The 57,671-nt window shown below is 47.8% G+C and carries 25 protein-coding genes (1 of these 25 only partly in view); 22 read left to right on the top strand and 3 right to left on the bottom strand.

Annotated features, from left to right (window positions below; all coding sequences use genetic code 11):
• The 7 genes from I2494_RS08360 to I2494_RS08330 all read left to right on the top strand — a co-directional run.
• Window positions 1-1,646 carry the 3' portion of a Mu transposase C-terminal domain-containing protein gene (locus tag I2494_RS08360; protein WP_218468255.1) on the top strand. The gene continues 286 nt to the left of window position 1, outside the view, so the window shows 1,646 of its 1,932 coding nt (coding positions 287-1,932); its start codon lies beyond the left edge, outside the window; its stop codon occupies window positions 1,644-1,646.
• Entirely contained in the window at window positions 1,636-2,604 is a 969-nt protein-coding gene (locus I2494_RS08355; RefSeq protein WP_218468254.1) for a TniB family NTP-binding protein, read from the top strand. The genes I2494_RS08360 and I2494_RS08355 overlap by 11 nt, the downstream gene beginning before the upstream one ends.
• Window positions 2,588-4,450, top strand: a complete 1,863-nt coding sequence (locus tag I2494_RS08350; RefSeq protein WP_218468253.1) for a TniQ family protein — start codon at window positions 2,588-2,590, stop codon at window positions 4,448-4,450. The genes I2494_RS08355 and I2494_RS08350 overlap by 17 nt, the downstream gene beginning before the upstream one ends.
• Window positions 4,451-4,788: 338 nt before the next feature.
• Window positions 4,789-5,121, top strand: a complete 333-nt coding sequence (locus I2494_RS08345; RefSeq protein WP_140920579.1) for a hypothetical protein — start codon at window positions 4,789-4,791, stop codon at window positions 5,119-5,121.
• Entirely contained in the window at window positions 5,118-6,359 is a 1,242-nt protein-coding gene (locus I2494_RS08340) for a PfkB family carbohydrate kinase (protein ID WP_218468252.1), read from the top strand. Before I2494_RS08345 ends, I2494_RS08340 begins: the two co-directional genes overlap by 4 nt.
• Window positions 6,356-6,961 carry a 7-cyano-7-deazaguanine synthase gene (locus I2494_RS08335; RefSeq protein WP_218468251.1) on the top strand — a complete coding sequence of 202 codons (606 nt, stop codon included), beginning with the start codon at window positions 6,356-6,358 and terminating at the stop codon, window positions 6,959-6,961. Before I2494_RS08340 ends, I2494_RS08335 begins: the two co-directional genes overlap by 4 nt.
• The gene (locus I2494_RS08330) at window positions 6,939-7,613 is read left to right on the top strand and encodes a nitroreductase family protein (protein ID WP_228350895.1); all 675 of its coding nucleotides are present in this window, start codon (window positions 6,939-6,941) and stop codon (window positions 7,611-7,613) included. Before I2494_RS08335 ends, I2494_RS08330 begins: the two co-directional genes overlap by 23 nt.
• Here the strand turns inward: I2494_RS08330 and I2494_RS08325 are convergent.
• Complete coding sequence (locus I2494_RS08325; RefSeq protein ID WP_218468250.1) at window positions 7,557-8,402, bottom strand: 8-oxoguanine DNA glycosylase; 846 nt, start codon at window positions 8,400-8,402, stop codon at window positions 7,557-7,559. The two genes, I2494_RS08330 and I2494_RS08325, sit on opposite strands and share 57 nt — an antisense overlap.
• Complete coding sequence (locus I2494_RS08320) at window positions 8,399-9,115, bottom strand: DNA adenine methylase (protein ID WP_228350894.1); 717 nt, start codon at window positions 9,113-9,115, stop codon at window positions 8,399-8,401. The genes I2494_RS08325 and I2494_RS08320 overlap by 4 nt, the downstream gene beginning before the upstream one ends.
• A 433-nt stretch (window positions 9,116-9,548) precedes the next feature.
• Here I2494_RS08320 and I2494_RS08315 point away from each other — a divergent pair, with 433 nt between their 5' ends.
• Window positions 9,549-10,916, top strand: coding sequence for an anti-phage deoxyguanosine triphosphatase (locus I2494_RS08315; RefSeq protein WP_140920574.1), 1,368 nt, complete (start codon window positions 9,549-9,551; stop codon window positions 10,914-10,916).
• 144 nt (window positions 10,917-11,060) lie between these two features.
• Here the strand turns inward: I2494_RS08315 and I2494_RS08310 are convergent, their stop codons facing one another.
• Complete coding sequence (locus I2494_RS08310) at window positions 11,061-12,053, bottom strand: hypothetical protein (RefSeq protein ID WP_228350893.1); 993 nt, start codon at window positions 12,051-12,053, stop codon at window positions 11,061-11,063.
• Window positions 12,054-12,290: 237 nt separating this feature from the next.
• On the opposite strand from I2494_RS08310, the gene I2494_RS08305 reads away from it, so the two are divergent.
• The 14 genes from I2494_RS08305 to I2494_RS08240 all read left to right on the top strand — a co-directional run.
• Complete coding sequence (locus tag I2494_RS08305) at window positions 12,291-13,181, top strand: FitA-like ribbon-helix-helix domain-containing protein (RefSeq protein WP_218468249.1); 891 nt, start codon at window positions 12,291-12,293, stop codon at window positions 13,179-13,181.
• Between the two features lie 1,433 nt (window positions 13,182-14,614).
• Window positions 14,615-26,437, top strand: coding sequence for an Ig-like domain-containing protein (locus I2494_RS08300; RefSeq protein WP_218468248.1), 11,823 nt, complete (start codon window positions 14,615-14,617; stop codon window positions 26,435-26,437).
• A gap of 103 nt (window positions 26,438-26,540) precedes the next feature.
• Window positions 26,541-27,524: an OmpA family protein gene (locus I2494_RS08295; protein ID WP_218468247.1), complete on the top strand. Its 984-nt coding sequence runs from the start codon at window positions 26,541-26,543 to the stop codon at window positions 27,522-27,524.
• A 164-nt stretch (window positions 27,525-27,688) separates the two neighbouring features.
• Window positions 27,689-29,854, top strand: a complete 2,166-nt coding sequence (locus I2494_RS08290) for a type I secretion system permease/ATPase (protein WP_218468246.1) — start codon at window positions 27,689-27,691, stop codon at window positions 29,852-29,854.
• A gap of 64 nt (window positions 29,855-29,918) precedes the next feature.
• On the top strand, window positions 29,919-31,175 hold the full coding sequence (locus tag I2494_RS08285; protein WP_218468245.1) for an HlyD family type I secretion periplasmic adaptor subunit: 1,257 nt from the start codon (window positions 29,919-29,921) through the stop codon (window positions 31,173-31,175).
• A gap of 8 nt (window positions 31,176-31,183) precedes the next feature.
• On the top strand, window positions 31,184-33,358 hold the full coding sequence (locus I2494_RS08280) for a TolC family protein (RefSeq protein WP_218468244.1): 2,175 nt from the start codon (window positions 31,184-31,186) through the stop codon (window positions 33,356-33,358).
• Between the two features lie 71 nt (window positions 33,359-33,429).
• Window positions 33,430-33,705, top strand: a complete 276-nt coding sequence (locus I2494_RS08275; RefSeq protein ID WP_218468243.1) for a transposase-like zinc-binding domain-containing protein — start codon at window positions 33,430-33,432, stop codon at window positions 33,703-33,705.
• A gap of 1,189 nt (window positions 33,706-34,894) precedes the next feature.
• Window positions 34,895-45,748, top strand: coding sequence for an Ig-like domain-containing protein (locus I2494_RS08270; protein ID WP_228350892.1), 10,854 nt, complete (start codon window positions 34,895-34,897; stop codon window positions 45,746-45,748).
• A gap of 110 nt (window positions 45,749-45,858) precedes the next feature.
• Window positions 45,859-46,806: an OmpA family protein gene (locus tag I2494_RS08265; protein ID WP_228350891.1), complete on the top strand. Its 948-nt coding sequence runs from the start codon at window positions 45,859-45,861 to the stop codon at window positions 46,804-46,806.
• A 647-nt stretch (window positions 46,807-47,453) separates the two neighbouring features.
• A complete protein-coding gene (locus I2494_RS08260) occupies window positions 47,454-49,712 on the top strand; it encodes a type I secretion system permease/ATPase (protein WP_228350890.1) in 2,259 nt (752 codons plus the stop codon).
• Between the two features lie 207 nt (window positions 49,713-49,919).
• Window positions 49,920-51,098, top strand: coding sequence for an HlyD family type I secretion periplasmic adaptor subunit (locus tag I2494_RS08255; protein WP_228350904.1), 1,179 nt, complete (start codon window positions 49,920-49,922; stop codon window positions 51,096-51,098).
• 7 nt (window positions 51,099-51,105) lie between these two features.
• Window positions 51,106-53,484 (top strand): TolC family protein, encoded by a 2,379-nt coding sequence (locus I2494_RS08250; RefSeq protein WP_228350889.1) that lies wholly within the window; start codon window positions 51,106-51,108, stop codon window positions 53,482-53,484.
• Between the two features lie 110 nt (window positions 53,485-53,594).
• Window positions 53,595-53,879 carry a hypothetical protein gene (locus I2494_RS08245; RefSeq protein ID WP_218468238.1) on the top strand — a complete coding sequence of 95 codons (285 nt, stop codon included), beginning with the start codon at window positions 53,595-53,597 and terminating at the stop codon, window positions 53,877-53,879.
• Between the two features lie 1,376 nt (window positions 53,880-55,255).
• On the top strand, window positions 55,256-57,671 hold a 2,416-nt coding region (locus I2494_RS08240; RefSeq protein WP_228350888.1), incomplete at its 3' end, for an Ig-like domain-containing protein.

Genomic DNA, 57,671 nt, shown 5'->3' with positions numbered 1-57,671 from the left:
TCCAGCATGTGATCAGCCAACTTGGAGATAAACCAACCAGAAAAAACCTGAAAGAAACTATTAGTCAATTACCGGAAGCTGTTCACCAGGGTAAGCCGCCTTCTGATATGACGCTCTACCGATGGTGGAAAAGATGGGTTGATTCAGGAAATGATATAAATTCACTGGCACTACGCAATCATTCTCCCGACAGGATAAAAATATCAAAATTTGGTCCATCATTTGAAAAATTATATCTTCAAGTTATTGATAATATTTATCTCACTCGTGAAGGTAACAGCATTCAAAATACCTATGATGAGCTATGTAGCCAAATAACACACTTCAATCAAATTAACCTTGAACAGATAAACATTCCTTGTCGGGCAACGTTTTATGCAATGTTACGTCAGTTTGATCAATATGAAGTTATGTCAGCCAGAGAAGGAAAGAGAGCGGCAGAAAATCACTTTCGAGCGGTTGGTAACGGTGTTATCACAAAATTCATATTAGAAAGAGCTGAAATAGACCATACAATCCTAGACATTATGGTCATTAATGAAAAGACCGGACTTGCTGAAGGGCGCCCTACACTAACATTTATACTGGATGTTCAGTCTCGAATGCCATTAGGTGCTTATATCGGTTTTGAGCCTCCGTCAGAACTCTCTGTTATGAGAGCCCTCCGTAATGCGATATTGCCAAAAGACTTTATCAAACAGGATTATCCAGCCATCGAAAATGACTGGCTGGTTTATGGGATACCGTCAACATTGGTTTGTGATAACGGTCTTGAATTTCACTCCAAGCAGCTACGTCGTATGTGTGCTGAATTAAATATTGAACTGATATTCTGCCCCAAACAACAACCCCACTATAAAGGACATGTTGAGCGCTTTTTTGGTACTTTAAACAGGCAAGTCTGCCATCGACTCTCAGGAACGACCTTCTCTAATATACGTGCCAGAGGCGATTATGAATCAGAAAAATTAGCCAGCATTACGCTGACTGAATTACAAGGAATTATCTATCACTGGCTTATTGATATTTACTGTCAGTCACCGCACAAAGGGCTAGACAGTACTCCAGCCATAGAATGGCAAAAAGGTTTAAAGCTAATCGAACCATTACTTCCTGAGAGTAAGGAGAATCTGGATATCATTCTGACACGGAAATACGAGCGTACATTAAGCCACGAAGGTATTCAGTTCAAAAATCTCTTCTATAACTCCCCAGAGGTTCGGTTATTAAGAATACGGCAAGGTCATCGGACAAAGGCAAATATTAGAATAGATTTGGAAGATTTAGGTCATATCTGGCTCTACAATCAGCATAGTTATGCTTACGTTAAAATCCCCTGCGTACAGTCTGAATATGCCGCTAATCTATCATTACGCCAACATGAGAAAATTATAGCCTTGCTTAAGGAAAAGAAGAAATTCTTAACAAATACGCATTCCCTTCTCGAAGCAAAAAGTAAATTGCAGGTATTAATATCGAAAGCTAACCATGATAAATCACTGCGTAAAAGGACTAAAGCCGCCAGGATTGGCAATATCAAAAACACTCCCAAAGGACCACTATTATCGCCAATACAGGCTGATATATCCTTTGATGAGTTAGATGAAATTCCTGTTTTTAAAGTGAGCAACAAAGATGAGAAATAGAAACCTAATCTTTGCCACTACAGCTCGCCTGAAAGACTTAATTATTCATCATCCTCAGTTTGATATAGCCTATCAACGCATTATTGATGCCTATGAAATGAAGAGGCTGGCTGATGTTGCACAAAACCTGATTTGTGTCAGTGAGTCAGGAACGGGTAAATCAACCCTTAATGCTGCGTTAGCGCGTAATTTTCCGGCTTATGATGCCGATGAGAGGAGGATTATTCCTGTTCTTGTCGTCAGTACACCGCCCTTTCCGACGATAAAAAATATGGCCGAAGAAGTATTGGTCAAATTAGGTGACCCTTTGTTCTACAAGGGGTCTGCCGTTGAGAAAACCAATCGAATACTCACCTATCTCATAAAGTGTGATGTTAAATTGGTCATTTTTGATGAGCTTCAGCACTTTATCGACCAGGGAAAGCACTCTTCTCCTCTTCAGGTTTCAGACTGGTTAAAGACCATTATTGATAAAGCTAACATTGCTACTGTACTAATGGGGCTGGAACGAAGTGAACAAATTCTGCAAATTAATGAGCAACTACGCCGTCGTTTTAGTCACCGGATAGATTTAAAAGCCTTTTCCCTTGTGTCAAAAGAGGAATATAAAAGCTTCTTAAGCGTGTTGTGTACATTACAAGATGCCTTAAGGCTACCGGCTTTAATGAATTTAAAGAACGAAACGGTAATTCAACGGTTTCACTTCGCCACTAACGGCATTATCGACTACATGGTCAAATTGTTTATTGGTGCCTACGAAATAGCTATCAATAACCAGCTTAGCTCACTCAATATGGAATGCCTGGAAGAAGCATTTACTCAGTATATTTGGAACAATGCTATCGGTGACCTAAATCCATTCAATAATAAATTCAAATGGATGAGGTTAGACAAAGAAGGTATGCCATTTCATCGGTTCTATTTCGTCAGGAGCTCATTGAATGCACACTCAAGATAATGAAATAGCAAAGGGTCGAATGAAGCTCTGTAAGCCTTTGATATACCCTAAAGCCTATTCTGATGAATCACCGCTGGGTTATCTCAACAGATTAGCCTACCTCAACCATTATTTGTCAGTAAATTGGCTGATAAGAAACAATAAACAATCAATTTATCCTGGAAAAATAACCCATATGCTGGCTTACGATCTGGTTACTGAACAACCCTGGAGTAGCTTTTCATTGCTAGATAATTGGACTAAAACGATTAGCGCATTACCTCAACAATACTTGTTAGCGAAACACGCCCGAGTTTGCCCGCAATGCTTAGGCGAAAATAAGTATTATCGTAGGGAGTGGGGTTTAAAGATTACCGCGATTTGCTTAAAGCATAAGGTATGGCTGCAGGATATATGCCCTCATTGCAACACCCCACTTAATACATTATTCGCGTTATCTGGTACTTGTAATTGCGGGGCTGCGATTAAGTTTTTACCAGCAGAGCCAGTATCAAAATCTGCTTATAATGTTCAGCTATTTATACAAGGATTGTGGTCATCATGCATCGAGGAACAGTTAAATCCATTACCTATCGATAGTCTAAAAGAACGCCTTAGTGTCTTAAAATTTCTAGTCCAAAAACAACGCATCATTTTGAATAATAATAAAAAATCTGTACAGCTAATAGATATGGCTGATTTAAAACCATTTGTAGAATCAATAGGTAAAACATTTTTCTCTGGAAAAGAGGGGTTCATTCATTTTTTAGAACAGATACATAAACCTGATAACTCAACTGGGGATTTGATGTTGTTCTATCGTGAGTTCCATAGGTATATTAGAAGCCCCCTTTTTTCAGAATATCGTCGTCTTTTAGAAGATTACATTAAAGAAAACTGGAAGAGGCCAATAACTGGAAAAAATACGCTGTTCTCTCAAGCAGTCATACTTGAGCATCGTTGGATCCCTTTTACTCAAGCAAGTAAAGAATATGGCCTATCAGAATCAATACTAAGAAAGGCTGCTAGTCAGGGCCTGATTAAAGCAGAACGAAAATTTGTAGGGCTGCGAACATTCACGCTTTTGTACAGAACAGATATTGAAAATAACTCACTAATATTGAAGGATATTATAAGCTTTCTCGATGTAACCAAACTGCTTGGAGTAACAAAATCTCAACTTAAGCAACTCGTGGACGGACAACAATTTAACTATGTGATAAGCCCTGAGCAGGTATATCAAAATGGCTCTTATCATGCAGAACAGAAGTACGGCTGCTCGTGGCAGTTTTTACGCGCTGAAGTTAATAATTATCTATCCAATATTTTAAACAAACAGGCTAAAAGTAAGAATGAATGCATTCCTATTCCGAACCTTTTAAAAATGGTAGGTAATCGAATCGAAACGCCCCTTTTAGCCGTTATAAATGCCATTATTAACGATGAGCTTACTGTCGTTCTTCCAAATGGCAGTAAGCCTAAAATCCGCTCTTTAAGGATTCCTATCAGTGAATTTATGAGTTGGTTAAACAGAAAGATACCGGCAGTCAGCTACATGACAATACCGGAGGCAGCGAAGTACTTAAAAATCAATCAAGAGTTTGCCTACCAGTTGGTTAATTATGGTTTTCTATCTCACACTACTTTGGAAAGTTCAGCGACACGGTGGATAACCGCGGAGGATTTAGAGGCATTTAATGAAAGGTATCTGTTGCTTTCAAGGCTTTCAGAACGATTGGGGATTAACTCAAGGACATTGGCTCGACAGTTAGCGGAGAAAGGGCTTTTTTCTGTCGACTATCGAACAGAATTTAAATTACGTCAGAAGTTATATGAGATTTCTATACTGAACCTGAATATTGAATGATTACGTATTACCTTTGATTTTACTGTGTTTTTATTAATATACCTTTTTGATTAAGTACATAGAGAATTGAGGTTATTATCGAAGTAAAACAATATTATTTACCAACTATCCAGGCCATCGTCTAAGCCAGTAAGGTGTTCACACCAGTAGAAGGTTTCGACTGTTAATTTTACCAGCTTACATTGCAGGATTGCTAAGTTTAATATTGCTGTAGTAAAAAACTCAACTGTGATCAATGTCCTAAATTAGTTTTCCTTATTAAATGAATACTAATGAATATGATAACGTTTGAAAGCTAAACAATATATGTTAATAACTACATGTAATATGAGGTATCTATGTCAGGCTCTGGTGGGGGTAGTTATGGCGGCCAGTTCGGCCAAGCTGATTTTGAAGTTACCTGTGAAAAACTTACGATTGATACTCAATTGAGCTCACCGGACCCACAGGTCGTGACTCAGTTAACAGTCGGCGACATCCTGAATATTGCTCAAATCAATTCTCAGGGTTCTTTGCTTACAGTCGCGATATATAACGGTAAACAAGCCGGTGGTATTGCGTCACCCTATATTCAGCGCCTGCGTGACTGCATTATCCACGGGACAACCTACGTTGCTAGGGTGACAGCCATCAATGGTGGCCAGGTCAGGGTCAGCGTGTATGCGGTATGAGTAACAATCAAATGTTAACTGAAAATACCATTACGATTGCAGGGGGGACTTATCATGAGATCTGCCTCCATCCGGGAAATCACCAGGTTTATGGTTCTGCCGGAAGAGCTGCATCAGCATTAGCAACGCTTAGTGTAAGTGTCGATCTTCATACCTATGCTGATGATGTTGTCAGTTCAGTACTTCGGGATCGCGCTCATTTTGAAAACGTCACATTAAATACTCATCTGGTACAGGAATCAGTCATGTTTCACTACGAACATGGCCTGGTAGAACCTCGCATATTCAACTATCCAGATACACCTTACCCATCAATGACAGTAACAGCGCCCTTTGCTCTGCGTTATGGAATGCTTGAAGGCTCTGCTATCGTCGATGCTGATTATGCAGTATATGATCCCCAGAATGTGGTCAATCCAGAGCCATTCACAGCTAATGGATCCAAAGCGAAGCATCTAGCGCTGATACTGAATCGCTATGAAGCAAAAGCGCTTAGCGATCAGAACGAGTTATCCGACCAACAGCAGGCGGAATTTCTTTATAATAACGGTCATGCTGAAGTTATTATCATTAAACAGGGGCCAGCCGGAGCACTCATTTGCGATAACGGTAATATCTCATATGTTCCTGCATATGAGACAAGCTTTGTGCACAAGATTGGCTCAGGTGATGCGTTCGTTGCTTATTTTGCCTATGAATGGATGCTTAATAAAAAAACAGCTCATGACGCAGCAAACCAAGCCTCGCTTGCCACCGCTTGCTATTGCGAAAGTGGGCTTTTTCCATCATCCGAAGGGCTGGCAGCTTTCCATCCCAACCCCATAAGGCTCTCACAAAAATTCATCGATGGTGGCAATAGAAAGGTTTATCTGGCTGGCCCTTTTTTTACACTTGCACAGCTGTGGCTTGTTGAGCAGGTACAACGTAACTTGAGTGATCTGGGACTGGACGTTTTTTCTCCCTATCACAGGATTGGCCACGGAACCGCAGAAGAAGTGGTTAAAAAAGATCTTGACGCGATACGGCAGGCTGACATTGTTTTTGCGATAGGTGATGCACTGGATTCTGGCACAATCTATGAGGTCGGTTACGCTCGAGCAAGGGACATTCCAGTGGTATTTTATGCAGAGAACGAATCGGAAGAAGACCTAAAAATGATGGAGGGATCGGGATGTATTCTCTGTACTGATTACGTCACCGCAATCTATAAAACACTCTGGGTGGCAGCTCAAAAATGAAAACCGCACTTTTGCTTTCTGGTGGAATGGACTCTATTGCCATCGCATGGTGGAAACGTCCAGATATCGCTCTGACTCTCGACTATGGTCAGCATGCTGCTGAGGCTGAAATCAAAGCGGCTTCTGTCACCTGCCAGACACTCGGGATTGAGCATCACGTAATCCGTATTGATTGTCGTTCTCTGGGGTCAGGGGATATGGCTGGTACCGAAGCGGATCCGAATGCGCCATCCAGTGACTGGTGGCCGTACCGTAACCAGATGCTTATCTCACTGGCGGCCATGAAGGCTATCACTCTTGGCGTTACCCATCTGTGGATAGGCACAGTAAAATCGGATGAAACTCATCTTGATGGCACTTCGGGCTTTGTCAGCAGAATAAGTGATCTTATGGCGTTCCAGGAAAGCGGTATGGTTGTAGAAGCTCCGGCAATTGAGTTATCAACATCTGAGCTTATCAGGATTTCAGATATCACGCCGGGCGGGCTAGCTTGGGCACACAGTTGCCATAAGGCAAACATCCCGTGCGGCAGCTGTCGGGGATGCAATAAGTATTTTCAAGTTCTGGATGATATTGGATATGATCTGGACCGATCTCGGTAGTCCCGTGCCTCGGGAACAGTCGCTCAGTTATCAGCCCGTCAGTTGGCCTGTTGGAGAACCATTTTTTCTGACATCACCTCCTGAAATTGTAGCACTGCCCGTACTAAGTGATGTGATCGAAGGCCGCAGAACCCGGCGTAGTTTCGGCCATGTCAGTCTGGCCCAATTATCTCAATGGCTTTGGCTGACCGGCAGGGTCATGGCTGTAGGGCATTCAAATTACGGGTTTCCGCTTACACAACGCCCCGTGCCTTCTGCCGGAGCCATACATCCCATTCATATCGTTCTTTCCAGGTCTGATCAGGATGGCTGGCAACTTTACCTGCCTGATATGCACGCGTTGACGCCGCTGCTTATTCCGGAACAGACTCGGTCTGAAGTTCGTGACGAGTTATTACCGGTTATTGATATTCAGAATGGTATTGTTGTCAGGTTTATCGCCGAGCAGGGAAAAACGTCGGCGAAATATGTGAATGCTGATAGCCTAATCTGGCGGGATGTCGGTGCCCTAGTTGGTCAGATGGCGCTTGTTGCTGAAGCGCTAGCCTGTAATTTCTGCCCGATGGGCATTACTGGTCATGACTGGTGTGCCAGATTAAAACTGGAAGGTCGTCTGGTGGGTACCGGGCTGGCGGTCTTTGGCTCGCGATGAGCGGGGGCGTAGTTTAGCAAGAGGCTGATGGCGCAGGTTTTCGATCAGGCTGAATACGGTACTGGAAGAGGCCTGCATTTCGTACCAGATCAGTGCATCTAATTCTGACGCTTTAACGCCCATTGCTTCACTGAACTCAAGGAAGAGCTGCTCTAGCTTAAGGTAATCACGCTCAACCGTCAGATTACTTGGGAAAAATCCGGCTAGCAGTCCAGCCCGCAGAATATGGATATCCAGAATGGCTACATCATCGGCACTGAGCCAGTTACGTGCTACCCATGAAGCCGTTTTATGTCCGATGCCAGGTATTGAGATCAGCCAATCTCGAAGAACGCGCCCTGAATCCGTTGGAGGTACTTCCGCATTGAGTTTGTTCAGCGCTGCCGAGAGATAGCGGGATTTCTGTCTGGCAAAGCGGTAATGCACTGATTTACTGCCGGTTTTAATTGGTTGTGAAAGCCATTCATAAATAAGTTCTTCTGGTGGAGGCTCAGCGTTAAACACACCATAATCTTTTAGCTTATTGAATGCGGCAAGACCTACTGCAGCCGGAATGCCATGTCCACCCAGTAGACATGCACCCACTTCTTCTTTGAGCGTTCGTCCGAGCTTGTAATTTACAGCATTAACCTTCAGGCGGCGGGCCAGCACCTGATAGGCCCAGTAGGCCGGGGATGGGAATGCCTCAATTCTGCCCCACGAAACGCCCGGCAGAATATCCTGTTCTGGAGCTGGAAAGTCCAAATTGATAACTGTAGGTCCAATGAAGACCGCTCCCCGCTGTGTCATACTACCTCCAGGCCATATTTGGCATTCAGCCAGTGGATAAGTTCGTTACGCTCTGTAAGTTCCATTCGTTCGATGCGCTCATAAAGTCGGGTGCGGCGACGGATCAGCGTCTGTCTTTCCCGGTAGTTGCTACCCATGTAGCGGGCATCATGCAACCTATCAGGTACATCAAAATTCATCCAGACACATTCTTCGCGAACACCCGTATGTGTCTTGGCGTTGAACCGCTCACAACGCCAGCCGCTGAGCATTTCGTCATAAATTGAATTTTCATAACCGGATACCATTACCATGCAGGGCAGCGTGACAAGTAGTTGTAGCAACTGGCGATGGTTGTCATCTGTATATTCATGACGATAAATCTTGCTGCGTTTGCGTGTGCTCTGAACATAGGGCGGATCGGCATAAATCAGCTCATTGCCTTGGTAGGGGAATAAGCTGAGATAGGCCACGGCGTCATCCTGGATAAGTTCGCAGGAAACCTCATTGTTACCATGCCAGAGGTTAATAACCTGCTGATCAAGATCAATACCAATATTACGGTTTGCGGGCAGCTTGTTGCGCATCACTGCCCCCCCGCCAAGATGGGTTTCAATATATGTTTCGTGCACTGGCATCAGGTTGATGAGTCGCTGATAGCACTTGCCTTTACCACCGGGATATCTCATATACTCATCATCGTCATTTTTGACGATGATGTCAATTCCAATCAATACCGAATATGTCAGAACTTATTTCAAATCACATAAACAATCAGCGAGTAGTTTACGTTTAATCAACACAATTACAGCATTTCTGCTTTACTAACATGATAACAAGATGATTTTATATGATAAAAATGTTTGTCTTGTTATGGGAATAGATGAGATAGATAATGAATACGAACCTTCATGAAACATGTGAAAACACATAAAAGCATTGTGTAGATGTTTATCGAAGGGATACCAGGTGAGGTCATGTTGTTCAAGCATCCGTCCACAAAAGATATGAAACATCCGGGCTTTCCAGTAATCCGGAATATCTTTAACAAAGTTGACGTGAAAGCAGCATGTAACCATGCATCCATCGTTTACCGAACACCGGTGTCATTCTTACTTCACGTTTGTAATTAAACAGGCAGGCCATACTCTGCAAATAGGGGATGCTATGACACACTTCACCAAAAGGATCTGGTCTGAACGTCTGGGTAACAATAACAGGCGGCCTAATGAAATAAGATCTGAATATGATCGTGACCTTTCCCGGCTGATCCATTCCTCTGCCTTCAGGCGTTTGCAGTCAAAGACGCAGGTGCTGGGTCTGGGGGAGAGCGACTTCTATCGGACACGATTGACCCATTCGATGGAGGTCGCGCAGATTGGTGCAGGGATCTTGTCGCAGTTAAATAAACGCTATGAAAGCGGTAAAACGGTTGAGTCTGAATTTCTGCCCGAACAGAGCCTGATACAGGCTATCTGTCTTGCACACGATATCGGCCATCCACCCTTCGGACATGGTGGAGAGGTTGCGCTAAACTACTGTATGAGGGCACATGGTGGATTTGAAGGTAACGGGCAGACGTTGCGAATTCTTACCCGACTTGATAAATATACTGAGTCCAATGGACTGGATCCCACTCGACGACTTATCTTAGGCGTGCTGAAATACCCAGTGAGCTACTCTGAGGCTGTTAACGAAAATATTTACGGTCAGTCACAAGCAGACAGCCGTGAATGGCTGTTCAAGTCATCCCAATATAAGCCTCCCAAATGCTATTTCGATTCCGAAACGGACATTGTCGGTTTTGCTCTCAGCCCCTTTGATGGCAAAGACACGGCGCTATTGAAATCCTTTAGTGAAACCAAGGGGCCGGGCAAGCACAAAAAAACGGAATACAAGGCGTTGGATACAACGATCATGGATTTAGCAGATGAGGTTTCTTATTCACTCCATGACCTTGAAGATGCGATATCACTGAGAATGATCGACAGAAACATGTGGATGGAGCATTTTAGTGACAAGGCTCATCTATTTGAAGACTGCCATTGCAGTTCGTTTGATCTGACAGTTGATGTCGTGGCTGATAAACTGTTCGGCAAGAGCTACCTTCGCAAGGAGTGTATTGGAACACTAGTCCATCTGATGATCACTAGCGTCACGCTCCAGGTGCAGCATCAAAATTTTAAATGTGGGGTGCTTCGCTACAAAGTGGCTTTACCTAAAGAAGTGAATGCCCTACGCAAGGCAATCTTTAAACTGGTCGAAGATAAAGTTATCCGGCATGAAAACGTTCAGCTATTGGAGTTTAAAGGGCAGAAGCTGATTGTGGAACTGTTTAATGTGCTAGCAAATGATCCTGAGCGTTTTCTTCCGTCACAGACCCGCAGCACCTACATAAAAGAAGCTGAAAAAGGCGATGACCAAAAAATGAGGGTCATCAGCGATTATGTTTCAGGTATGACGGATGATTATGCTACTCGCCTGTATGAAAAGATCTTTGTTCCGCGCAAAGGCTCTATTTTTGACAGGCTCTGATTTTTATCTCAGAGTAGAAAAGGTATTTCGAATGAAAATCAAATTCTGGTACATCGTATAACCGTGAACCAGTTCAACTGACGGCGGATATTTACCAACGCTTCTATTAAGTCGCACTAAAGAGGTGTCGGCTTAATAGGGGTGTTAGTTTTCAAGCTGTGAGTCATCAATAGTAATATTGAAGTCCTTTCCAGAAATATTCAGGGTAACTTTATCTCCGTTAACTGATATAAAATCTGCATAGTTAGATAAAAGACACTCCTCGGAATCCCTTGCTCCCTTAATTGTTCCGTAGGCTGTATTGAAGGCAAATCCCTCCGCGATTGAGTATGAGTACCCATCATAGCCCTGTTCGTATAGCCCATCAGCCCCTTTTGGGTAGTTTAAATAAAGCTGTTTGTTGTACTTGGGTTTGAATGCATTAATAACAGCTTTCTCCGCGTCGGCTATTATCCTGTGATAATCAAAAGAGAAATTGAGATCTTCATCGTCTAGCTCACCTGTCCCGCTAAAAGATGCTAGGATGAGTGGCTCTACTTCAAATAGAAGCAGGTAAGTCTCATCGCTAACCCTAGCACCAGGTGAACGTTGATCCTCTGCGGCTAAAATATCCATGCGTGCTTTATGGCCTTTTTCTATTAACCTACTGTAGCTATCCTGATTTTTCTTAGCGATTCCAGCGTAAAGCAAGTCGAATGTCATCATTTCACGATAGTTATCAAATCCAGTGACTAGGCTCTGCTTCCTTCCGCGCCTCATTAGCAAGCCATCGGGCGTAGCCTTGAATACCTGATCTCTTTCAAGATATACATACAAGGAGTCTTTATTGGCTTGAACCTGAAGTTTGAACTCATCAGGTGCACGCTTAAAGAAGTCCATTCTTTCGATATGAAGGAAACCACTAGATGATGCGCCTGAGTCAAGTTTGATTTCAATCTCAAGTAACCCTTCCTTCGATTCTTCAATTTTGCTAAAGCTAGCTTTGGGTCTACCGCAAATCATATAGAAATGACTGCGTCGCAATCTATCAATGACATTTTGGTCGTCGTCAGTAATGCCTGCCGCTTGAGTATTTGAGATTGGCGGAGCTACGAGCACAAGATGTGCACTGCATGCTTTTCTATCGTGGGTTGCCATAGAATTTCCCTAAAGATAAGTAGCTAATAGCCAAAGTCTGAGAGTGCGGTTTATTTCCAGTCTTGAACACTATCTCAATGATCTATAGATATATTATAGCCTCTTAGTATTGTTAGTAAACTGGCGTAGACTGAATCCAGCACTCACACAAGTCACATAACATTTACTTCATGATACAAAAAGTGCAATAATTAAAAAAATGAATCAAATTGAAATCAAATAGAGGTCAAATTAAAGGTGGCAAAAATTCAGGTTAGAAATTTTCCAGACGAGATCTATTCTCGTATCGAAGCAGCTGCTGGCCGTGCTGAACGGTCAATTGAATCAGAGTGTCGGTTGGCTTTGCTAGAACGTTACCGCCCGGAGCTTGAGAAAGTACTATCACAGCGTGAAACCTGGCAGAAAGAATCCGGCCAACGGCTGCAATGGCTTTTCAATCGCTTAGAGAGTGATCGTTTCTTTAGAGATGGGTATAAGCCTGAAACATTTAGTATGACTCGTTTGGCTCGTATGCTGGGTGAAATATCTCCCAGTAGGCTTATGGAATGCATTGAGGGGCAGCAGGAAATAACATTTGATTTAGCTGACCGCATTGCAGGGAAATTTGACGCTAGCGCAGACTGGTTGCTGTCCGGCGAAGGTTCTCCATTTCCTGTTATACGGATAGGTAATAAGGGCTATAAAGACTTTTTCTTACCGACAGATGGTCAAACTGGTTATACATTTGAGTTAATTAGGATCAGCCATGGGCGCCATGAAGGAACCTTGATTTGTTTACGCTATCACCTTGACACACACCGCTATGTATTAGGCGTTGTAACAGAAGCATTCAACCTCGCGAATGGGATGGGAGGTGGTGGTCATTCGGAACTGAAAAAATTTCTGATTTTTCTCAAAACTGAAGGTGCCTCTTTACCTCTTAACACTTATGAATGGGAGCCACAAAAGGAAGAGGATAATTTCTGGGAAATCTTTGGGCAGCATCACCCTGTGTATTTTCAAGACCCTAATTGCCGCACCACAGCTCGTTGGCTTCAACAACTGTTTCAGGGAGAAGACCCCGAAGACTGGTTTAATGGCTGGTCATCAACCCTGCAAGAAATAAAAGATACACCGTTTGGTGGTTGATATCATTTCTAACTAGATTTCTTACGTTTGATATCATCAATCATTGGATTTTCGCTACATCCTAAAATGCAACCGTCAATAGAACCTATTGATATTATTAGAAACCTGATTTCACGGATGACTAGAACCGACACAAATAAAGCAGTTATATTAAGCTGCCCGGAAGATGACAGGTATATGCTGACTTCTTCTGGGCAGCTTTTTTGTTGCCTGCTTATCTCATCACCGGGATAGCCCCTGGCTCGATCGTTTACTCTTAATATGAATAAGATAATCACGTTTTATCCATTTAAATGGCCCTAAACACTCATATAAAAAGTTTATCTACATTGGAATAGAAAGCCCGGTGTGTGCTCTGTTGCCATTCTCTTTGCCAAATATAGGCCATGTCTTATTGAGTACTTTTTGCATCTCTGGCTAAGTTAAAACCTACCCATTTTAATAACGAAATACCGTTCTGAGAGTACGGCTATTTATAGGGGAGGAATATTACTCACCTGTCATCGGTCACAATAAATTATTCATGTAATAAAAATGTAGCTTAGTTGTTTATTTGTACTATTCAATTTAGGCTGATGGATGTTTTAAAACACAAAAAATATTTATTGATATTTTTTATTTATAATGGCTGTTGTAAATATATATTGTGATTTCTCTGAATTATTTTAAATAGTCCCATTATTATGCCTTTTTTTTACAAATAAAAAGAGGTCAGAAAGTGAAGAAACAACACATGAACAGTTAAATGAATAAAGAATCGTTTACTTATACAAAATAAAAATGAATGTGAAATATTATATTGATTGTATCAGCTAATTTCGTTTTCTTACTGCTTGTAATGATTGAATGACAAAAATGACTTAGCGAAACCATGAATACTTGCTGATATGCTTTGGATTTGTTGTGGATAACCTGAGTGTAAATGAATTAATTTTTATGTGGACTAAAAAGTTGAAAGATACATTGTGTTACTTAATTTCTTTCTATAACTCACTGCTATTTTCTGACTTTAATCATCTAATTCATTGATTGTAATTGATTTGTTTATTTTTATCTTTGGTTATTAAAAATGTTCTTAATAATATAAAAATGCGTTGGTACAACACATTTTTTTGGTGTATTCAATTTTTTTAGTATCGCGCTTATTATAAATAAACCATTTCTTATATTAGTGAATGGTTTTTTAATCTGGCTTGATCGTTATTTACCAGAATAAAAAACTAATTCATGTCGATTGTTACATTACTTGGTTCGCATACTCCTTTTCTTATGGGTTAATGTGTAAGTTGTTTATGCATAGTGCCCATATTCCCTAAAATGTGGCCTTAAATAACAAGAATTCAGCGCGATAAAGGGTTGTTATCACGCAGGAATGCTAATTTTTTATTATGAATCTTTAGCAATAATTAAGGATATAAAGGAGTTATTCAAGTATGAATACGAATGCCAGCTTATTGGTAAATTCAGGTAGTGGTGCCTCTCAGGTCGTTGCGATTGATTCAGGCAAACCAATCAAAATTAAAATCCAACCCGGAAGTAAATACCTTCTTAAGAATAATGATAATAACTTTGCGCCAGAGAATATAACTCTTCTGCGTAATGGTGACGATCTGTGCATTATTCTTGAAGGTGATTCAACACCTGCTGTGGTTATTGAAGATTATTATGTTTCCGGTAATAGCGAACCGTTATTGGGTATGGCTGAGGATGGTCAACTTTACGCTTATATCGTGACTGATGGTTCATCATTCGGTGAAGGTTATCTTTTTGATAACGGCGTTCTTGCTCCGGCAGCGCTGGGTGGAATGCCATTAGGTGATGGCGCTTATCTATTTGAAGAAACCGATCACGATATGGGGCTGCTGGCTTTATGGCCATGGTTCCTGGGCGCTGCGGCAGTGGCGGGTATTATCGGAAATGCTATTTATGAGCATAACAAAGATAATGGTCATTCTGATCCGGCGCCGCTTCCGGCGGCAAGAGTAGCCTCGGTACCAACACTGGAGGGGGCTCTGGATCAGACAGGTAGCATTACTGGTCCTATCGCCTACGGTTCTTATACGGATGAAAATCATCCAGTCATTTATGGTACAGGTTATGCTGGCGACACCATCAATATCTATGATAATGGTGTATTCATTGGTAGCACGATTGTTGCTGCTGACGGTAGCTGGAGCTTTACGCCAGAAACTGCGCTGAACGATGGTTCTCACAGCATTACCATTACTCAATCTAACACTGACGGCTCAGTCAGTAAGCCATCTGATGATTTATCATTTATCGTTGATACTGTTGCGCCATTAAGACCACTGTTTGGCGACATTATTGATAATGTTGGCCCTGTCACAGGTCCAATTGCCAACGGCGCAACCACTGATGATACTCGTCCGGAAGTGACGGGTACCGGTGAGCCAGGCAACACTATTACTATTTTCATTAATGGTAATGAAGCTGGTAAAGCAATTATCGACAGCAATGGTCACTGGACCTGGACTCCTGAAACAGATTTAGCCGATGGTCATTACCAACTGACTATCACTGAAACGGATAAAGCTGGCAACGTTAGCCCTGTTTCACCAACATTTGATTTTAATGTTGATACTTCCTCTCCGGCCAAACCGGCTATCCCAGAAGTTATGGACAATCACGGTGATATCACTGGTCCAATTCATTCTGGTGATGTAACTGATGAGACCAAACCAACCTTTAACGGTGGCGATGCTGAGCCAGGCGAAATTATCAAGGTGATTGATAATGGAGAAGTCATTGGTTCAACGGTGGTGAATGATGACGGCAAGTGGGAGTGGACGCCAACCGATCCGCTGCCGGAAGGTCCTCACTCTATCGAAATTATTGTAGTCGATCCAACGACAGACAAAGAGAGTGAGCCGTCTGAGCCTATCTCGTTTGAAATTGATATTACCCCGCCGGCCAAGCCAGCTGTTCCGACCATTACCGACGATGCCGGTGACAGAACGGGAGCCATCACAACCGGTGACACCACGGATGACACCACCCCGACGTTCTCTGGTGGAGGTACCGCGGGTGACGTTATTAAGATTTATGATAACGACGCAGTGATTGGCAGCGTGGCCATCGGTGAAGATGGCAAGTGGGAATGGACGCCGGAGACTGAACTGACCAACGGCGAGCACACCATTACCATCACGGAAACCGATCCGGCAGGTAACAAGAGCGAAACATCTGACGCGTTTGAGTTTACTGTAGATACTACAGCGCCAAATCCGGATCTGTTAGCTATCACCGGCGTTCTAGATGACGTAGGTGAGATCACCGGCAATATCACTGATGGTAGTAAAACCGATGATGCCAGCCCGGTAATCAGTGGTACTGGTACCAAAGGTGACACCATTGTGGTGTACACGGAAGACAAGACCGGTAACCATGAAATTGGTCGTACTACTGTGGATGATGACGGTAAGTGGAAACTGGAACCAACCACGCCGTTACTGCCAGGTAGCAACGTACTGACCGCGGTAGAAATCGACCCGGCGGGTAATAGCACCACCAGTGAAGCCTATACCATCATTCTGGATATGATTAAACCGGATGTACCGGTCATTGTTGATGTTATAGATAACGTGGGTGATATCAAAGGTGCGCTGCAAAAAGGCGCAGTGACTGATGATAACAAGCCAGAGATTATCGGTACGTCAAAAGCTGACTATATCGTCCGTATTTATGACGGCTCAACCCTGTTAGGCTCTGTAAAAGCAGACAGTAACGGCGAATGGACATTTACACCAACCACCGCATTGTCTGATGGCCTGCATTACATCAACGCCACGGCAACCAGTTCAGTTGGACAAACCAGTGACAAAACTGGCGACTTTAACTTTGAAGTGGATACAAAAGCGCCAGCTGCCGCAGATAACCTGAAGATCATCGATGATGTGGGTGATTATAAAGGTGAACTGAAGGATGGTGACACCACCGATGACGCCACGCCAACCTTTACCGGTAAGGCGGAAGCCAACAGCACCGTCACTATCTATAACGGTACTGACAATCTGGGTACGGCGAAAGTGGATGCCAACGGTGACTGGTCGTTTACGCCAAGTAAGGCACTGGCTGACGGAGACTACGTGTTCCACACGGTAGTGACCGATAAAGCCGGTAACTCAAGTCCTGCCACTGACGATGTTCACATCAGGATTGATACGACGGGTGTTACAGTCAGTATCACTCATCTGGTGGACGATGTGGGTACGATCACCGGCAATATCACTGATGGTAGTAAAACCGATGATGCCAGCCCGGTAATCAGTGGTACTGGTACCAAAGGTGACACCATTGTGGTGTACACGGAAGACAAGACCGGTAACCATGAAATTGGTCGTACTACTGTGGATGATGACGGTAAGTGGAAGCTGGAACCAACCACGCCGTTACTGCCAGGTAGCAACGTACTGACCGCGGTAGAAATCGATCTGGCGGGTAATAGCACTACCAGTGAAGCCTATACCATCATTCTGGATATGATTAAACCGGATGTACCGGTCATTGTTGATGTTATAGATAACGTGGGTGATATCAAAGGTGCGCTGCAAAAAGGCGATGTGACCGATGATAACAAGCCAGAGATTATCGGTACGGCGAAAGCTGACTATATCGTCCGTATTTATGACGGCTCAACCCTGTTAGGCTCTGTAAAAGCAGACAGTAACGGTGAATGGACATTTACACCAACCACCGCATTGTCTGATGGCCTGCATTACATCAACGCCACGGCAACCAGTTCAGTTGGACAAACCAGTGACAAGACTGGCGACTTTAACTTTGAAGTGGATACAAAAGCGCCAGCCGCCGCAGATAACCTGAAGATCATCGATGATGTGGGTGATTATAAAGGTGAGCTGAAGGATGGTGACACCACCGATGACGCCACGCCAACCTTTACCGGTAAGGCGGAAGCCAACAGCACCGTCACTATCTATAACGGTACTGACAAGCTGGGTACGGCGAAAGTGGATGCCAACGGTGACTGGTCGTTTACGCCAAGTAAGGCACTGGCTGACGGAGACTACGTGTTCCACACGGTAGTGACCGATAAAGCCGGTAACTCAAGTCCTGCCACTGACGATGTTCACATCAGGATTGATACGACGGGTGTTAAAGTCAGTATCACTCATCTGGTGGATGATGTGGGTACGATCACCGGCGATATCACACCAAATGGCGTGACTGATGATACTAAACCGGAAATTATCGGTGAAGGTAAGCCAGGTAGCGTGGTGAAGGTGTATGACAACGTGAATACCTTACTGGGTTCAACTACGGTTAAGGCAGACGGAAGCTGGAGCTTTACGCCAGCCACCGCCTTAAGTGAAGGTAAACACAGTATTACGGTGACGGCGACCGACAAGGCAAACAACACCACACCACAAACGTCCGCGTTCGTATTTACTGTGGATATCACCAAGCCATCAGTACCAACCATTGAGAAAGCCGTGGATGATGTTGGCACGATTCAGGGTGACCTGAAGAGCGGCGACGTCACGGATGATTCCACCCCAACGCTGAGCGGTAAAGCAGAGAGTAACAGCCTTGTTATCGTGTATGACGGTACGGCAGCGTTAGGCTCTGTGGTTGCTGACAGCAATGGTGCCTGGAGCTTTACACCGACTACGCCGATTAAAGAAGGTGAGCATAAGTTCCACGTAACGGCGACGGATGAAGCGGGTAACCTGAGCGACCCATCAGCGGACTTTGTGCTGATCACTGACTATACACCACCTCCATTTGATGCGCTGGCGATCACCGGTGTGGATGATCAAGTGGGTGCTGTAACGGGTAACGTGAAGTCAGGTGAAACCACTGACGATAACCGTCCGACCATCAGCGGTACCGGTACTAAGGGTGACACGATTTATGTGTACACCACTGACAGCTCCGGTCACCACCTGATTGGTAGCACCACCGTTGATGCTGACGGCAAGTGGAGCCTGCAGCCTGCTTCTCCATTACTGAAGGGTGATAACGTTCTAACGGCAGAGGAAAGAGATCTGGCCGGTAACGAGGCTGGCCCGAGTGCCCCATACACCATTAAGGTGGATATTGCACCACCGGCACCACCGGTGATTGAGCGGATTGAAGACAACTTCAATAACGTTGACGACAAAGTGATTGCCCTGCAAAAAGGCGCAGTCACTGACGACAACACGCCAACCATCATTGGTACGGCAGTGGCGGACGGTATTGTCACCATCTATAACAATGATGTGGCAATTGGTTCGGTAAAAGTTGCCAAAAATGGTGAGTGGAGCTTTACGCCGGAGCCTGCACTGGAAGACGGTAAATATAACATCCGTGCTGATGTCGTTGACACCGTTGGCAGAACCAGTGAGAAGACCGGTATCTTTGATTTTGAAGTGGATACCACTCCTCCGGGCAAGGTAACCGATTTAGTGGTGACTGATGACGTGGGTGATTATCAGGGGCCTCTGAAGAGCGGCGATGTTACCGATGACGGTACACCAACCTTTACTGGTAAGGCGGAAGCTAACAGCACCGTCACCATCTATAACGGTGAGACCAAGCTGGGTACGGCGACTGCAGATGCCAGCGGTAAATGGGAGTTTACCCCAAGTACATCACTGGCTAATGGTGACTATACGTTCACCATCACTGTGACCGACAAAGCGGGTAATACCGGTGAAGCGGAAACGTTTAACCTGACCATCGATAAATCGGCCGTAACGGTAGAAATTACCAAACTGCTGGATGATGTGGGTGATATTACCGGCCCTATCACACCAACTACCGGTGTGACCGATGATACCCGTCCGGAAATCATTGGTGAAGGTAAAGCCAGCAGCATTATCAAAGTGTATGACGGCGAAACACTGCTGGGTTCCACCACGGTGAAAGCAGATGGTACCTGGACCTTTACCCCATCAGCAGATCTGAAAGAGGGCAGCCACAGCATTACGGCGACAGCGACCGATCTGGCAGGCAATACCAGTAATAAGACGTCACCGTTTGTGTTTGAAATTGACACAACGAAGCCGTCCGTACCGACCATTGATTCGGCTATTGATGATGTGGGTACTGTTCAGGGTACATTGCTGAACGGTAATGAAACGGATGACCCGACGCCAACGCTGATAGGTAAAGCAGAGAAAGGCAGCATCGTTAAAGTGTATGACGGCGATGCTTTACTGGGCTCGGTCACGGCAGACAGCACCACCGGTGCCTGGAGCTTCACGCCAGAATCTGGTTTACCGGAAGGTAAGCATACGTTCCACGTAACGGCCACCGATAAAGCGGGTAACGTCAGTGATAAGTCAGCGGACTTTGTGCTGACCATGGACTTCACCAAACCAGATATGCCGGCGATCACCGGTGTGGACGATCAGGTGGGTGCGGTCACGGGTAATGTGAAGTCAGGTGATATCACCGACGATAACCGTCCAACTATCAGCGGTACCGGTACTAAGGGTGACCTGATTACGGTCTACACCAATGACGGTAAGAGTAATTATGTTATTGGTTCGGTGAAAGTGGGTGATGACGGCAAGTGGAGTCTGCAACCAGCAGCCGCACTGGCTAATGGTAAGCACGAGTTTACGGCAGTGGAAATGGATCCAGTGGGTAACACCACCGAACCAAGCCCGTCGTATACCATTACCGTCGATACCGGCAGACCAGATGTTCCAACCATTGATAGCGTAATGGATGACGTGGGTACCATCACCGGTGAGTTAAAAGACGGTGATTCCACTGACGATACCAAACCAACTATCTCTGGTACCGCGACGTCTGCCAAAGGCGGCACGGTTACTATCTATAACGATGGTGTCAAAATCGGTACCACCACGGTTGATGCAAACGGTAAGTGGACCTTCACGCCGGCAACCGCACTGGAAGACGGTACTTATAAGATCACGGTTGATGCGACCAATAAGATCGGTCAAACCAGTGATAAGAGTGATGCCTTCAACTTTACGGTAGACACCAAAGCACCGGCAGCGGTAACCGATCTGTTGATCACCGATAATGTGGGTGAATATCAGGGGCCACTGAAAGACAACGATACCACTGACGACAACACGCCAACCTTTAGCGGTAAGGCGGAAGCCAACAGCATCGTGACTATCTATGACGGCACGACACCGCTTGGTTCTGTCAAAGCAGGTAGCGATGGTAGCTGGACGTTTACTCCGGATGCGCTGGATGATGGTAAATACGAGTTCAGTACCAAAGTAACCGATGCTGCGGGTAACACCGGTGATGCGACTGCGGTAGTACACATTACGGTTGAGACCGATGTATTAACAGTGGAAATCACCAAACTGGAAGATAACGTTGGTGATATCACTGGCCCAATTGAGGCTGATGGCTTCACGGATGATACTCAACCAGAAGTGATTGGTATCACCAAAGCGAACAGTATCGTCAAAGTATACGACGGTGAAACGCTGTTGGGTTCAACCAAAGCTGATGCGAAAGGTGACTGGAGCTTTACGCCAGCAACCGCATTGAAAGAGGGTGAGCACAGCATTACGGCGAAGGCAACCGATCTGGCGGGTAACACCAGTGCTGCAACGGATGCATTCAAGTTCACTATTGATACCGTAGCGCCAACCAAACCGACTATCGAATCAGCAGAAGATAACGAAGGGTCTATTACCGGTACGTTGCATAGTGGCGACTTTACCGATGATTCCACTCCGACTCTGACCGGTAAAGCGGAGAAAGGCAGCACGGTTAACGTCTATGACGGTACGACTCTGCTGGGTACAACAACAGCAAATAGCGAAGGTGTGTGGACATACACTACCGATGCCTTGACTGAAGCCAAGCATACGTTCCACGTCACCTCTACCGATGCGGCGGGTAACGTCAGTGTGAAATCTGATGACTTTATCCTGACGATGGACTACACCAAGCCTGATCTGAGCAAGTTGGCTATCACCGGCGTGGACGATCAGGTAGGTATCATCAAAGGTAACGTTATTTCTGGCGGCACCACCGATGACACCCGTCCAACCATCAGTGGTACCGGTACTAAAGATGACATCATTACGGTGTACACCACAGACAGTACTGGTAAACATGTGATTGGTAGCACTACCGTTGATGCTGACGGCAAGTGGAAACTGCAACCAGCAACAGCGCTGGCGGAAGGTAAAAACGAGTTTACCGCAGTGGAAACGGACCTGGTGGGTCTCTCAGCCGGCCCAAGTACTCCATATATCATTACCCTGGACACTTACGTCTCAGATGCGAAGATCGCCATTACCGCGATTACTGACGACACCGGTGGCTCAAGTACTGACTTTATCACCAACGATAATACGCTGTTGATTAGCGGTACTCTGGATAAGGCTCTGCAGTCTGATGAGGCAGTAGAAGTCAGTCTGGATAATGGTACAACCTGGACTCGTGCAGGTACGGTAACTGACAGCACCTGGACAGTCGATCTGCAAAGTAAAGTGCTGGCGGATGGAGATTACACCATCAAAGCTCGCGTGGTGGATACTGCAGGTAACGTTGGTAGCACCGACTCTCATGCGCTGACCATTATCACTGAAGGTCGTGATATGGAAGGTCTGAGTACGACGGCGAAGATCACTACCGATACCAGCAATGGTCTGGTAGCAGGTGACCTGTTCAGCCACAGTGCAACACTCACTAACACTGATATGGTTACCCGTGACCGTAACGTGACCGTAACCGGTACCCTGAGTGCAGCGCTGTTAACCGGTGAAAAACTACAGATCTCGCTGGATGACGGCGCGACCTGGAAGACGCTCACGATGACCGGTAATAACTGGAGCTACGTGTTGCCTGAGGTTTCTGCAGACACTACGTATAAGTTCAAGCTTCAGGTCATTGATAATGCTGGCAATACTGGTAGAAACACCACGTTTGATGATGTCTACAAGGTTGTGATTGATCTGACCGTGCCAGATGCGTTAGTGGCCGCTCCGGATATCGCTACGCACGTCAGCACTAAAGATTCATTCACCTTCGATAGCAGCCATTATGGTGCGGTAGAAGCAGGTACCATCGTAGCGCTGGTCAGCGACGAAAATGGTAACGGCAACTATCAGGAAGGTCTGGATCAGGTACTGGCTTTTGCTACGGCAAATGCGGACGGCTCCTGGAGTATGACCACTAAGTTACCGGCAGGGGCACATAACCTGGCGTTTATGGTGTGGGATGCAGCAGGTAACCATTCAAGTATGGGTGCTAGCACCAGCGTCGGTGTAACTGACGGTGAAGGCAGCTTGCTGATTACCCAGAAATGGGGCGGAACAACTGACGCAGATGGTCGTGGCCTGAACGCCGCAGCAGTAACCATCAGTCAGGACGGTTTGTGGTCGTTCTTCCAGAGCGTACGTGGTACCACGGGTTCAACTACCGCTAACGCCGGTCGTGTGTATACCGCAACCGATCAGGAGAACTACACTTCTACCTATCTGGCTCAGCCATCCACCTCAAACGGTGCTGGCTATAACGTCGACAGTAACTCCTACAGCCGTTATATCAACTCGGCGGTATTTGCGGATATTAACCGTGATGGTTACACCGATGTGATGTCACAGGTCAGTTCGTACCAGAACGCGGGTCGTACTGCTTACTGGATGCAGAATGCAGACGGTACCTTCTCACCGAAGGCAGTGGATCAGGGAACCCTGAACCATCTGGGCGGCGTAATTGCCTATGACCGTGAAGGTGACGGTTATCTGGACTTCGTGCTGGCAGACTCTGAGGCTGACTCCATTTCATTCCTGAAGAATGATAAAGGCGTGCTGTCTTACGAGAAGGTGGCTGGTTTTGATAACGGGCACCCTGGCGGAGCCATTCCGGCAGCCCTGAGTATCATGCACGAAGTAGGTGCGGTGGATATCGATAACAACGGTACCGTCGATATTACTGCGCATATTGACTATAACGGCGTGGGTAATTACGTAGGTAACAACTCCCGTGGTCTGGGTATTCTGTATAACCAGCTTGCTAATGACGGTTCAGGAAAAACCAAGTTTAGCTCTGTTGGTTATTACGCTGATGTGTTTGCTAATGATGGCCATGAAGACTACGGTAACCTGTCTATCTCCATGACCTACGCGGACTTTAACGGCGACGGCTGGCTGGATCTGTTCCTGAGTCGTGGTACTAAAGCGGGTGCTAACAGCGATGAAAGCCGTATCTATCTGAACGATGGTACCGGTAGATTGATTGCTCAGGACAGTCAGGCTCTGTGGTTTGGTGACAAGCTGGCCGGCGGTACCTCGCTGGCGGTGGACTGGAACCATGACGGTAAAATTGACATTATCGAAATTCCACGTTCTGGCGTAAATGGTAGTCCAACGTTGTATACCAACCTGGGTACTGATATCTGGAATGGCGGTGGAGTCAGCCTGACAGGCTCTACTAAGTTTGATGATATTACCGGTGCTGTAGCGCTGGACTACGACTGGGATGGCTCGATGGATATCGTGCTATACCGTGCAAGCAGCAATGATTCCGCTGTTGTGTCCAGTACTAACTCTGCTCCAACGCTGTTGGTGAAAAACACCAATATCGCGGCAGATGGTACCAGCCTGCAGATCCGTATTGTTGACGGTTTCGGCATCAATACCTTCTACAGTAATACCGTTAAGTTGTTTGACTCTAAAGGTGCCTGTGTTGCTACACAGCTGATTAACCCGCAGGCGTCCGGCTCCAGTAACAGTATGGGTCTGGTCAGCTTCTTTGGATTAGATCCGAACGAAGTGTACTCGGTGCAGTTGTTGCGTATCACCAATGGGGTATCTGACAACGTGGGCGCAGCTCCGATTGTTGGTGGCCGTGCTAACGGAACAGTTAACGTGAACTGGGGTGGTCTGACTACCAGTAAGTCGCACGATGCTTATGTATTGACGGCAGAAAGCTCTGATGCCAACAACAATACGGTAGGAACGGGCGGCATTATCGGTACCGGCTATAATGATACTTTCTTCGGCTCTGGTGGGGATGATACCTACACCGGCGGTGGCGGCTGGAACCTGATCATGAGTGGTCAGCAAGTCTGGAGCGCAACTGCAGGTCTGGATATTGTTGACTACAGCCGTTCAGCATCCGCTATCACAGCTAACCTGATGACTGGTGTTGCAACTGGTTGGGGTACCGATAAGTTAGTCAGTATCGAAGGTCTGATCGGTTCTGCACAGGGCGATACATTCACGGATAACGCCGCGAATAACCTGTTTGAAGGCCGCGGTGGCAATGACACCTTCTACCTGACCAACGGTGGTAACGACGTACTGATGTATAAAGTACTGCCAGGTAAGAGCAGTGATGCAGCAGGTGGTAATGGTCATGACACGGTATATGGCTTCACAGTGGGTAATCTGCTGACGAACAACAATGCCGATCTGATCGACCTGAGCGATCTGTTGGATTACTCCGGTCCGTTATCTTGCTTTATGGATGAAGGCGTCATGACGCTGGACTTCGCCTCTCAGGGAATCCTGAAATTCCTGAAAGTAGAGCAGGTAGGTAACGATACCATCATCAGTATTGACCGTGATGGTACTGGTGGTGCGTATGGCTTCCAGGAACTGATAACGCTGAAAGGGGTAAGTACTGACCTGGTGACGCTGTTGTCTAATAACCAGATCGAAGTTGGTGACGATAGTCTGATGCATAGAGTTTCTGGCACCCAGACTCTGGTATCTACAACACATGAATCACTGATGTCCATTTCTCAGATGTTTACCGCCGGTGACGATATTCTGTTCGGCACCGATAAGGCTGACATTCTGATGGGTGGTCTGGGCAACGATACCTTTATCCATATCGGTACGGGTGATCAGGTTATGGGCGGAGCGGGTAACGATGTTATCAAGCTGGCCTCAACAGACTTCGCTTATATCTCTGGTGATGAGGGTATCGACACCCTGGTTCTGGAAGGTAAAAACGAACTGTTAGATCTGGGTGCGTTGAAAGACAAGCTGGAATCAATCGAGATATTCGACATGGGTGACGGTAGTAACACCATGAAGGTTTCTCTGGATGATGTTCTGCGTCTGGGTTCAGAAGAACTGGCAATTCACAGTGGTCATAAAGCGATTGTCGTCAATGGTGAAGAAGGCAGCACTCTGAAGTTAGAGAGTGGTGACGGCCAGTGGACAATGTCGCAAAGCAATTATCAGCATGACGGTAATACTTATAACGTCTGGACCATGAGTGCTTCAGGTATTGAAGTGCTGGTTGAGAATACAGTTAACCCGATCATTATGTAATTGAGTGATTGAAGCGACCGCCGTAAGGCGGTCGTCTTCAGCACACTGTTTAATTCACCAGTAACGGAATAACTCAGGAGTAAATATGTTTAGGAAAAACAAAATGTCACAAGTAAGTAAACCATCAGCATGGCTACGTGCATCAGTAATGGGATTACTCCCGGCACTATTGGCCTTCAACGTGATGGCCAAAGGTGTTGTCAGTCACGATGAGATGGAAATCAGTCCGGTGGATACGTCGGAAACGCCGGCAGTCGTGATGCCAGGGCCGGCAGTCACCATGACTCATACCGGTAGTCAGTACGTGCCGGTAGGACGTATTGGCGATTCCCTGTCTCAGGTGGTGTTTTATAACCCGAAGAGAGCAGGCGATAGAGCCATTGGTGTTGCCAATATTTATGTGGATCGTGAGTTTCAGGGCGCACTGAGAAGCGGTGAGTTTAGCGTGTTCTGTGTAGAACCGGGTAAACACATTATTGAAGCTTATCAGAACGATGCACCTAATTATGCGGGCAAAGAAGTCCCACATACTATGGCGCGTCTGGCCGGTGGAAAAACGTACTTTGTTGAAACCAACAGCGATCAAAACGTGGGTACACCGGTATCAGTCAACCGTACTCAGGCTGAAAATCAACTGTTTGGTTACAAGAACAGCGCCACCATTAACCGTGCTTCAGCGGTGAGAGCCTGTGAATACGTTGGTGGTATGTCACAACTGGGTAACGTGCTGTTTAGCTTTGCCGGTAGAAAAGTATCGGATATCGAAGCTGGCGGTAAAGATATCGTGGAAAACATGGCGGACTACATTAAGAGCCAGCCACAAATCCAGCGAGTGGATATTGTTGGCCATGCTGACCCGGTGGGTAGCCCGACCTTCAACCAGAAACTGTCGGTACAGCGTGCAGAAACCGTGAAGAAAATGCTGATTTCTAAAGGTGTTCCGGCGTCATTACTGTTCACCAGTGGTGAAGGGGACAACAACCCAACCGTCGATTGTAGTGGTTTACCGAATAAAGAACGTAATTTCTGTAACCGTGCTAACCGTCGTGTGGATGCATTAATCCAGACAAACGGCAGCGCTGAATAATCGCATGTTGTAATCAGTAAACAACCGGCCTGAATAACAGGCCGGTTAATGATACCGCCAGTGGGTTTACAAAAAGCCTGCTGACGGTATCAACAGTTATGCAGCAGGAATATAACTATCAGTTATATTTAATGCAGCATGCAATTATTAACACAGGAATAACTATGAGTCAGGATTTTAATCCTAAAACTGATGCCCAACAGGACAGTTTGCTATGGTCAGTTCAATGGCTTGCGTCTTATTACAACAAACCGGCCAGTGCGGAGGTTTTGTATGCGGGATTGCCGAGAGAAAGGAAACTCACTCCCCAGTTAGCATTACGGATGCTGGATCAGATAGGTATGGGAGTTGGCTGGGTTGAAAGAGACTTAAATCAGTTATTCTCTTATCTGTTCCCGGTAGCGATAGCACGTAAAGATGGTACTCACTGTATCATCACCGAACGGATAGGTAAGGGGGGGAATACCTCTTACAAACTGATTCTACCGGAAAGTGGTGGTGGTGAAGTCACGCTTTCTGCCGGTGCTCTACAGGAGGTTTATTCAGGGTTTACATTGTTGTGTAACCCCAAACCAAAACTGGATGAGCGCAGTAATGACTGCCTGCCGGAGCCGAATAAAGAAGGCCACTGGCTGTTTTCTACCTTATGGCGCTATCGCCATTACTTCGCCAGCGCAGCGTTAGCGGCTTTGTTAGCTAACGTTCTGACCCTGGCCTCAACCTTTTTTACCATGAACGTGTATGACCGGGTGGTACCAACCCAGGCCTATGTGACCTTGTGGTCGCTGGCAGTGGGGGTGGGTATTGCGATTATCTTTGAGTTTATCTCCCGGTTGGTGAGGGCTCACTTGATTGATATTGCCGGTAAAAAGGCGGATTTACTGCTGGGCACCATGTTGTTCCGGCAGGTGATGTCCATTCGTATGGAGAATAAACCGCAGTCATCAGGCTCGTTTGCCAACCAGCTGCGTGAGTTTGAATCGGTACGGGATTTCGTCACATCAGCGACCTTATCAACCCTGTCTGACCTGCCGTTCTGTCTTCTGTTCCTGTTTATCATCTATCTGGTGGCCGGCCCGCTGGCGTTGGTGACTTTGGGGGCTATCCCCGTCATTTTGATTGTCAGCATCTACATTCAGTGGCCGCTGTCAAAAAATATGAAAGAGAACATGAGGGAAATCTCCCTCAAACAGGGATTACTGATTGAAACCATCGACGGAATGGAGTCTCTGAAAGCGGCTCGTGGTGAAGGGGTGATGCAAAAGCGCTGGGAAGATTTCAGTGCGTTGGCTGCGGCGTCTTCTATGAAATCAAAAGCCCTGTCGAGCTTTATGACCACCTTTGTCTCTTTTGTTCAGCAACTGACGACGGTGGTGCTGGTTGTGTGGGGCGTCTATTTGATCCACGCCGGTGAACTGACCATGGGCTCGATGATTGGTGCGGTGATCCTGTCGGGTCGTACGCTGTCACCGCTGGCTTCAGTCGTGGGTCTGGCGATCCGTTTCCAGCAGGCCAAGGCGGCGCTGGCGTCATTAAATCAACTGATGAAAATGCCAAGGGAGCGGGATGAGAAGATCCACTACCTGTCGGCACCCAGCTTTACCGGCAATCTGCGTTTAAGAAACGTCAACTTCAGTTACCCAAGCGGCAACATGATGATGGCGGCACCGGTAGTACTACAAAAAATCAACTTCGCCATTCGTCAGGGAGAGCGGGTTGCCATTCTCGGCAGTATCGGTAGCGGTAAATCAACGTTACTGAAAGTCATGGCGCGGTTATTCCAGCCAAGTAACGGGCAACTGATGATTGATAATGTGGATGCCACTCAGGTGGATCCGGCGGACTGGCGAACTTCCGTTGGTTATGTGGGGCAGGACAGTCGTCTGTTCTTCGGTACGTTGCGCGAAAACGTGACTATCGGTAACCCGTCGGCAACCACCGAAGAGATCCTGAAGGTAGCGCGCATGACCGGGCTGGATAAAGTGGCCATGCGCCACCCGCTGGGTTTTGAAATGCCTATTGGTGAAATGGGGCAGGGTATCTCCGGCGGTCAAAAACAGCTGGTCTCACTGGCCCGCTGCCTGTTGTTAAAGCCGAAAATTTTGCTGATGGATGAGCCGACCAGCTCCATGGATGCCATGACGGAATTGCAGTTTATTCAGCAGTTAAAAGCGGCCATTAGCGATCAAACATTGATATTAGTGACACATCGTTTCTCTCTGCTGGAACTGGTCGATCGTCTGATTGTGCTGGATGAGGGCAAAGTGGTGGCTGACGGGCCAAAGGATGAAGTCATCGCGGCTTTAAAAGCCAATGGAAAAGCGCAGTAGTGAAGGCCAGCTATAAGGGAACAAAAGTGGCAGATAGCAATAATGGAGTGGGGAATCAGATTCCATGACAGACAAAAAACAAAAAGTGAGTGGAAAAGGGTCTTCACCGACAGGCAAAGTGAAATCCAGTGATTTGCCTTATATGCGCGATCTACAGGAGGCGTTAATCGAACAAAAAACGCCGTTCAGTATGATCATGCTCTATTTAATCGCTGCCGTACTGGTTGTGGCGATTGTCTGGGCGAAATTTGCCCGGGTGGAAGAAGTGACTCTGGGAGAAGGACGCATTATTCCCGCCAGTCGTGAACAGGTTATTCAGAGTCTGGAAGGCGGGATTCTGGAAGAACTGAACGTGCATGAAGGGGATATCGTAGAGAAAGGTCAGGTATTGCTGAAGATCGACCCAACGCGAGCCGGCGCAGTGTACCGTGAAGGGGTTTCCAAAGTGATTGGTCTGAAAGCCTCGATTGCCCGGTTACGTGCAGAAGCCTACGGTACACCATTGGAGTTCCCGGCCGACGTAAGAGCAGTACCGTCGGTGGTAAAAGATGAAACTCAGGCCTATAACGCCCGCAAGCAAACGCTGGACGAGAGTGTTAAAACGCTGAGAACCAGCCTGCAACTGGCGCAGAGTGAAATTAATCTGTCTGAGCCACTGATGAAAAAAGGGCTGATGTCAGAAGTCGAGCTGTTGAGAATGCGCCGCCAGGCCAATGAGTTCAGCCTGCAAATTGCTGAGCGGCAAAACCGGTTCCGTTCTGAAGCTAACGCTGAACTGAACCGATATGAAAGTGAACTGGCTCAGACCGTTGAAAACGTAGCGGGGCGAGAAGATGTGATGAACCGTACCACCATCGTTGCACCGGTACGGGGTACGGTCAATAACATTAAGATCACGACAGTGGGGGGCGTTATCCAGCAGGGGGCGGAAATCATGGCGATTATCCCACTGGAAGATCAGCTGTTGGTAGAGGCCAAAATCAAGCCTTCTGACGTGGCGTTCTTACACCCCGGCCTGCGTGCAACGGTAAAAATTACCGCTTATGACTACTCCATTTATGGTGGTCTTAGCGGCACGCTGGAGCATATCAGCCCGGATACCCTGAAAGATGAAGACAAAATGCGTCAGGGCCGTGGCGACAGCACCTATTACCGGGTGCTGGTACGTACCGATAAGGCGGCGTTGACGGCCAGGGACAAAGTCTTCCCGATTATGCCGGGGATGATAGCCACGGTAGAAATCAGAACGGGAGAGAAAACCATACTGGATTACATCCTGAAACCCGTCTTGAAAGCCAGAGAAGCATTCCGGGAGCGGTAAGAAAAAATATGAAAATTAAACAGCTTGCCCTGCTTACGTTATCGCTGTCAGTCTCTTTAACCACAGCGACATCAGCACGGGTGGATGACAGCCTGATGCAGTCCCTACAGCCAGGTCGTCGGGCGGGTGTGGTGAATCCACCACCGCCGGCCATGAAGAAACCGGTTGAACCATCAATACCGGTGGATCAGGCTAATGCATCAGAGCCGGTAATCATTATGCCCACGCCGGTTTCGGCCACACCGGCTCGCTCAGTTCAGCCGGCTATTGTGGTACCGCCGCCAGTGGCCGTTTCAACCATTGGTCGGGATGGTAAAGGTTGGGTGGCGGATCCACCAAAGGTTGAAGCACCGATTCAATCTGAGCCTGTTAGCCTGCTTGTGCAGGCCACGACTACCGTTGATGATAATCAGGTACTGGAACTGATGGATATTGATACGGCGCCGGATCGCGAGGAACCTCAGCCAATCAGGGCAGTACAAAATTCAGCACCGGTTGTGGCTATGACACCGGGATCTGACACACAAAACGCAGTTGATACCACTTCTTCGAATATCAATCAAAAGGTTACGCCAGTAGCATCCAGCCAGCCTGTCAGCGTTCCTCCGTCGTCAAAAGTCATCAACCAAGACCATGACACGGAACAGCTCAGTTTTACCGATATTGCATTAGATTCCAGCGAACCAATGACGGAATCAACGCCGATTGCACCTCAGACAACCGCTGAGCATTCAGCAACAACATTGGCCGATACCCGACCGGCGATCCAGCCGGCATCCGGTAAGAGTAAGTCGGTTCAAAATGATGTGGTTGATACTTCGGCTAAGCCATCTAAGGCAGATCAAGCGGTTGAGAAGGATATTCTGAACTGGACGGTGACAGATACCTCACTGGCACCGGTCGATACTACCAGCAGTGCGGATTTATATAAGTCCGCACCTAAACTTTCTACTGCCGGTGGTAATAAGGCTTCTGTTGATTTTATCAAGAACACTGTACGTCAGGCGCTGGTATTCAGCCCTGAAATTCGTAATGCCGAGGCGGTATCAACGGCATCGCGTTATGACATTGATGAAATTAAAGGAAAGCGCTGGCCTCAGGTAAAAGTGGGCGCCAACTCACCCATCTCCAATTTTGGTGGGGGTAAAAGCGTCAGTAACTCAACGGATGTCAGTGATACCAGCGGTTCGGTTTCGATGACGACCACGGTCTATGACTTTGGTAAAACCAGCAGCGGTATTCAGAGTGCGGAAGAAACGTCCAAAGCCTCGCTGGAATTAGAAAAACTGACGCGTAACCAGATTGCTTTCCAGACCATCTCCGGTTTGCTGGAATTGGATAAATATCAGAAAGATATCAAAGTTGCCAAACTGTACCAGAGCCGCATGGCCGATTTGGTAAAAATGCTGTCGCAAATTACCGAAACGGATAAGGGCCGGGGAAGCGAACTGGTTCAGGCCCGTTCCAAACTGTTACAGGCTCAGACCAACGTTCAGCAGTTGGAAAGTAAATGGCGTGAAACGCAGATCAAAATGACCCGTCTGGTTGGCCACGAAGTGGAAGTACCGGAAAACCTGAAATGGGAAGGTTCAGATTTGTCCACGCAAACCATTCTGACCGCGCTGGATCATCATCCGCAAATTCTGAAGGCAAAAGCAGAGGTGCAGGCCAGTTTGTACAAGGCAGATGCCATCAAGTCCTCCTCTTACCCGAATATCAACTGGGTGGTCTCAAAGAGCAGTGCGAAAGATATAAACGGTGATGAGCAGGCGTGGTATACGGGGGTTAACGTAGAGTGGGATCTGTTTACCGGAGGTTCGGCCTCGGCATCCCAGGCCGCAGCCACTCAGCGGGCACAGGCGACCCAAATGCAGTTTGAAACCACAGTACTGGAGCTGAAATACCGTATCCGCAGCATGATCCAGACGCGGGATTCCTCATTCGAACGGGCAGAGGAATATCGCAATTTATCCGCAGATACTGACCGGGTAAGAACCATGTTCTATGAGCAATGGTACTACCTGGGTAAACGTTCATTGCTGGATGTTCTGACAGCAGAGAACGACCATTTTAACAACCAAATCTCGGCAATAAACAATCAGTATGATGGCTATACGGCGAATATCAGCATTATGTCGGAATCGGCTATGTTACTGAACTGGTTAGGTATGCCGGTTTATTAATCACCTGATTTAATCATCAATGACATATTAAATACGATAAATCACTTCAATTATTATCATGGAGGTTTGCAGTGAAAAAAGGTGCGCCAATTTGTCATCACTGCGATAAAAGCAGTGGTATAAAGAGACATGGAGTTACGAAGTCTGGTAATCAACGCTATTTCTGTGAGTTATGCAAAAGAACGTTTCAGACGGGCTATATTTATAAAGGACGAGAGCAACATATTGCTACTCAAATTGAGCGATTGATGGCAGACAATCTCACACCTAAACAGATTAGTGCAGAAATTCAGGTGGATTTAGACACTGTAGAGCTGCATATCAAGAGATTAATAGCTCAGCCATAAAACGTTAAATCGCCGTTGTATCAGAGCCTGGTACTGTTGACTTAAGCGCAGGGTCAGGCTCAGCTTTTCCCCGTTTCTTCAAAAACTCAATGACTCAGAATAGTATAAAATGCTGCACCAATAGCATTGAGGTGAACAGCTAATTTCAATTATAGATTTGTCGGGCTGATTGAGTATCTGTTGTTTGAGGTTTAATCACACGATTAAATCAGGAAAGAAATTCAGAGCGATAAGAGTACATTTTAACAATGTATTAGAAAATTTATTTCTTTATCTTAATTTATCTATTTTTTTGATTTAAATAAGAAAATATTATAGAAAATCTTTATTTCAAGTGCTTTTTTGAGATAATTTTTCTCATTAAATCACCTGGTTTTCTGGGTAAATCTGAGACCAATTGTGTTGCCGCTTCATTGTGTATTTTTGCGTTATTATTCATTTAAGTTACTATTTGAATTTTTCTTATTTTATCAAACGAGTTGTTTTGAAATTCATCATTCTGGTGGGTGGTGTGGCCATTTTTATTTGTAAAATTGAATGTGGAAATTTAAATAAACACAGATTGTTTAAAAAATACCCAATTCATTATTTATTCAGATTTTAATGCTTTTAAATGTTAATGTAACAGTTGTTATTATTTCTATTTAATCTTTTTTGTTATTTTTAATTGGGTTGTTTTTTTATATTTCATACCCGTGATGGTTAAAAAATAGCCAATCAGCCCTCTTTGTGTTTTAGTGTAATTAATTGTTTTTAAACGATATAATTTTTTATTTGATTTTTGTTTATGGTTTTTTCAATTTTATTATATTTTCTAATAAATTATCATGTGATTAAGCATCAGATTATCTAAAATTAAGGCGTTTTGTTTTTACTAATAATTCATTGAATAATCATTGTCTATATGAAATTCATTTGTGTTTTTTTATTCAATATAACCTTCAAATAAAACCATCCTGAATTGCTAATTCAGATATCTAGCCTGAAAAAAACTACATAAACAGAATAATGAACTGAAATATGTTTTATGTATGATTCATTCGATCGCGTAATGTGTTGTGAGCGGGGTAATATAACGCGCGAATATGTGTTATTTACGTACCCTTAATGTGTTGGTTTTGTTTTAGTGTTTAGCGCGGAAAGCGAGATGCTTTCAGGAAATATGTAAGGATAAAGGAGTTATTCTAGTATGAATACAAACGCCAGTTTATTGGTAAATACAGGAAGCGGCCCTTCTCAGGTAGTATCCCTCAACTCAGGTAAGCCCATCAAGATTAAGATTCAGCCGGGCAATAAATACCTTCTCAAGAATCAAGATGATAACTATGCGCCAGAGAACGTCACTCTGCAGCGCAATGGTGACGATCTGTATGTGATTCTGGAGGGGGATTCAGCGCCTGCAATCGTTATTGAAGATTACTATGTATCCGGCGATAACACGCCGTTACTGGGTATGGCAGAGGATGGCCAGGTTTATGCCTATGTAATCACGGATGGTTCGGGTTTGGGTGATGGCTACCTGTTTAACGACGGTAGCTTTGCACCAGCCGCCCTTGGTGGAATGCCAATGGGTGACGGTGCTTATCTGTTTGAAAATACCGAAAGCAATGACTTTGGACTGCTGGCTTTATGGCCATGGTTCCTGGGTGCAGCCGTTATTGGTGGTATTGTCGGTAATGCAATCTATGAACATAACAAAGATGATGGTTCATCACCGGCACCAACCCCGGCTTCAGTTCCAACGCTGAGCGGCGCAACGGATGCGACCGGCGATATTACCGGGCCCATCTCTTACGGTTCAACCACGGATGAAACCAAACCAACGCTTTATGGTACTGGTGAAGCCGGTAACATCATCACTATTTACGATAACGGTAAAGCCATTGGTTCTGCCGTTGTGGGTGCGGATGGTAACTGGAGCTTTACGCCAGAGACGGCGTTAAGTGAAGGTTCGCATAAAATCACTATTACCCAGACCAATCCTGAAGGCCAGACCAGCAGCCAGTCGGATGATTTTACTTTCATCGTTGATACCGTAGCGCCAAACAAGCCAATGTTTGAAGCACTGGATGATGTGGGAGCTATTCAGGGCCCAATTGCTAACGGTGCCACTACTGACGATGCCCGTCCTGAGTTCACCGGCAAAGGTGAAGTCGGTAGCACCATCACCATTTTCATTGATGGTAAAGAAGCCGGTAAAACCACCGTTGGTTCAGACGGTACCTGGAGCTGGACGCCAACCGAAGACCTGGCAGACGGTCACTATCAGGTTACCGTAACGGAAACCGATAAAGCCGGTAATACCAGCGCAACGTCCCCAACCTTCGATTTCAATGTCGACACTACTGCGCCGGATAAACCACCGCGCCTTGAAGCCTACGATGATGTGGGTGATAAGACCGGCCTGATTAATAACGGCGATGTCACCGATGACGCCCGTCCGGAATTTAAAGGCTGGGGCGAAGCGGGTAACACCGTTATTATTTATAACAATGGCAGCGAGATTGGTCGCACTGTTGTTGGCGAGGACGGTACCTGGAGCTTTACACCAAGCACGCCGTTGCCGGATGGCAGCTACAAGTTCACCACCACGGTCACGGATAAAGCAGGTAACGTGGGCGATGTCACACCGGTTGTGAACATTACCGTCAACACCGAAACCGTTGAAGTCAGCCTGGATAAACTGATTGACGATGTGGGCGATATCACCGGGCCGATTGCACCAAACGGCGTAACCGACGATGTGCGTCCGGAAATCACCGGTACCGGTAAAGTGGGCAGCATCATCAAAGTGTACGATGGCGCGACCCTGCTGGGCTCGACCACCGTGAATGCGGATAAGAGCTGGAGCTTTACGCCTTCTTCCGATCTGTCTCAGGGCAAGCACAGCATCACCGTGACGGCTACCGACCAGTCCAATAACACCACCGATCCAACCTCGGCGTTTGAGTTCACGGTCGATACCGTGGCACCAAATGCCCCGACCATTGAATCGGCGAAGGATGACGTGGGTGCCATTCAGGGCACGCTGACCAATGGCGCAGCCACCGATGACCCGACGCCAACCCTGACCGGTAAAGCCGAGAAGGGCAGCATCGTTAAAGTATACGATGGTGATTCGCTGTTAGGCTCGGTAGTAGCAGATGACACCACCGGCCAGTGGACCTTTACCCCAACGTCACCGCTGGGTGAAGGTGAGCATAAGTTCCATGTGACCTCCACCGATGTGGCAGGTAACGTGAGTCTGCCATCCGCTGACTTCGTGCTGAATATGGACTTTACTGGTCCGGATGCCAGCAAGCTGTCTATCACTGGTGTGGACGATCAGGTGGGTGCAGTCACCGGTAACGTGAACCCGGGCGACACCACCGATGATACCCGTCCAACCGTCAGCGGTACCGGTACGGCAGGCGATACCATCATTGTCTATGTGAAAGATGGCTCGGGTAATCGTGAGATTGGCCGTACCACCGTGGATAAAGACGGTAACTGGACGCTGCGTCCGGAATCACCGCTGGTGAAAGGCGCTAACGAGTTCACTGCGGTAGAAATGGATCCGGTTGGTAACTCCACCGACCCAAGCGCACCGTATGCGATTGTGGTAGACAGCTCTAAACCACAGCCGCCAGTGATTGAAACCATTGAAGACAACGTGGGCTCAATTACTGCGCCGTTGCAGAAAGGTGACGTGACCGATGATAACACGCCAACCCTGAAGGGTACCGCTGTGCCAAACGGCACCGTGACCATCTACAACAACGGTAACCCGATTGGTTCGGCTAAAGTTGATGACAAAGGTAACTGGAGCTTTACCCCTGAGCCTGCCCTGGCGGACGGTAAGTACAGCATCACCGCCGATGCCACCAACAGCGTGGGTCAGACCAGTGATAAGACCGGTGCTTTCGACTTCACCGTGGATACCACGCCTCCGGGTGCGGTAGAAAACCTGTTGATCAGCGATAACGTGGGCGCGTACCAGGGGCCGTTGAAAGACGGCGACACCACCGATGACAACACCCCGACCTTCAGCGGTAAAGCCGAAGCCGGTGGTACGGTGTCGGTGTACAACGACGGTAACCTGCTGGGTACGGCGAAAGTCGGCACCGACGGCACCTGGAGCTTTACGCCAAGCACACCGCTGCCGGATGGCAGCTACAAGTTCACCACTACCGTGATGGATAAAGCGGGTAACGTGGGCGATGTCACACCGGTTGTGAACATCACGGTGAATACCGATAAGGTTGAAGTCAGCCTGGATAAACTGATTGATGACGTGGGCGATATCACCGGGCCGATTGCACCAAACGGCGTGACCGACGATACCCGTCCGGAAATCACCGGTACCGGTAAAGTGGGCAGCATCATCAAGGTGTACGATGGCGCGACCCTGCTGGGCTCGACCACCGTGAACGCCGATAAGAGCTGGAGCTTCACCCCGACCACCGATTTAGGTCAGGGCAAGCACAGCATTACCGTGACGGCCACCGATCAGTCCAACAACACCACCGATCCAACCTCGGCGTTTGAGTTCACTATCGATACGGTAGCGCCAACTCAGCCGACCATTGAATCGGCGAAGGATGACGTGGGCTCCGTTCAGGGCACGTTAACTAACGGTATGGCGACCGATGACCCGACGCCAACCCTGACCGGTAAAGCCGAGAAGGGCAGCATCGTTAAGGTATACGATGGCGATGCGCTGTTAGGCTCGGTGGTTGCCGATGCCACCACTGGCCAGTGGACCTTTACCCCGACTTCTCCACTGGGTGAGGGTGAGCATAAGTTCCATGTGACCTCAACGGATGCGGCGGGCAACGTGAGTCTGCCATCGGCTGACTTTGTGCTGAATATGGACTTCACCGGCCCGGATGCCAGCAAGCTGAAGATCACCGGCGTGGACGATCAGGTGGGTGCAGTCACCGGTAACGTGAATCCGGGCGACACCACTGACGATACCCGTCCAACCATCAGCGGTACCGGTACGGCCGGTGACACCATTATCGTGTACACCAAAGACAGTACGGGTAATCGTGAGATTGGCCGCACGACGGTGGATAAAGACGGTAACTGGACGCTGCGTCCTGAGTCTCCGCTGAATAAAGGTTCCAACGAGTTCACCGCAGTGGAAGTGGATCCAGTGGGTAACGCCACCGATCCAAGTGCGTCTTATGCCATTACGCTGGATATTGGTAAGCCGAATCCACCGGTGATTGAGACCATTGAAGACAACGTAGGCTCTATCACGGCACCATTGCAGAAAGGCGACGTGACCGATGACAACACGCCAACCCTGAAGGGTACCGCTGTGCCAAACGGCACGGTGACCATCTACAACAACGGTAACCCGATTGGTACGGCGAAAGTTGACGACAAAGGTAACTGGAGCTTTACACCAGATCCTGCGCTGGCGGACGGTAAGTACAACATTACTGCTGATGCCACCAACACCGTGGGTCAGACCAGTGATCAGACCGGTATCTTTGACTTTACCGTCGATACTACGCCTCCGGGTGCGGTAGAAAATCTGCTGATCAGCGATAACGTCGGTACCTATCAGGGGCCGTTGAAAAACGGCGATGTGACCGATGACAACACCCTGACCTTCAGCGGTAAAGCCGAAGCCGGCGGTACGGTGTCTGTCTACAACGACGGTAACCTGCTGGGTACGGCGAAAGTCGGCACCGACGGTACCTGGAGCTTCACCCCAAGCACGCCGCTGCCGGATGGAAGCTACAAGTTCACCACCACGGTGACGGATAAGGCGGGTAACACCGGCGATGCCACACAGGTAGTGAACATCACGGTGAATACCGAGGGCGTTGAAGTCAGTCTGGATAAACTGATTGATAACGTGGGCGATATCACCGGGCCGATTGCACAAAACGGCGTAACCGACGATACCCGTCCGGAAATCACCGGTACCGGTAAAGCGGGCAGCATCATCAAGGTGTACGATGGCTCGACCCTGCTGGGTTCAACCACCGTGAATCCGGATAAGAGCTGGAGCTTCACCCCGACCACCGATTTAGGTCAGGGCAAGCACAGCATTACCGTGACGGCCACCGATCAGTCCAACAACACCACCGATCCGACGTCGGCGTTTGAGTTCACGGTTGATACTGTGGCACCGGCTCAACCGACCATCGAATCGGCGAAGGATGATGTGGGTACGGTTCAGGGCACGCTGACCAACGGTATGGCGACCGATGACCCGACGCCAACCCTGACCGGTAAAGCCGAGAAGGGCAGCATCGTTAAGGTGTATGACGGCAGTGCGCTGCTAGGCTCGGTGGTAGCGGATGACACTACCGGTCAGTGGACCTTTACCCCAACGTCACCGCTGGGTGAAGGTAAGCATACGTTCCACGTGACTTCAACGGACGCTGCGGGCAACGTGAGCATGCCATCCGCTGACTTCGTGCTGGAGATGGACTTCACCGGCCCGGATCTCAGCAAACTGAAGATCACCGGTGTGGACGATCAGGTGGGTAACGTAACGGGTAACGTTGACGACGGTGACTTCACCGATGACAGCCGCCCAACCATCAGCGGTACCGGTACGGCGGGTGACACTATTTATGTCCACGTCTCACACGAGTCAGGTGCTGATGTTCTGCTGGGTACTGCCAAGGTCAATGACCAGGGTATCTGGACCTTCCGTCCGGAGAATGCACTGGCAGAGGGCAGCAATAAGTTCACGGCTTACGAACGCGATCCGGTTGGCAACGAAGTGGGGCCAAGTAACGATTACACCGTGACGCTGGATGGTACTCCGTCAGTTGCTCCAACGCTGGATAGGGTTATCGATGATGTGGGCGCAATCACGGGCGAGCTGAAGAGCGGCGACGTGACTGACGATACCAAACCAACCTTTGAAGGTAAGGCATCGGCAGGCAGCACCATTCATGTGTACGACGGCACCACTCTGTTGGGTACGGCTAAGGCTGACAGCAATGGTGACTGGACGTTTGAACCACCAACGGCGCTGAAAGACGGTACGCACGACATCACCTTTACCGCGACCTCACCAATTGGTCAGGTGAGCGATCCAAGCGATGTGTTTGTTATTGAAGTGGATACCAAGGCTCCGGCTCCGGTAGAAAGCCTGCTGATCACCGATAACGTCGGCGATTATCAGGGTGAGCTGAAAAATGGCGATACCACGGATGATGCAACACCAACCTTCAGCGGTCAGGCAGAAGCGGGCAGTATTGTCACCATCTACAACGATGGCGTGGCGATTGGTTCAGCGAAAGTCGGTGAGAACGGAAGCTGGTCATTTACTCCGGATACCGATCTGCCGGATGGTAACTACAAGTTCACCACCACGGTCACCGATAAAGCGGGTAACCAGGGTGCGCCAACTCCAGTAGTTAACATCACCATTGATACCAGTACGCTGTCCGTCAAGATCGATAAGCTGATCGATGATGTGGGTGCAGTAACCGGCGATATCCAGAACAACGGCATTACTGATGACCTGCGTCCGGAAATCGTGGGTACGGTCAGCAAGCCAGGCAGTATCGTCACTGTGTATATCGATGGGGTGAATCAGGGTACGGCCACGGTGAAAGCTGACGGCACCTGGAGCTTTACGCCAACTACTGACCTGGGTCAGGGTGAGCATAAAGTGGAGGTGACGGCGAAGGATCCATCAGGCAATGTGACCGATATGAGTCCGGAATTTATCTTCACTATCGATAATATTCCACCGGCTCAGCCAACCATTGAGAAAGCCGTGGATAACGTCGGCGATATCACCGGTGATATGAAGTCTGGTGCGTTTACCGATGACAATACGCCAACGCTGGAAGGTCTGGCCGAGAAAGGTAGCATTGTTACGGTTTACGATAAAAACACCGGCTTGCCGATCGGTAGCGTCGTTGCCAACGATCAAGGTCAGTGGAGCTACGAGTTACCAGAGCAGGCAGACGGCCGTCATGACTACTATGTCATTGCGTCGGATAAAGCGGGTAACACCAGTCAGCCAACCCCTGACTTTACGCTGAACATCGATACTCAGGGCCCGGTGGGCGACAACCTGAAACTCGATAAAGTGATCGATAACGTAGGTAACATTACTGGTGAACTGACTTCCGGTGGTGGTACAGACGATAGTCGTCCGGAACTGAAAGGTACGGCTAACGAAGTGGGTAACACCATTATCATCTATGCAACGGATGAAAGTGGCGTCACTCGCGAAGTGGGTCGCACTACGGTAGACGTTAACCGTGAATGGTCTCATGAGCTGGTAAATGCGCTGGCAGATGGTACCTATAAGCTGAAAGTGGTTGAGATGGATGCGGCCGGTAATAAGACTGCGCCAACGCCAGACTTTGAACTGACGATCGATACCACAATTCCGACAGCAACGGCGACTATCAGTAATATGACCGATGACGTGGGGCCGATCACCGGTAACCTGCCAAGCGGTTCTTACACTGATGACAGTACGCCTCGTCTGAACGGTTACATCACCGGTACGCTGGGTGCTAACGACAAAGTAACGGTCTACGAGAAAGGCACCAATGGTGTACTGACTGAGATCGGTACTGCCACCATGCTTGACAATACTCGTTGGCAGTTCGACATTCCGCCAGGATCGTTAGTAGGCGGTAACACGCACTCCTACGTTGCTGCGGTCACTAACCGAGTCGGTACGTCCAGTACACCGTCGTCTGACTTCGTGATGACCAGCGTAGTGGAAATCAACAGCGATACCACGTTGGATACCACGCCAATCATCAGCGGCCGTATTCCATACGCGCTGGAGTCTGGTTCGTACATGACAGTAACCGTTAACGGTAAAACCTACAGCTCCTTAACCGGTGCAGTGGTAGTGGATGCCGTCAACCTGACCTGGTATGTGCAGATCCCTGACAGCGATGCGCTGGCAGTGAAGACCTATGATGTTGACGCACGAGTTATCAGTGAGCTGGGTGGTACTACCGATAAGACCAGCGGTGAACTGATCATTGCACCAACACCACCGGTGATTATCGAAGTTGATGGTGTTGACGGTAACAACAAAGGTACTTCCTACACCATGAACAACCAGGGTGGCTGGCAGTTGTTTACTAACCAGGCAGTACTGGATAGTAGTGCAACCAGCAACAGTACCATTGGTCAGTTTGATAAGACTATCCTGACGCCAAGTACGGGCGGTGCGGGTTACGGTGCAAACAACATGAACATGGTGCAGAACGCCACGTTCGTTGACTTCAACCGTGATGGTCATATGGACATCCTGGGTATCGATAGCCGTTACTCCAACGGTCAGCAGATGTTCATTAACAATGGTGATGGCACCTATACCGCTAAGCAGATGGCGGATAGTTATGCTGCGGGTGATGACTTAGCTAACACCTATAGCTGGTACGGCGGCATTGTTGCTATTGACCTGATGGGCGATGGTTATGTTGACGTGTTAATCGGCGACCAGACACCAAACGATGCTAACGCAACGGGTGGTTATAACTCACAAATCGTTCTGAACAACGGCGGCGTGTTTATCAAAGATGACTGGTACACCGATTCACGTTCAAACGGTGGTAAGAACACCGGTAACGCCACATTTGGTCAGGAACTGTCGGGTGTTGACCTGGATAACAACGGTACAATTGACGTTGTATTCCACGGAAGGGCTGGCAGTAACAAACTGGGTGCAGCAGATGGTAGTGGTACGACTAACAGTAGTAACAACCGTCTGGTGGTCGCGAAGAATGACGGAGACGGCAAGCTGTGGACTTCACAGATTGTTACTGACGTCTTCCGCGATGCCGGGGCAACGCCAAATATCGCTAACGAACCATCGATGACCTGGGCTGATTTCAACGGCGATGGTTATATGGATCTGTTCCTGGGTTCAGTGATGGGTAATAGCACCACCTCAGTTAACAGTACCATCTACTTTAACGATGGTAAGGGTAACCTGAGCTCAACCAGTCCTACCGGTATTGGTACTTCTACGGGTACCTATCAGTTTAATGACAAGGTAATGGGCGGTGCATCTGTTGCGGTTGACTGGAACGGCGACGGTAAGATGGACATCATCGAAGCGCCACAGATTGGTTCAGGAACGTCAAACGCAAGTCAAGTGTCCGGTACAGTTAACATGTACATCAACAACACTTCTGGCGGCGTGACGAAATTCTCTACCAGCTATCTGCAGTCAAACGACACGTTTGGTGCTAATGAAAGTACGGGTGTGGTGTTCAAGGGTGGTATCAGTGCTTCAGGTACCGTGGCAGGTAACCCTGTTACCGGTATGGTGAGTGTTGACCTGGATTACGATGGTGTGAAGGACCTGCTGATCTTTACATCAAATGGTACAACAACCTACGTTCATAATGAGAACAAGATTGCTCACGGCACCAGCCTGCATCTGCGTATTGTTGATGCGCAGGGTCTGACCGTGTTCTACGGTAATACCGTACAGTTGATCGACTCAAAAGGTAACGTAGCGGCTACTCAAATCATTAACCCGCAGTCCGGTGGACAGACTAACGACAGTACCAGCGTCGTTGATTTCTACGGACTGGATCCAAACGAAACCTATAGCGTTGTGATGTTGCGCAATTCAATGGGAGTTTCGCAGGATGTAGGTGGTGTAAGCCAGGTTGGTACCAACGTGATTGAGAACGTTAATCTGGGCTGGGCTAACATCAAGGCCGGTGCATCTAACGAAGCACTGATCCTGACTGCTGAGTCTGGTACTAACTCGTCCGACACAATCAATAGCGGCATTGTGGGTACTGGCTATAACGATACCTTTATTGCTACTCAGGGTACCAAGACCTATCAAGGTGGTGGTGGTACTACCGAAATGTCTAACTATAAGACCTGGACGGATACCGGTGGTGTGGACATCGTTGACTTCAAGCTGGCAGGAAGCACTGCTCTGAACATCAATATGATGAATAAGGGCTCGCAATATACCGGCTGGAACACTATCACTATGCACAACATTGAAGGTCTTGCTGGCGGTGCCGGTAACGACACCTTCACTGATGACGCAGGCGACAACGTGTTTGAAGGTCGTGGTGGCAATGACACCTTTAACCTGCTTAACGGTGGTCGTGACACTCTGCTGTACAAACCGCAGGTTGGCTCTAACGGTGATAACCGTGGCGGCAACGGTAGCGACGTGGTGAACGGCTTTACGCTGGGCGCCTGGGAAGCAACGCCGGATGCTGACCGTATCGATGTCAGCGAAATGCTGGTGGGTTACACCTTCGGTGGCGGTGCCAAGTGGATCAACGGCGTGGCAACCATGGAGTCAGGGGAAACCATCGGCCAATACCTGAAGGTGGTGATTTCTGGTAGCGATACTCAGATCTTCATTGACCGTGACGGTAACGGTGGAGCCTACGGTTCTGAACTGCTGGTAACCCTGAAAGACGTACAGACCGACCTGCTGACCCTGTTAGCTAACCACCAGTTAGAGGTGGATAACAGCGATGTGGTAGGTATGTCTGCGACAACCAGCGAATTCCAGGCCATCACACAAATGTTTACTGCGGGTAACGACATTATGTTCGGTACCGAGCAGCAAGACATTCTGCTGGGCGGTCTGGGCGACGACACCTTTATCAATATTGGTAAAGGAGATCAGGTCTCTGGCGGTGACGGTAACGATACCATCAGAATTATCTCTACAGACTTCGCTTCAATTTCCGGTGATGAGGGTATCGACACCCTGACCCTGGATACCACCGGCGAACTGTTAGACCTGAGTGCGTTGAAAGACAAGCTGAGCTCAGTGGAAATCTTCGATATGGGTAATGGTAACAACACCATGAACGTATCGCTGGAAGATGTCCTGCGCCTGGGATCAGAAGAACTGGCAATTAACAGTGGTAACAAAGCGATCGTGGTTAACGGCGAAGCCGGCAGCACCCTGCAGTTAGAGGGTACTGACGGTCAGTGGACTATGTCGCAAAGCAATTACCAGTATCAAGGAAACACCTACAACGTCTGGACTATGGGTACCTCAGGAATCGAGGTGCTGGTCGAGAACACGGTGAATCCGGTCATCCTGTAATGGCTTAACCGAAGGACTGCCGCAAGGCAGTCCTGTCGGGACACTGTTTAATTTACCAATAACTGAATAACCCAGGAGTAAATATGTTTAGGGAAAACAAGAGGTCTGACGTGAATAAGCTGACAACGCTATTACGCGTATCTGCTGCGGGTGCGATTCCTGCTTTACTGGCCTTCAGCGTAGCGGCCGCTGGTGTACCGGCGAATGACGTGATGGAAATCAGTTCAACGGAAGAGGCGACTACTGCTGCTGTACCGGTGGTACTGACCCATACCGGCACACAATACGTACCGGTAGCCAGAGTAAGTGAAAATCTGGCTCAGGTGGTGTTCTACCGTCCGGCGGGTGATGCGGATGTAGGCGTATCGAACGTTTATATCGATCGTGAATTCCAGGGCGCACTGAGAAACGGTGAGTTCACCGTGTTCTGTGTGGAGCCGGGAAAACACATCATCGAAGCCTATGCCGATGATGCACCAAACTATAGCGGTAAAGAGACACCAAAATCTATCGCTCGTCTGAACGGCGGTAAAACCTACTTTATCGAAGCTAATCGCGTACCGGGTGTGGGCACACCAATTGCAGTCACTCGTACCCAGGCTGAAAGCAAGCTGTTTGGCTATAAAGGCGGCGCGACCATTAACCGTGCCTCCGCAGTACGCGCCTGTGACTATGTGGGTGGCTCACCGTTAGGCAACGTACTGTTCAGCTTCGCCGGTAAAAACGTATCGGATATTGAAGCGGGCGGTACTGAAATCGTGCAAAACATGGCTAACCACATCAACGGCCTGCCAGCGGGTTCGAGTGTCAACATCGTTGGTCATGCAGACCCGGTGGGTAATGCAACCTTTAACCAGAAGCTGTCAGTACAGCGTGCAGAAACCGTGAAGAAAATGCTGATCTCCTACGGCGTCTCACCATCAGTACTGTTCACCAGTGGTCAGGGCGCCAACAACCCAACGGTTGACTGCACCGGCCTGCCAAACAACGAACGCAACTTCTGCAACCGTGCTAACCGCCGCGTCGACACCATGATCCAAACCGGCGCAGGTTATTAAGAGTAATGAAGTAAACCAAACCGAGTTGGTACCTGAATTTGTACCAACCGGTTTAGTGATTAAAAACAATAGATTCAAAGATAGTAAAACGAATGGTTTTGAATTTATCAAAGCCAATCGGAGGGAGAGGGTGCCGTGGGGGTCGACTTGGCGTAAGCCAACGACAAACAGGCGAAAGCCTGTTTGAACAGCGCTTGCGCTGGCCCGAAGGGTGAAACACCGCAAGGTGTTTCATAACTGCCCGTAGGCAGCCTAGGCCCGACGCTCTCAGGAGCTAAATACAAATGGTCTTCCGGCCGGGCACCAAGGCGATATAAGCACATTGTCTTTACGGCCGGAATATCCACAGAAGCTAATAGTAAAAGATGTTAATCGGAAGGTAATGCCCGACGCCCACAAGGGCTAAGTACAACCGGTCTTCCGGCCGGGCACCAAGGTGATATAAGCACATTGTCTTTACGGCCGGAATATCTACAGAAGCTAATAGTAAAAGATGTTAATCGGAAGGTAATGCCCGACGCCCTCCGAATTAAAGTACAACCGGTCTTCCGGCCGGGCACCAAGGCGATATAAGCACATCGTTTTTACGGCCGGAATATCCAAAAAGGCTTATTTAATAATATTAAGCAACACATTGAGCCAATGATATGGCCAGCGGATTTTCACCATTAAGAAAACCGAAGTCCGCTACCCATATCAAAAAAATAGATGAAGCACCAACAACAGGAATAACCAACACTATGAGTCAGGATTTCGCCCCCGCAACGGACGCTCAACAGGACAGCTTACTCTGGTCCGTTCAGTGGCTGGCAGCATATTACAATAAACCGGCCAGTGCCGCGGTACTGTACGCCGGGCTGCCAAAAGAACCGAAACTAACCTCCCAGCTTGCCCTGCGCATGCTGGACCAGATCGGCATGGGCGTTGCCTGGGTGGAGCGGGATTTAGACCAACTGTTCTCTTATCTGTTCCCGGTGGTGCTCACCCGCAAAGACGGCAGCCACTGCATCGTTACCGAACGTAGCAGCGGTAAAGGCGCCGGTTCATCTTACCGCGTTATCCTGCCGGAAAACGGCGGTGAGGTAACCCTGTCAGCCCGGGCGCTGGGAGAGATGTACTCCGGTTACGCCCTGCTGTGTAACCCCAAACCGAAACTGGATGAGCGCAGCAACGACTGCCTGCCGGAGCCCAATAAAGAAGGCCACTGGCTGTTCTCCACCCTGTGGCGCTATCGCCACTATTTCGCCAGTGCCGCGCTTGCGGCATTACTGGCTAACGTTCTGACGCTGGCCTCCACCTTCTTTACCATGAACGTGTATGACCGGGTGGTACCGACTCAGGCCTACGTCACCTTATGGTCACTGGGTATTGGCGTCTTTATCGCCATTATCTTTGAGTTTGTCTCAAGGTTAGTAAGGGCTCACCTGTTTGATATTGCAGGTAAAAAAGCTGACTTACTGTTAGGTACCATGCTGTTTCGGCAGGTGCTAGGCATTCGCATGGAGAGCAAACCGCAATCTTCCGGTGCCTTCGCCAACCAGCTGCGCGAATTTGAATCGGTGCGGGATTTCGTCACCTCTGCGACGTTATCAACGCTGTCGGATCTGCCGTTCTGTGCCCTGTTCCTGTTTATCATCTATCTGGTGGCGGGGCCGCTGGTGCTGGTTCCGCTGTGTGCAGTGCCGATTATCCTGCTGGTTAGCCTGTGCGTGCAGTGGCCACTGGCGAAAAACATGAAGGAAAACCTGCGGGAAATCTCGCTTAAACAGGGGCTGCTGATTGAAACCATCGACGGTCTGGAATCACTAAAAGCCGCTCAGGGTGAAGGCGTGATGCAAAAGCGCTGGGAAGATTTCAGTGCACTGGCGGCCGCCACTTCAATGAAATCCAAGGCGCTGTCCAGTACCACCACCACCTTCGTCAGCTTTATGCAGCAACTGACCACGGTAGCTATCGTTATCTGGGGAGTGTATCTCATTCACGCCGGTGAACTGACCATGGGTTCGATGATCGGTGCGGTGATCTTATCGGGTCGTACCCTGTCACCACTGGGCTCGGTAGTGGGTCTGACTCTGCGCTTCCAGCAGGCAAAAGCGGCATTAAGCTCTCTGAACCAACTGATGAAAATGCCCACCGAGCGTGATGAGAATATCCACTACCTGTCGGCACCTAACTTTACCGGCAACCTGCGACTAAAGGGCGTCAACTTCAGCTACCCGAGCGGCAACATGATGATGTCGGCACCGGTAGTACTGCAAAAAATCAATATCTCTATCCGTCGTGGGGAGCGTGTGGCGATCCTCGGCAGTATCGGCAGCGGAAAATCCACCCTGCTGAAAGTGATGGCGCGCCTGTTCCAGCCGGGTGGCGGTCAACTGATGATCGACAACGTGGATGCCACCCAGGTGGATCCGGCGGACTGGCGTACCTCGGTAGGTTATGTGGGGCAGGACAGTCGTCTGTTTTTTGGCACGTTGCGGGAAAACGTCACCATTGGTAACCCGTCGGTGGCGACCGAAGAGCTGTTACAGGTAGCCCGTATGACCGGGCTGGACAAAGTGGCGATGCGCCATCCGCTGGGTTTTGAAATGCCCATCGGTGAAATGGGGCAGGGGATCTCCGGCGGCCAGAAACAGCTGGTGTCACTGGCGCGTTGCCTGCTGTTAAAACCCAAAATTCTGCTGATGGATGAACCAACCAGCTCCATGGATGCCATGACCGAACTGCAGTTTATCAACAGGTTAAAAACCTCCATTACCGATCAGACCGTGGTGCTGGTCACTCATCGCTTCTCACTGCTGGAACTGGTGGACAGGCTGATCGTACTGGATGAGGGCAAGGTGGTGGCAGATGGGCCAAAAGATGAAGTTATCGCCGCTCTTAAAGCCAATGGTAAGGCGCAGTAACCGATGTTTTTAGATGGAGAGAACAAGAAAATGACTCTCAATCGACAAGGACGTCAGTAATGGATAGCAATAGATGGCGCGAATAGCGCCGGAGAATACGGCTCAATGACAGACAAGATACAAAAAAACAATGGCGGTTCGCTTTCAGTAGCAAAAGTCACAGCACCGACACCAACAGGAAAAGTAAAAAGCAGCGATTTGCCGTTTATGCGCGACCTGCAGGAGGCGCTGATCGAGCAAAAGACGCCATTCAGCCTGATCATGCTGTATTTAATCGGCGCGATCCTGATTATTGCCATTGTCTGGGCGAAGTTTGCCCGGGTGGAAGAGATCACCCTGGGAGAGGGGCGAATTATTCCGGCCAGCCGTGAGCAGATTATCCAGAGCCTGGAAGGCGGGATCCTGGAAGAGCTGAACGTGCGCGAAGGAGACATCGTTGAGAAAGGTCAGGTACTGTTGAAAATCGACCCGACCCGCGCCGGCGCGGTATATCGCGAAGGGGTTTCCAAGGTGATTGGCCTGAAAGGTACCATCACTCGTTTACGGGCCGAAGCCTATGGTACGCCGCTGGTGTTCCCGGCAGACGTGATGGCCGTACCGTCAGTGGTGAAAGATGAAACTCAGGCCTACAGCGCCCGTAAACAGACGCTGGATGAAAGCGTCAAAACCCTGCAAATCAGCCTGAAACTGGCAGAAGACGAAATTAATCTGTCTGAGCCGCTGATGCAGAAAGGACTCATGTCCGAAGTGGAACTGCTGCGGATGCGCCGTCAGGCCAACGAATTCCGCCTGCAAATTGCCGAGCGTCAGAACAAGTTCCGCTCTGAGGCTAATGCCGAACTGAACAAATTCGAAAGTGAACTGGCGCAAAGTGTGGAGAACGTGGCAGCCCGTGAAGACGTGATGAACCGTACCACCATTGTGGCTCCGGTTCGCGGCACGGTAAATAACATCAAAGTGACCACCGTTGGTGGGGTAATCCAGCAGGGCGGTGAGATCATGGCGATTATCCCGCTGGAAGACCAACTGCTGGTGGAGGCCAAAATTAAACCGTCGGACGTAGCATTCCTGCATCCCGGCCTGAAAGCGACGGTGAAAATTACCGCCTATGACTACGCCATTTACGGCGGCTTAAGCGGCACCCTGGAGCATATCAGTGCTGACACCCTGAAAGATGAAGACAAGATGCGTCAGGGACGTGGTGATACCACCTATTACCGGGTGTTAGTGCGTACTGACAAAGCGGCACTCACCGCTAAAGACAAGGTATTCCCGATAATGCCGGGCATGATCGCCACGGTAGAAATCAGAACGGGAGAAAAAACCATACTGGATTACATCCTGAAACCAGTCTTGAAAGCCAGAGAAGCGTTCCGGGAGCGTTAAGAACTATATGAAAATGAAACAACTGGCCCTGCTGACATTATCCTTATCGGTGACGGTGACAACCGCCATGTCAGCACAGGTGGACGATAAATTATTACAGGCGTTACAGCCGGGGCGTCGTGCGGGAGCGGTCAATCAGCCGCCACCGCCGGCGGTCAAACCGAAAGCGGTTGAGATGCCGGTGGCTCAGGCCGAACCGGTGATGATCACGCCAACCCCGGTTTCTGCCACGCCGGCCCGTGAAGTGGCACCGGCAATTGTCGTGCCCCCTCCTGCACCGGTATCGACCGTGGGCCGTGACGGTAACAGCTGGTCGACAGGGACTAAGCCTGTTCCCGCAACGGTGCCCGTTGCGACTGCCAGCAGTCATAAAGGCTGGCAGCAGGATACTGTGGTTCAGCCAGCGCCTGAACCAGTACTCCAGCCATCAGACCATGATAATCAGGTGCTGGAGCTGATGGATATTGAAGCGACAGAGATGGCACCAAAAGCAGTGGCAAACAGCACGCCGGCTCCGGTGGTTGTGGCAGAGCCGCAACCGGTCAGAACCGCGCAAAACCCGGCACCGATTGTACCTATGGTCACTGCGCCAATAGCAACAGCACCCATCACTACCGTAGGCCGTGATGGTAAAAGCTGGGTGGTAAAAGACAACGTACCTCAGCAGGCGAAGCCATCCGCTTCAGAGAATGATGCTCTGGAATTTACCGCCATTGATGCGGTGGATAACAAAGCAGAAGCCATCGCTAATACTGGGCTGGTTCAGGTTATTGAACCGGCGCCAAAGCGCAATGCACAAAATCCTGCGCCTATCGCAGCCAGTCAATCAGCCAGCGTCAAAACTAATGTGGCGGCGGCCAGCAGCCATGATACCGAGCAACTTGCCTTTAGCGATCTGGCATCGGACAGCGAACCAATGACGGTATCCACACCGGTGAAACCGGATGAAAGCAAGCAGACAACCCTGCTGGCCGATACCCGACCGCTGGTTCAGCCAGTGGTGGCTGATGGTACCGACTTTACTAAAACGGATGACAAGGTTCAGCAGGATATTCTGAACTGGGTGGTGACAGATACCTCTCTGACCCCGGCGGATAACGCTCAAAATGCAGGTGTTGTGGTGAAATCCTCTGGTTATGCCACTAAACCGCCGGTGGCGGGCAGAGGTATTCCATCCATTGAGTTTGTAAAGAGTACCGTACGTCAGGCGCTGAACTTCAGTCCGGAAATTCGTAATGCGCAGGCGGCCTTTACCGCCGCCAAATATGACGTGGATGAAATCAAAGGTACCCGTTGGCCACAGGTGAAAGTAGGTGCTAACTCGCCGGTTTCTAACTTTGGTAGCGGTACCCGCAACAATAACTCTTCCGATGTGAGTGATACCAGCGGTTCGGTATCGGTAACCACGACCGTGTTTGATTTCGGTAAAACTGGCAGCGGTATCCAGAGTGCAGAAGAGTTATCCAAGTCCTCTTTACAGGCGGTGAAGTTAACCCGTAATCAAATAGCCTATCAGACCATTGAAGGTCTGTTGACGCTGGATAAGTTCCAGAAAGATATCAAAGTTGCGAAGACCTACGAAAAGCGCATGTCCGATCTGGTGAATATGCTGTCGCAAATTACCCAGACGGATAAAGGGCGCGGCAGTGAACTGGTTCAGGCACGTTCCAAGCTGCTACAGGCTCAGACCAACGTACAACAGTTGGAAAGCAGCTGGCGCGATACTCAAATCAAGATGACCCGTCTGCTGGGGCGCGAGGTTCAGCTACCGGAAAATCTGGAATGGAATGAGTCCAATATCAGCTCCGGCAGCATTCTGGCATCGCTGGATAACCACCCTCAAATTCAACGGGCGAAAGCGGAAGTTCAGGCCAGCTTACATAAGGCAGATGCCATCAAATCTTCTGCTTATCCCAACATTAACTGGGTAGTGTCAAAAAGCACCGCCAAAGACACCTATGGTGATGAGCAATCCTGGTACACCGGTATCAATGTGGAATGGGATCTGTTCACCGGTGGTTCGGCTTCGGCATCTCAGGCCGCTGCCGTGCAGCGGGCTCAAGCGACACAGATGCAGTTCGAAACCACGGTGCTGGAGCTGAAATACAAAATTCGCAGCATGATTCAGGTGCGGGACTCCGCCTTTGAACGGGCGAAAGAGTATCAGGCGTTGTCATCAGAAACGGATCGGGTCAGAACCATGTTTTATGAACAATGGTATTACCTGGGTAAGCGATCGCTGCTGGATGTACTGACTGCAGAGAACGACCATTTTAATAATCAGATTTCGGCTATCAACAACGAGTTTGATGGTTACACCGCCAATATCAACATTATGGCGGAATCTGCCATGTTGTTGGGTTGGTTGAATATGCCAGTTTACTAATTGGCAAAATTCAGACGAGTACACAGGTAAGTCGAAGAAGAGTAGTTAAAGGTTATTTATATCAATGTATTACAGGGAAGTATTTTGTATTGGTCAGTTTGGAGCAAAATATGAATATTTACTTAAAAAGAACGACACCCATCTGCCACTATTGTGGCCGATGTGATTGTACCAAGAGACATGGAACCGGCAGAACGGGGCTTCAGCGTTATTACTGTATGAATTGCCGTAGAACCTTCCAGACAACTTATGTGTATAAAGGCAAAGAACAAAATATTGCTGCTCAGGTTGAACGGCTGTGGGCGCAAAAGCACACTCCGGAACAGATAAGTTTTGAAATGCAGGTTCGTTTAGCAACCGTGCAGGCTCATATCAAATTACTGGAGGAAGCCTGACGGGTGAATATTCGTTAAAAGGTATCATATTGATTAAATTTAATTTATTGAAAAAAGAGCAACCACGAGGTTGCTCTTTTTTTACGCTTTAAAAGGTAGTGATTTTTTCACAACGCTTTTTGTATCCCGGTGGCATCGTTTTGCTTATTCGAATAGTCAGGCCGGTTGCTATCAGTTTGGGGAGTAAAGTCAGCATTGAAGGCCACATTTATACCTCAAAAGTATTATTTCATATCTTACAAATTTTGATTATTCATTAATAAACAGCATGTTATGCATTCGGTCAGTGATGGGTGCAAAACTCCACCCTTTCAGCATCCTTTAAAGTCTTTTCAGCCCCACAATGAGAGGTATAAGAACATATAGCTAACCCTACTATTGATTCTTTGACAGGCCTTTAAGTAACGCATTCGATGTGCGCTTTATATCGTCATGTTGTTTTAAAATCATTAATGTGTTGTTGCTTATTCGTGGCTTATTTAATTAAGTAATGACTGTTTTTGTTTTTTAATTTATTTCATTTAAAACAGTATGTTATGTGTAATTTGATGATTTTGAATTACATAAGAGCTAACTATTCATTTCTATTTAAATTCAAATTAACTTGTTGTTAATTTGTTTTGTTTTTATTCATTTATGGTAATTTTTTATCATTCTTTAATTTCAATCATGTTGTTTTTTATTTGATTTAAGGTGTTTTTTTAAAGTTAATTTTTATTGGTTTTTTGATATTTATAATTAAATTAACAGGATCCTGTTTATAAGTTTGTTATTGTGGTTGTTTTGATTTATTTGTTTGATTTTTATTGTTTTTTTTGTTTTACTGGGTGAGTTTGGCTTAGAATTTGCGTGAAATATATCTAATATGTGTTTGTGTGTTTAATTACAAACCGCAATCATTGCAGTTGTAAATAATTACCATTGTTTGCAATACATTGAATTTTTATTTAACTCATTGTTTTTAAATGATTTGATGTGACGTTGTTGTTTTTCATTGTTTTTTAACGTGTTGTTTTGGTTATTAATGACAACATCTTAAAAAGGTGTATTGCATTATTTTTTTATTTTATAATATTACAATATGTGTTTTTTTCTTTATTTTGTTTTCAGTTTATCTGTTATTTGAACACATTTCAGTGTTTATCGCCGTAATTTGTTCATTAATTGGCATATAATTCCTATATTATTTTCATTACAGATTATTAGATCGAATATATTTTGTAGTATGGGGTAATATATTGCATAAGTCGGATATTGTTTCACCTGTCAAAGGTGTGGTGTTCGCTTTTTGAGAAGATTCAGTTAAGGGCATTAAATATTCCTGACTGAGTGCTTCTTTTTGGGAATAGTTATAAGGATAAAGGAGTTATTCTAGTATGAATACGAATGCCAGTTTATTGGTCAATTCAGGAAGTGGCGCCTCTCAAGTGGTTGCTGTTAGTTCAGGCAAACCCATCAAAATAAAAATCCAGCCGGGTAATAAGTATCTCCTAAAGAATCAAGATGACAACTATGCGCCAGAGAACGTTACTCTGCAGCGTAATGGTGACGATCTGTATGTGATTCTGGAAGGGGATTCAGCGCCTGCAATCGTTATTGAAGATTACTATGTATCCGGCGATAACACGCCGTTATTAGGTATGGCAGAGGATGGCCAGGTTTATGCTTATGTAATCACGGACGGTTCGGCTTTGGGTGATGGCTACCTGTTTAATGACGGTAGCTTTGCCCCTGCTGCTCTTGGCGGAATGCCAATGGGTGACGGTGCTTATCTGTTTGAAAATACGGAAAACAATGACTTTGGGCTGTTGGCTTTATGGCCATGGTTCCTGGGTGCAGCCGTTATCGGTGGTATTGTCGGCAATGCCATTTACGAGCACAACAAAGATGACGGTTCATCATCACCAACTCCAGCTTCTGTACCAACGCTGAGCGGCGCAACGGATGCGACCGGCGATATTACCGGACCAATCTCTTACGGTTCAACCACGGATGAAAAAACACCAACTCTTTTTGGTACCGGCGAAGCTGGTAACATCATCACTATTTACGATAACGGTAAGGCGATTGGTTCTGCCGTTGTTGGCGCGGATGGTAACTGGAGCTTTAAGCCAGAAACGGCGTTAAGCGAAGGTTCTCACAAGATCACCGTTACTCAGACTAACCCTGAAGGCCAGACCAGCAGTCAGTCTGATGATTTCACTTTCATCGTTGATACTGTAGCGCCAAACAAGCCTTTGTTTGAAGCGCTGGACGACGTGGGTGCCATTCAGGGCACTATTGCTAACGGTGCAACCACCGATGATGCTCGCCCGGAATTCACCGGTAAAGGTGAAGTGGGTAGCACCATCACGATTTTCATTGATGGCAAAGAAGCCGGTAAAACCACCGTTGGTGCAGATGGCAAATGGAGCTGGACGCCAACCGAAGACCTGGCAGACGGTCACTATCAGGTTACCGCTAAGGAAACCGACAAAGCCGGTAATACCAGCGCAACGTCCCCAACCTTCGATTTTAATGTCGATACCACGGCGCCAGATAAGCCACCGCGCCTTGAAGCCTACGATAATGTAGGTGATAAGACCGGCCTGATTAACAATGGTGATATTACTGATGATGCCCAACCAGAGTTTAAAGGCTGGGGCGAAGCGGGTAACACCGTTATTATTTATAACAATGGCAACGAAATTGGTCGTACTACCGTTGGTGAAGATGGTACCTGGAGCTTTACGCCAGAGACAGCATTAAGCGAAGGCAGCCACAGCATTACCTACACCCAAACGGACAAAGCCGGCAACGTCAGCGAACCTTCTGACTCCCGCGACTTTACCGTTGATACCACAGGCGTTAATGCGCCGGACTCTATCACCATCATGGATAACACCGGTGCTATTACCGGCCCAATCAAGTCTGGTGATAAAACCGATGAAACCAAGCCAGAATTCTCCGGTAAAGGCACACCGGGCGGCATCATCACTATTTATGACAACGATCAGCCTATCGGCAGCGTGGTTGTTGGTGAAGATGGCAACTGGAGCCTGATCCCTGATGTGGCGCTGGAAGAGGGTAGTCACAGCATTACCACTACGGAAACCAGCAAATCAGGTAACGAAAGTGATCCTTCCGCACCGATTGATTTTGTGGTGGATACGACAGCACCTTCCAAACCTACACCGGGTGAAACTATTGATAATACCGGTGATAAAACCGGTCCAATCCAGCCGGGTGATAAGACTGATGAGACGCGTCCTGAGTTTACCGGAGAAGGTGATCCGGGCAACGTTATCACCATCACTGACGGTGAAAACGTGCTGGGCACCACTATCGTTGATGAAGACGGCAAGTGGACTTTCACCCCAGATGAAGAGCTGAGTGAAGGTGATCACAGCATTACCATCACTGAAACCGATGAAGCAGGTAATACCAGCGAACCATCGGATCCGATTGATTTCGAAGTAGATACTACCCCTCCGGCTATTCCGGATGTCGGTAGCATTATCGATAACACCGGTGACAAAACCGGCTCAATCAAACCGGGCGACAAGACCGACGAAACCAAACCGGAAATTAACGGCAAAGGTGAACCGGGCAACGTTATCACCATCACTGACGGTGAAAACGTGCTGGGTACCACTATCGTTGATGAAGACGGTAACTGGACATTCACGCCGGACGAAGAGCTGAGTGAAGGTGAGCACAGCATCGTCGTGACTGAAACTGACGAAGCGGGCAACAGCAGCTCTACCGATCCAATTGAATTTGAAGTGGATACCACTCCACCGGCCACCCCGG

It is taken from the genome of Limnobaculum allomyrinae (genome assembly GCF_016649425.1).
Classification (GTDB): domain Bacteria; phylum Pseudomonadota; class Gammaproteobacteria; order Enterobacterales; family Enterobacteriaceae; genus Limnobaculum; species Limnobaculum allomyrinae.
The sequence above is the reverse complement of the archived record's forward strand: the minus strand, read 5'-3'. Positions and strand labels throughout refer to the sequence as shown.

What these genes read in the sequence shown, in the direction of transcription:
- I2494_RS08355 (WP_218468254.1), top strand. Translation starts at nt 1,636, where the DNA reads ATGAGAAATAGAAACCTAATCTTTGCCACTACAGCTCGCCTGAAAGAC.
- I2494_RS08350 (WP_218468253.1), top strand. Translation starts at nt 2,588, where the DNA reads ATGCACACTCAAGATAATGAAATAGCAAAGGGTCGAATGAAGCTCTGT.
- I2494_RS08345 (WP_140920579.1), top strand. Translation starts at nt 4,789, where the DNA reads ATGTCAGGCTCTGGTGGGGGTAGTTATGGCGGCCAGTTCGGCCAAGCT.
- I2494_RS08340 (WP_218468252.1), top strand. Translation starts at nt 5,118, where the DNA reads ATGAGTAACAATCAAATGTTAACTGAAAATACCATTACGATTGCAGGG.
- I2494_RS08335 (WP_218468251.1), top strand. Translation starts at nt 6,356, where the DNA reads ATGAAAACCGCACTTTTGCTTTCTGGTGGAATGGACTCTATTGCCATC.
- I2494_RS08330 (WP_228350895.1), top strand. Translation starts at nt 6,939, where the DNA reads ATGATCTGGACCGATCTCGGTAGTCCCGTGCCTCGGGAACAGTCGCTC.
- I2494_RS08325 (WP_218468250.1), bottom strand. Translation starts at nt 8,402, where the DNA reads ATGACACAGCGGGGAGCGGTCTTCATTGGACCTACAGTTATCAATTTG.
- I2494_RS08315 (WP_140920574.1), top strand. Translation starts at nt 9,549, where the DNA reads ATGACACACTTCACCAAAAGGATCTGGTCTGAACGTCTGGGTAACAAT.
- I2494_RS08310 (WP_228350893.1), bottom strand. Translation starts at nt 12,053, where the DNA reads ATGGCAACCCACGATAGAAAAGCATGCAGTGCACATCTTGTGCTCGTA.
- I2494_RS08300 (WP_218468248.1), top strand. Translation starts at nt 14,615, where the DNA reads ATGAATACGAATGCCAGCTTATTGGTAAATTCAGGTAGTGGTGCCTCT.
- I2494_RS08295 (WP_218468247.1), top strand. Translation starts at nt 26,541, where the DNA reads ATGTCACAAGTAAGTAAACCATCAGCATGGCTACGTGCATCAGTAATG.
- I2494_RS08290 (WP_218468246.1), top strand. Translation starts at nt 27,689, where the DNA reads ATGAGTCAGGATTTTAATCCTAAAACTGATGCCCAACAGGACAGTTTG.
- I2494_RS08285 (WP_218468245.1), top strand. Translation starts at nt 29,919, where the DNA reads ATGACAGACAAAAAACAAAAAGTGAGTGGAAAAGGGTCTTCACCGACA.
- I2494_RS08280 (WP_218468244.1), top strand. Translation starts at nt 31,184, where the DNA reads ATGAAAATTAAACAGCTTGCCCTGCTTACGTTATCGCTGTCAGTCTCT.
- I2494_RS08270 (WP_228350892.1), top strand. Translation starts at nt 34,895, where the DNA reads ATGAATACAAACGCCAGTTTATTGGTAAATACAGGAAGCGGCCCTTCT.
- I2494_RS08260 (WP_228350890.1), top strand. Translation starts at nt 47,454, where the DNA reads ATGGCCAGCGGATTTTCACCATTAAGAAAACCGAAGTCCGCTACCCAT.
- I2494_RS08255 (WP_228350904.1), top strand. Translation starts at nt 49,920, where the DNA reads ATGCGCGACCTGCAGGAGGCGCTGATCGAGCAAAAGACGCCATTCAGC.
- I2494_RS08250 (WP_228350889.1), top strand. Translation starts at nt 51,106, where the DNA reads ATGAAAATGAAACAACTGGCCCTGCTGACATTATCCTTATCGGTGACG.
- I2494_RS08245 (WP_218468238.1), top strand. Translation starts at nt 53,595, where the DNA reads ATGAATATTTACTTAAAAAGAACGACACCCATCTGCCACTATTGTGGC.